This window comes from Arthrobacter sp. NPDC080082, assembly GCF_040686595.1.
Classification (GTDB): domain Bacteria; phylum Actinomycetota; class Actinomycetes; order Actinomycetales; family Micrococcaceae; genus Arthrobacter.
On record NZ_JBFBKQ010000003.1, the window covers coordinates 56393 to 111717 of the forward strand.

Genomic DNA, 55325 nt, shown 5'->3' on the forward strand with positions numbered 1-55325 from the left:
CGAAATGGGCGGAACTGCTCGCCTCCATGCTCTCCAGGGACCCGGCCGATCGGCCCGCGGCAAGGGAGGTGGCGCTGGCCCTGCGCCAGGAAATCATCAGCACCTCCGGACGGCGGCGCCGTGGGGCCCCGGTGCCCGACGAGGCCGGAAGGATGCTGGCCGTGGAGCGCTACGGCATCCTGGACACGCCCGCGGACGGCTCCTTCGACCGGATCGCGGCGCTGGCCGCCCGTGTCTTCTCCGTGCCGGTGGCGATCATCAGCATCGTCGACCACGACCGGATCTGGTTCAAGGCACACCACGGCACCGACGTGAGCGAGATCGGCCGCGACCCAGGGCTCTGCGCCTCGGCCATCCTCCAGGACGGCCCCTGGATCGTCAACGATGCCACCCACGACGCGCGGACCCTCGCCAATCCCTTGGTGGCCGGCGACTTCGGGCTGCAGTTCTACGCCGGCATCCCGCTGCGGACCCCCGACGGCTACAACCTGGGCACCTTCTGCATCCTGGACCGGGAGCCCCGGGACTTCAGCGAGGAGGAGACCCGCACGCTCGAGGATTTGGCCGCCCTGGTCATGAACGACCTGGAGCTGAGGCTGCGCGGCCGGGAGCTGGCCGCGGGCTGATCCGCCCGGGCCAGGGAGGCAGCGCAACCGGCGCCGCTAGTGCCTGCTGAGCTAGCGCCTGCCCGCGTTCAGCGCCAGTTCCAGCTCGAAGCGCGCCACCGGGTCCTCCAGCGCGTCGCCGAACAGCTCCCGCAGCTGTACCGCGCGGTACCCCACGGTCTGCGGGTGGATCCCGAGCTCCGCGGCCACCGGGCCCCGCTGGCCCCAATGCCGGAGCCAGGACAGCAGCGTCTCGGCCAGCCGTTCGCGCTGCGCGGGACGGAGTCCCTCCAGCGGCGCCAGACGCCGGCTGGCCAGCTCGGCGATGGCCGACGGTTCGGCGCCCAGCACCACTGCGGCCAGGTGCTCGTCCGCCCAGATTGGTGGATCCTCCGGGCCGTCGCGGTGCGGCAGGACCGACGCGGCCAGCACGGCCAGACGCAGTGAGTCGGGCACCTTTTCCCAGCCCCCGGCCGGCCCCACCGCGGCACCGCGGCCGCGCAGCGCGTTGTCCACGTCCCGCCGCGCGGCCGCCGAACGGGGCGCGGGGACCAGCACGACGGCGTCGGTCTCCCGTTCGATCACCAGGGTCCCGGGGCCCAGCCGCAGTCGCAGGCCCGCCGCCCGGTCCAGCGGCAGCGTCACCACGCACATCCGCCGCGGCAGCGCCCAGTCGGCCATCGCGGCGGTCTGGCGGAGGGCCGCCTCGTCCGCCTGGCCGAGCAGCAGCAGGTCCAGCAGTTCAGTCCGGCGGCGGTCCACCGCGCCCGCCCGCTCCGACTGTTCGAACGCGTAGGCCTCGGCGCTGACGGCGGACAGCTCGTCGATGTAGGCCAAAATCGATTCGCCCAGGTCCACCACCACGTTCTGGCCCAAGTGCTGCTCCATCGAGACCTTGGACATCTCCCGGAACGTCACCCGGGCGCCCATCCGGTAGGCGCTCAGCAGCGCGTCCATGCTCCTGCCCTGGCGGAATTCGCCGCTGCCAAGCCCTGCCACCAGCTCCCGGCTTTCCTCCGAGAGAGCCGGCAGCGCCGTGCCGGGCAGCTGCAGGAAGCGGTCCAGGGCCGCGGCCACCCCGCGCCTCAGCCCCCGGCCGAAGCGGCCCTCGATGGGACGGGCGTAGGCCGGCACCAGTTGCGGCACCGCGTCGATGATGGCCTCCACGATGCCCGGCATCCGGGGCCGGAGCACGTCGCTGACCTCCGTGGGCAGGGCCAGCCAGGGCGGGTCATAGGCGGGGTAGCCGGTGCCGGAGGTGGGTGCCGCATCCATGGTGGACTCCAAAAACTGTTGTGGAGAGATAGTTTCTACATCTCGATCGTATGCCCTGGGTGAAGAATTATGACTCCTGCCGACATACACTTGATAAATGATCCGGCTCCGTAAGCTGGCGCGCGCCGCATCTCTGCTGACCACCCCGCTAGCCCCAGAAGACATTCTGTCGCTATTCAACCCCGTGTTTTCCGCCCGCCAACTGCGCGGCGTGGTCACCAGGGTGGTCCCGGAAACGGCCGACTCCGCCACCATCTTTTTCCATCCCGGCCGCGGCTGGCAGGCGCACCGCGCCGGTCAGTGGGCCCGCATCGGCGTCGAACTCAACGGCGTCCGCCAGTGGCGTTCCTACTCGCTCAGCGCACCCGCAGGCGAGGATCCCGCCATCACGGTCACGGACATGGGCGCCGTCTCCGGCGCGCTGGTCCGCAACACCAAGCCCGGTGACGTACTGTTCCTGGCTCCGCCGCAGGGCCACTTCGTCCTCCCCGAGCACCCGCGGCCCCTGCTGATGCTCACCGCCGGCAGCGGCATCACCCCGGTGATGTCCATGATCCGCACGCTGGTCCCGCACCGGCCCGATGCCGACGTCGTCCTCATCCACACCGCCCGGACCCGGGAGGACTCGATCTTCCTGGAGGAGCTCGCCGAGCTAGCCGACCAGTTCCCCAATTTCACGGTGACCCACTGGTTCACCGGCGAACGTGGCCGGGCGGACTTCAGCTCCAGCACCGAGCTGGACCGGCTGTGCCCGGACTGGCGGGACCGGGCCGCCTACGCCTGCGGTCCGGAGGGGTTCCTTGACGATGCCGAATCGCTCTGGGCGATCGAATCGGGCACCAACGAGCCCGGAACCGACCTCACGATTGAACGCTTCAGCACCAACCTGGGCGGCGGCGAGGGGCATGACGGCGGCCTGGTCACCTTCGAGGCCTCCGACCGTGAGGTCGAGGCCGACGGCGCCACGCCGTTGCTCGACGTCGGTGAGGACGCCGGCGTGCTGATGCCCAGCGGTTGCCGCATGGGCATCTGCCACAGCTGCCTGACCCCGCTCCGGGCCGGCCAGGTCCGTGACCTTCGCAGCGGCGAGGTGCACGGCGAGCCCGGCCAACTTATCCAGACGTGTGTCTCGGCAGCCGCCGGGCCCGTGAACCTCGACCTCTGAGGAGAGCCACCCTATGACCACGCTTGCAGAAAAGCCCACCGTCGACGGCGAAGCCGCCGCTCCGGCAGCCGCCGTCGCCAAGCCCCGCAAGGGCGCCCTGGCCGAAACCGGCAGCCCGCTGGTCCGGCCGCCGGCCGCCGCCCACCTCTCCGACGAACAGGTCGCGGAACTCGGCCGCGAGCTGGATGCCATCCGGGACGCGGTGCTGGCCAAGCGCGGCGCCGAGGACGCCGCGTACATCCGCCGGATGATCAAGATCCAGCGCGGGCTCGAGATCTCCGGCCGAGCGGCCTTGCTGGTGAGCAAGAACAAGGCGGCATGGGCCACCGGCACCACCCTGCTGAGCCTCGCCAAGATCCTCGAGAACATGGAACTGGGCCACAACATCCTGCACGGCCAGTGGGACTGGATGCGCGATCCGGACATCCACTCCACCACTTGGGAATGGGATTTCGTCACCCCGTCCCGGTCCTGGCAGCACACCCATAACGACCTCCACCACCGCTGGACCAACGTGGTCGGCAAGGACAACGACATCGGATACAACCTGCTCCGGATGGATCCGCAGCAGGAATGGAAGCCCTTCAACCTGGGCAACCCGGTCTACAACGCCCTGCTGGCCCCGGTCTTCGAATGGGGCATCGCCGTCTACGATCTGGAGCTCGTGGAATACCGCGAGGGCAAGAAGAGTAAGGAGGCCCTGGTCAAGGACCTGAAGGCCCTCGGCATCAAGGCGGTCAAGCAGTTCACCAAGGACTACGCCGCAACTCCCGCCGTCGCCATGCTCAGCGGCTCCGGCAAGCAGGCCCTCTACGGCACCCTGGCCGCCAATGCCATCCGCAACGTCTGGGCCCACGCGGTGATCTTCTGCGGACACTTCCCGGACGGCACGGACACCTTCACGGAGGAAATGGTCGACGGCGAGACCCGCGGCGACTGGTACGTGCGCCAGATGATCGGCTCGGCCAACATCTCCGGCTCACCGTTCATGCACCTGATGACCGGCAACCTCTCGCACCAGATCGAGCACCACCTCTTCCCGGACCTGCCGTCCAACCGGTACGCCGAGGTTGCGCCCAAGGTCAGGGACATCTGCCGCCGGTACAACCTGCCCTACAACACCGGCCCCATGTGGAAGCAGGTCGGCTCCACCTGGGCCAAGATCTTTAAGCTCGCCCTGCCGCCGAAGAAGGCCTAGCAGCTTCGTAGTTCCCGTTTGACCCGAAAAGGGGCGCCCGCCATTCCGGCGGACGCCCCTTTTCGTGTCTGTTCGGCCTAGCGCACCTGGGCCGGGTTGAGGGTCAGGCGCCGCAGCCACTGGGCGTTCAGCGCAACCACCACCGTCGAGGCGGACATCAGGATGGCGCCGGCGGCGGGGGAGAGGACGAACCCGGCGAAGGCGAGGACTCCGGCGGCGAGGGGCACGGCGAGGACGTTGTAGCCGGTGGCCCAGATGAGGTTCTGCCACATCTTCCGGTAGCTCGCCCGGGACAGGTCCACCATGGACAGCACCGCCCGGGGATCGTTGCCGGCCAGCACCACCCCGGCGGATTCCACCGCCACGTCCGTGCCGCCGCCGATCGCGATGCCCACCTCGGCCCGGGCCAGGGCGGGGGAGTCGTTCACGCCGTCGCCCACCATGGCCACCTTCAATCCCCGGGCCTGCAGTTCGGCAACCTTCTTGTCCTTGTCCGCCGGCAGGACCTCGGCGAAGACCTCATCGATGCCGAGTTCTTCCGCCACGGCATCCGCCACCTGCCGGGCATCGCCGGTGATCATTGCCACCCTGATGCCGCGGCGCTGCAGGGCCTCGACCGCCTGCCGGGATTCCTCCCGCACGGCGTCCTCGAGGCCGACTGCGCCCAGCACCCGGTCGCCCTCCACCAGGTGCAGGACGGCCGCGCCGCGGCGGACCCACCCGGAGGTGGCTGCCGCCAGGTCCGCGGGCTCCGCCAGGCCCAGTTCCTTCAGCAGCGCCGGTCCGCCGACGTGGAGCCGGCGGCCGCCGACGTCGGCCCGGACGCCGCGGCCGGTCAGGGAGGTGAAGTCCCTGGCCGCCGGAACATCGAGCCCGCGTCCGCGGGCGGCGGTGACGATTGCACGGGCCACCGGGTGCTCGCTGTCGGCCTCCACCGCGGCCGCCAACGCCAGGACCTCGTCCCGGTCCGAACCCTCCGCAGCGGCCACATCCCGGACTTCCGGGGCGCCCTTGGTGAGCGTTCCGGTCTTGTCGAAGAGGACCACGTCGACGGTGCGCATCCGCTCCAGGGCCATCCGGTTTTTAATCAGGACGCCGGCACGCGCGGCCCGCTCCGTGGAGATGGCGATCACCAGCGGGATGGCCAGGCCCAGGGCGTGCGGGCAGGCGATGACCAGGACGGTGACGGTGCGTTCGACGGCGTCGGCCAGGCTGCCCAGCAGCGTCCAGGCGATGAAGGTCACGACGCCGGCGCCTGCGGCGAAGTAGAACAGGAACGCCGCCGCCCGGTCCGCGAGGGCCTGGGCCTTCGAGGAGGAGGACTGCGCCTCGGCCACCAGCCGCTGAATCCCCGCCAGTGCGGTGTCCTCGCCGGTGGCCGAGACCCTTACCCGGACGCTGTTGTCCGTCGCGATGGTCCCGGCCACGACGGCGTCACCGGGGGAGCGCAGGACGGTGCGGGACTCGCCGGTGATCATCGATTCGTCGAACTCGGCCTGGCCTTCCGTCACCTCGCCGTCGGCGGGCATCCGGCCGCCGGGGCGGACCAGGATCGTGTCCCCTTCGGCCAGGTCGGAGACCTTCACCGTCTCGGTGCCGCCGTCCGTGACCCGTTCCGCCTCGTCGGGCAGCAGGGCGGCCAGGGCATCGAGGGCCCCCTGCGCCGAGCCCAGGGCGCGCATTTCGATCCAGTGGCCCAGCAGCATGATGACCACCAGGAGCGCCAGCTCCCACCAGAAATCGAGGTCGAAGCCGCCGAGGCCCAGGCTGGTCGCCCAGGACGCGAGGAAGGCGACCGTAATGGCCATAGCGATCAGGAGCATCATGCCGGGCTTGCGGGACTTCAGCTCGCTGACGCCGCCCTTGAGGAACGGCTGGCCGCCGTACAGGAAGACCACCGTGCCCAGCACCGGCGGAATCCAGGCGGAGCCGGGAAACTGCGGGGGTTCGTAGCCCAGCAGGTGGCCGAACATCGGGCTGAACAGGACCACGGGGACGGACAGAACCAGGTTCAGCCAGAACTTGTTCCGGAACATCGCCACGCTGTGCCCGGCATGCTGGCCGTGCTGGTGGACGGCATGGTCGTCATCCAGGGGCGGGTGCTGGCCGTGATGGGCGGCGTCCCCGGCCGGCATCCCGGCATGGCCGTGTACGCCGTGGCCTCGGGCACTGTCGTGCTGGTCCGGGTGGGGGTGCTGGCTCCGGAGCTGGTCCGTGTGGCCGCCGTGCTGGTGTTCCATGGTGCTGCCTCCTGAAAACTCATCGGCATCGTGCACCACTCAACATACCCCTAGGGGGTATGCATGGCAAGGGCCTCACGGCCGGGCGCCCATCGTCCGGCAGTTGCCGGGGGCTGTGCAGCGCCGGAGAGGCTTAGGCGATCAGCAGGCTCAGTGCCTCCGTCAGGTGGCCCACCTCGCGGACCGAGAAACTCTCCGGGACCGGACCGTGCCCGGCCGGGCTCGCGGGAACCACGGCGTGGGTGAAGCCCAGCCGGTGCGCCTCCTGGATCCGCTGGTTGATCCCGGGGACGGGCCGGACCTCGCCGGCCAGGCCCACCTCGCCGAAGGCGATCAGCCGTTGCGGCAGCGGCTTCCTGGCCTTGGCGCTCGCCACCGCCAGGGCGACGGCGAGGTCAGTGGCGGGCTCGCTGAGCTTCACCCCGCCCACCGTCGCCACGTAGGAGTCATCCTTGTGCAGCTGGCAGCCGGCACGTTGCTGCAGCACCGCCAGCAGCATAGCGACCCTTGAGCTGTCCAGGCCGCTGGTGGCGCGGCGGGGCTGGGCGTTGGCGCTCTCTGCCAGCAGCGACTGCACCTCCGCCAGCAGCGGCCGGCGGCCCTCAAGGGTGACCGTGATGCAGGTGCCGGACACCGGATCCTTGGTGCGGGAGACGAACAGCCCGCTCGGATCGGCCAGCCCGGTGATGCCGTCCTCGTTCAGGTCGAAGCACCCGACGTCGTCCGTGGGCCCATAGCGGTTCTTGACCGCCCGCAGCAGCCGGAGCCGGGAGTGCCGCTCACCCTCGAACTGACAGACCACGTCCACCAGGTGCTCCAGGAGCCGGGGCCCGGCGATGGAGCCGTCCTTGGTCACGTGGCCCACCAGCAGGGTGGTCATGTTGCGGCGCTTCGCCGCCGCGATCAGGGACGCGGCCACCTCGCGGACCTGGGAGACGCCGCCGGCGCTGCCGTCGACGTCGGCGCTGCTGAGCGTCTGCACCGAGTCCACCACCAGCAGCCTCGGCTCGAGTTTTTCCACCTGGCCCAGCGCCTGGCCCAGGTCGGTCTCCGCGGAGAGGTACAGCGACTCGGCGACGGCGTCGATCCGGTCCGCGCGCAGCTTCACCTGGGCGGCGGACTCCTCGCCGGTGACGTAGAGAACGTCCTGGGCGGTCCGGGCGAACTTGGCCGCGACGTCCAGCAGCAGGGTGGACTTGCCGACGCCGGGTTCACCGGCGAGCAGGATCACGGCGCCGGGAACCAGCCCGCCGCCGAGCACCCGGTCCAGTTCGTCCACGCCGGTGGGCAGGAAGGCGGCGGTGGTGGCGTCGACGTCGGCGATCCGGCGGGCCGGTTCCAGCACGGTGGTGGCGGCGGTGGTCCGCGCCACCGCGGCGCCGGTTTCCTCCACGGTGCCCCACGCCTGGCACTCACCGCAGCGGCCCACCCACTTGGCAGTGGTCCAGCCGCATTCCGCGCATTTATAGCCCGGCGCCTTGGCGGCCCGGGAAGTCTTTGTAGCCATTGCTCCACCCTAACCTCGGGCACCGACAGGCTAGAGCGCAGGCAGGATGTCCCGGGCCTCGTCCGAGTTCACGCCGGAGGCCTCCAGCAGGTCCACCATCAGCGGACGGAAGAGCATCACCACGGTCTCGCCCTCCAGCCGCTGCACGTCCAGCAGGCGCGGGTGCAACCGGCCGGCGATCTCGCTGAGCTCCACCCGGGCGGTGCGCAGGTGGGCGCGGCGGACGCCGTCGTGCACCTCCGCCAGGCCCAGCCCCAGCTCGTCGATCGCCGCCGCCGTTTCCATCAGCACCTCGGCGATGTTCTCGGTGGCGTCGTCGGAGAGCGCGGCGTGGTTGATGGCGCTGGTCAGGCGGCGGGCGAAGACGCGGCTGTTGCGCAGGGCAAGGTCGATGTAGTCCAGCGACTGGGACAGCTGGTCCAGTTCGTCGCGGTAGCGCCGGTAGGCGGGCGCCAGGGTGGCCACCTCGCCGGAGGAGCGCAGGCTCTGCCGCATCGCATCCACCAGCGGCTGGCAGTTCCGGCCGCGGATCAGCGCGTGCCAGGCCTGGGTGGCGTCGCTGCGGGTCAGCGCCTCCGAGCATTCCCGGAGCACCTCGGCGAGTTCGTGCAGCAGCTTCTTGACGTCGTTGCGCGGTTCGCGGCGCGGGTCCCGTGGGATCAGGAACGTCACGAGCAGCGCGCAGACCCCGCCTACGACGGCGTCGATGCTGCGGGTGAACGGACCGCCGGCCGGGGCCGGAAGCAGCACCACCAGCAGCGACTGCAGGCCCAGCTGCGTGGTGAAAATCGTTCCGCTGTCCAGGAACCGCGCCAGTAGAATCGAGAAGAGAAGCACGACGGCGGCCTGCCAGATTCCCGCGCCCAGCCAATGCAGCAGCAGGTCACCCACCACAATGCCGATGGTGCAGCCCAGGCCCACCTCCACGACGCGGCGCAGCCGCGGATCACGGGAGAAGCCCAGGGCGATCAGGGAGGAGGTGGCGGCAAACAGCGGCCCCGTGTGGCCCAGGACGTACTCGGCGAAGGCGTAGGCCCCCACGGCGCACGCGGTCATCTGGACCGCCGGCAGCAACGAGTTCCGGCTCCGGACGAAGCCGGTACGAATCCGCCCACGCAGGAACCGTGCGCTTGCGGAAATCCCTGTAGCGGCGGCCATGGGGTCCAGTCTATTTGCTGGCCCCGCTGCCCGCTCCGCGTGGCGCGGCTCTTACGACCGGTCCGCCCGCAACGCAACCATCAACGGTCGAAATCGCTGCAGATGTCAGCCGATGGCCGGGATTCGTTAACCCGCCGTTCACTTTGGACCCCAATTCTCTTCACTTGGGGCACTTAGCGTCGGTAAAGGTACAAAACGTACCCACCGTCTTTTCTGTACGGACGTCTCCGGTCCGGCACGCATCTGTTTATCCCTGGAAGGGGTACATCTAGTGAAGGCATCACGCTTCGGCCGCAACGCGGCCATCGCTGTTATCGCAGCCGGCGCCCTGGCGCTCACCGCTTGCGGCTCCGACAACGCGACCAACTCCACCGCGGGCACCCCGGCCGCCTCCGGCCCCAAGGTCACCGGCACGCTGACCGGCATCGGTTCCTCCGCGCAGGGTGCGGCCATGGACGTGTGGAAGACCAACTTCGCCTCCGCCAACCAGGGCGCCCAGGTGCAGTACTCCCCGGACGGCTCCGGCGCGGGCCGCAAGGCCATCCTCGACGGCTCGGCCCAGTTCGCCGGCTCCGACGCGTACCTCAAGGATGACGAGTACGCCTCCTCCAAGGCCAAGTGCGGCCCCGACGGCGCCCTGAACATCCCGGTCTACATCTCCCCGATCGCCGTGGCTTTTAACCTGCCCGACGTCAAGGACCTGAAGCTGGACGCCGCCACCGTCGCCAAGATCTTCCGCGGCCAGATCGCCAAGTGGAACGACCCGGCCATCGCCGCCCTGAATCCGGACGCCAAGCTCCCGGACCTCAAGGTCACCCCGGTCAACCGCTCCGATGACTCCGGCACCACGCAGAACTTCACGGACTACCTGTCCGCCGCCGCGTCCGACGTCTGGACCGACAAGTCCTCCGGCGTCTGGCCCGCATCGCTCAAGGGTGAGAACGCCAAGGGCACCTCCGGCGTCGTCAAGACCGTCACCGACACCCCCGGTGCCGTGACCTACGCCGACGACTCCGCCGTCAGCGGCAAGCTGGGCGTTGCCCAGATCAAGGTGGGCAACGGCTTCACCACGATCTCCGCCGACGCCGCCGCCAAGGCCGTCGACGCCGGCAAGCCGGTCGAGGGCCGCGCCGCCAACGACCTCTCCATCAAGCTGGACCGCAAGACCACCATCGACGGTGCCTACCCGATCGTCCTGGTCTCCTTCCACGTCGTCTGCAGCACCTACGACAGCAAGGAAACCGCGGACCTGGTCAAGGCCTTCGAGAATTACGTCGTCTCCGACGCCGGCCAGAAGGCTGCCGCCGAGTCCGCGAAGTCCGCACCGCTGTCCAAGGCACTGCAGGACAAGGCCGCGAAGTCGATCGAATCGATCAAGGCAAAGTCCTAGGGGATCCCTTTCCCCGCAAGGCATAGTGGAAACACCAGCCTGAGCCAGGTTCCCTGTCCCGGCCGGGCGGTCATTGACCGCCTGACCGGGGCAGGGAACCTAGCCGTTTGTCCGCCGTACCCCAGATTGACCGCCGCGCAACGGGCGTGACCCGTCCGCCGCGCAGCGCAGATCGAAGCTGAAGGATCGTGAAGTGACCACCACCTCCCTGACCACGTCCCGGGGCGCAGGCCGCGCCGGTGACAAAGTCTTCTCCGCAGCCACCCTGGCCGCCGGGTGCCTGATCCTTGCCGTCCTCTTCGGCGTGGCGCTCTTCCTGGTGATCCAGGCCGTCCCGGCGCTCGTCGCCCCGCCGGACAAGATCCAGGGCGGAGCGGGCTTCTTCGCCTACATCTGGCCGATCGTGATCGGTACCCTGATCGCCGCCGTGATCGCCCTCGTCATCGCCACCCCCGTGGCGATCGGCGTCGCGCTCTTCATCTCGCACTTCGCCCCCCGCCGGCTCGCCTCGGGCCTGGGCTACGTGATCGACCTGCTCGCCGCCATCCCCTCGGTGGTCTACGGCGCCTGGGGCGCGGCCTTCCTGGCCCGCGAAATCTCCCCGGCCTACGGCTGGCTCGCCTCCAACCTCGGCTGGCTGCCGATCTTCCAGGGCCCGGCGTCGGCCACCGGCAAGACCATCCTGACCGCGGGAATCGTCCTGGCCGTCATGGTGCTGCCCATCATCACCTCGCTCTCGCGCGAAATCTTCCTGCAGACCCCCAAGCTGCACGAGGAGGCCGCGCTGGCCCTGGGCGCCACCCGCTGGGAGATGATCCGGATGGCGGTACTGCCGTTCGGCCGCCCCGGCATCATCAGCGCCATCATGCTGGGCCTGGGCCGCGCGCTCGGAGAGACCATGGCCGTGGCCCTGGTGCTCTCCTCCGGCGCCCTGACCGCCAGCCTGATCCAGTCCGGCAACCAGACCATCGCCGCCGAGATCGCCCTGAACTTCCCGGAGGCCAGCGGCCTGAAGGTCAGCACCCTGATCGCGGCCGGCCTGGTCCTGTTCATCATCACCCTCGGCGTGAACATGCTCGCCCGGTGGATCATCACCCGGCACAAAGAATTCTCGGGAGCCAACTAAATGACTGCCACCCTGACCCCCGTCAAGAAGCGCTCGGCCCTGACCAAGGGCCAGCTGCCCAAGGCCGCGCCGTACATCGTCCTGGCCCTCGCCCTGATCCTCGGCGCCGCCATCCTGGCCCTGATCGGCTTCAACCCCTTCGGCTGGGGAATCGTCTCGGCCATCCTCTTCACCGCGGGCCTGGTCGGCTGGAGCGCCGCCGTCGAGGGCTCCCGCCGGGCCAAGGACAAGCTGGCTACCTGCCTGGTGGTGGGCGCGTTCCTGATCTCCCTGCTTCCCCTGGTCTCCGTGATCTGGACCGTGCTGGTCAAGGGCCTTCCCGGCCTGCTGGATCCCGGGTTCCTCGGCACCTCCATGAACGGGGTGACCGGCGCGTTCGACAACAAGAGCGTCGAGAACGGCGCCCCCGTGGTCGGCGGCATCTACCACGCCCTCATCGGCACCGTGCAAATTACCCTGCTGGCCACGGTCATCTCCGTGCCGGTGGGCCTGCTGACCTCGATCTACCTGGTTGAATACGGCGATGACCGCCCACTGGCCCGCGCCATTACCTTCTTCGTCGACGTGATGACCGGCATCCCCTCGATCGTGGCCGGTCTCTTTGCCGCGGCGTTCTTCTTCGCCGTCGCCGGCCCGGGTACCAAGACCGGCGCCGTCGCCGCCGTCGCCCTCTCCGTGCTGATGATCCCGGTGGTGGTCCGCTCCAGCGAGGAAATGCTGAAGATCGTCCCGAATGAACTGCGCGAGGCGTCCTACGCCCTGGGCGTGCGGAAGTGGCGCACCATCCTCAAGGTGGTCATTCCGACGGCGATCTCCGGTATCGCCTCCGGCGTCACCCTCGCGATCGCCCGCGTGATCGGCGAGACCGCCCCCATCCTGGTCACCGCCGGCTTCGCCACCTCGATCAACAACAACGTCTTCGGCGGCTGGATGGCCTCGCTCCCGACGTTCATTTACACCCAGATCCTGAACCCGACCTCGCCGTCGAACCCGGGACCGTCGGACCAGCGCGCCTGGGGCGCGGCCCTGGTCCTGATCATCCTGGTGATGCTGCTCAACCTCGCCGCCCGCCTGGTGGCCCGCATCTTCGCCCCGAAAGTCGGCCGCTAGGCCCGCGCCGGCTCCGGACCCTCAATCTCTCCCAGTGAAGGAACAGCATGTCTAAGCGCATCGACGTCAAAGACCTCAACGTCTACTACAGCAAATTCCTGGCCGTCGAGGACGTCAACATCAACATCGACGCCAAGTCCGTCACGGCCTTCATCGGCCCGTCCGGCTGCGGCAAGTCCACCTTCCTGCGCACCCTGAACCGGATGCACGAGGTGATCCCGGGCGCCCGCGTGGAGGGCGAGGTGCTGCTCGACGGCGACAACCTCTACGGCCCGGGCGTGGACCCGGTGACGGTCCGCTCGCAGATCGGCATGGTCTTCCAGCGGCCCAACCCGTTCCCCACCATGTCCATCCGCGACAACGTGCTGGCGGGCGTGAAGCTGAACAACAAGAAGATCTCCAAGGGCGACGCCGACGCGCTGGTGGAGCGCTCGCTGCGCGGCGCGAACCTCTGGAACGAGGTCAAGGACCGCCTGGCCAAGCCCGGCTCCGGCCTCTCCGGCGGCCAGCAGCAGCGCCTCTGCATCGCCCGCGCGATCGCCGTGGAACCGCAGGTCATCCTGATGGACGAGCCCTGCTCCGCGCTGGACCCGATCTCCACCCTCGCCATCGAGGACCTCATCAACGAACTCAAGGATGAGTACACCGTGGTGATCGTGACCCACAACATGCAGCAGGCCGCCCGCGTCTCGGACAAGACGGCGTTCTTCAACATCGCCGGCACCGGCAAGCCGGGCAAGCTGATCGAGTACGGGGACACCCACACCATCTTCAGCAACCCCACCGTGAAAGCCACCGAGGACTACGTCTCCGGCCGCTTCGGATAAAGCCGGGGGGCTGTTCCGCCTTTGCCTTGCACTACAGGTTTGAGAGCGGCGAGAGTGCCAGCTCCAGCACGAAGGCCACGGCGGCGGTCACCAGCGGCGTGAGCGTCCAGAACGCCAGGATCCGCAGCACCAGCCGCCGGTTCGTGGCGGCGTAGCCTTGGTTCGCCCCGGCACCGAGCACCGCCGCGGTGACGGTGTGCGTGGTGGACACCGGCCAGTGCAGCCCGATCGCGCCCACCAGCAGGATCAGGCTGCTGTAGAGCTGGGCCACGGACCCGCGCAGCGGATCGATCCGGACCAGGCGGTGGCCCAGGGTATAGGAAATCCGCCACCCGCCCGCCAGCGTCCCGGCGGTCAGCATCGCGGCGGTCAGCAGGGCCACCCACACCGGTATGGACCCGCCGTCGGCCAGGCCCGCCGCGATCATCGCCAGGATCAGCACGGCGCTGGTACGCTGCCCGTCCTGCAGCCCGTGGCCGAACGCGACGGCGCCCGCGGCCACGGCTTGGGCGCGCCGGGCGCGGCTGTTGACGACGCCTGGGGGCGTGTAGCGCGCGGCCCACGTGGCCGGCCAGACCAGCAGGTATGACCCGGCGAAGGCGATGGCGGGGGAGATCAGCAGCGGCAGCACCACCTGTACCATCAGCGACTGGTCCACTCCCAGCACCGAATGTCCGCCCACCGCCACGCTGGCGAGGCCGGCGCCGGCAAGGCCGCCGACCAGCGCATGCGTGGACGACGACGGGATGCCCCGCCACCAGTTGTAGACGCCCCACAGCACCGCGCTGAGCAGTCCGGCCATCAGGATGGTCAGGCCGTTGCCGCCGGCCGGCAGCACCACCCAGGTACGGCTGACCTCCAGGGCCATGGCCGCGCTGAGCGCCGCCCCGACGAAGTTGAACAGCCCGGCCAGCAGGACCGCAATAGTCGGCGTCAAGGCACGGTTGCGGACGGCCAGCGCCACCGAGGAGGAGGCGTCCCGGAAACCGTTCAAGAAGGCGAAGGCCGCGGCGAACAGCACCACCGCGGCGAAGAAAAACAGGGACACGTCAGGATTCCTTGACGATGATGCTGCCTACCTGGGTGGCGATCCGGCGCATGTCCTTCGTGACATCAACCAGCTGGTCGGCGATGTCCCGGTTGCGGGCGTATTGGGCGGACTTCATGTCCTTGAGCATGTCCGCCACCCAGACCCGGTGCGTGCGCTCGGCCCGCTTGGTCAGGCGCAGCACCTCGATCCAGTAGTCCTCCAGCTCGTCCAGGTTGTTCAGCTGGCGCATCGCCTCGACGGTCAGTTCCGCCTGCCGGCTAATGATTTCCAGCTGGTCCGCGGCGCGGCGGGGCAGCCGGTCCAGCTTGTAGAGGAAGACCAGGTCCGCGGCGGCGTCGAGCTTCTCCATCGCCTCGTTCAGGTAGCGGGAGAGGGCGTACATGTCGTCGCGGGGTACCGGGTTGAGGAAGCTGCTGCGCATGTGGGTCAGCAGCGCGAAGTGCAGCTCGGCCGCCTTCGCCTCGTGGTTGTGCATGTCCTCGACCAGGCGGGAGTGTTCGGCCGCGGGCGCACCGAGGATCTCCGAGAGCGTGCCGGTGGCCAGCAGGATCTGCCGGGCCATCTGGGACAGGAGGTTCAGTCCCGCAGGTTCCTGGGGAAAAAGTCGCAGCTTCACGTGGGGTTACCGGTCTCCGAATGAGGCGTACACGGGCGTGGTCCGCCGGCCTTGATTCGAATTGATCGGCCCGCGCATGAAGATCACTTTACCGTCCGGTGGACGGCGGCCCTGCGGGGGCGGAACAGAGGGGGAAGAGTAGATGGTGCCGAGCCGGATACGCCTCTCGGCGGTAGGCCGCTCTAGGCGGCTAATTGTTGAAGCCCGGGGGTTTCGCAGCTCGGCACCGATTTTAGTTTTCTACGCCCGACGGACCAAGTCAAGATTGACACCGGGGCCCCGGCGGGCGTATCCGGACCCCGCCACGGCCGGTCCGGTGGGTCTCTAGTCGAGCTCGCCGAGGCGCCACGCGTTGGCCGCGTGCTCCAGGTCCTCCGCGGTTTTGACCAGCAGGTGCGAGTTCCGCGTGAGCTTGGTGGCGTGCCCGGCGTTGCTGTGCTCGGCGCCGTCGGCGAGGGTGGCCTGCCCCAGGGCAACTACCCGGCAAAACGCCGCGGACCGTTCCAGCGCGACGTCGAACTCGCCGTCGAAGGCCCCGGAGAGGATTGCATCCGCCATGGTGCGCATCTCCTCGGCGCCCGGCGGCTCGGCGGCACCGGCGACGGCGTGGGACACCTGCGCGGTGTCCTTGCCGGCCCGGAAGTACACCGAGATCCGCTCCGGATCCTGCACCGTCGCGGCGCGCAGGGCATACAAGCGCCACAGGGCGCCGGGCAGGGACCGGGCCGGGCTCTCGGCCCACATCTCGGCGATCGCCTCCAGGCCCTGTTCGTCGGCGAGCTTCACCAGGCGTTTGGTGACCTTGGGGTCGTCACTGTCGCGGCCGCGGCGGACCAGCGCCTGGGCGGCCAGGTGGGCCGCCTCTGACACGCGGGCCGGATCGGCGCCGCCGGCGAACGGCTCGAAGTCGATCGGCGCGAAGGGCTTCGGCTTGTGGTGACGGACGGGGCCGGGATTGCCGGTACCTGCTTGCTCGCTCATGCCACCACGCTACTCCTGTGCCATCGGGGAATCGAGCGTCCGGCGGGGCCCGGCAGCCCGAACCGGGAAGGTGCCCGGAACCGGTCCGGGGCGCCCGCGCCGCCGCGGGATCGGCCCGTTACGGCGCGTCGGCGGTGAAAAGCGCGGCGTGGTCTGCGGTACAGTGTTAACGTCCAGAAATGGATGGCGCTGCCACTGCGCCCGGAGCCGGTTTCTGCCGCGTTTCCCGTGCAGCGGCCGCTTGAGGGGGCCTTTAGCTCAGTTGGTAGAGCATCGGACTTTTAATCCGTGGGTCGTGGGTTCGATCCCCACAGGGCCCACTCTTTTAGCGAAGAGTGGAAATTCCCCCGGCATCCTGGCGACAGGACGCCGGGGGTTTTTTTGCGTCCCGCACCCGACAGGCCACGTTAGGAAGCCTGTCTAGTTATCAGCTCGGCTAGGATTGATCTATGGACTCCCATGTAACGGCAGACTCAGGCTACTGGTACGGCTTGGAGGGGCAGGTTGATGCCCCCACCGCCGTGCTGCAGGCGCTCCGCGGCTACCGCTCCGCCGAGGTCGCCACCCGGCGTTCCACCAGGGACTCCATGGGCATGGGCGAGACCGACCTGCTGGCGCTGCGCTACCTGCTCCGCGCCCAGTCCTCCGGAGAGCGGGTGGGGCCCAAGGACCTCAGCCGCATGCTGGGAATCACGACGGCGTCCACCACCTCCCTGATCGACCGGCTGGTGCTCAGCGGGCATGTCCGCCGCGAGCCGCACCCCACCGACCGGCGCTCCCTGGTGATCGTCCCGACGACGGAGACCGACACCGAGGTCCGGGAAACCCTGGGGCAGATGCACCGCCGGATGCTCGAGGTTGCCGAGGGCCTCACGCCCGACGAGAGCCGCGTGATCGTGTCCTTCCTGCGCAAGATGACCGAGGCCCTGGACGAGCACACCGCCAGCCACTGACTAGAGCAAAGTTCCGGGCCTCAAAACTAGCTAGTTCAGCTAGCGATATGTATGCTTATCAATGTGTTGGATAACCTATCGCGCAAAAATGATGAGTCGCGGCTGCTGACCATCGACCACGGCTTCGGGCCCGAGGCGGGCTCCCTGGATGTGGAGCTGGAAAACCAGGCCCAGACCGCGGACCGGACCTCCGCTGCCATCCGCGCCCTGGCCCCCAGCCACTGCGGCACCCCAATGCAGTGGGAGGCCCCGGCGCTCGCCACCATGGCCGACTACTCCTATGAGCCCGACGGCGGGCCGGCCTCGCTGCCGCCGGTCTGGCGCTGCTCCTGCGGCTTCCAAGTCGACGGCATCCTCCACCCCTCCAACGCACTGGCCTCCCTTTCGTGAGCGCCGTTCCGGTCACCGAGGCCCTCCTCCCGGCAGCCGAGCTGCCCGGCCTCGACGCCAGCCTGCTGGCCCTCCCCAACGAACCCCAGGGCCGCTTTCTGGTCCACGAGCGGCTGGGCCGCGGCGCAACGTCCACGGTCTACCGCGGCAGCGACCTCGCCACCGGCCGGCCGGTCGCCATCAAGGTTGCCGAGGGGCCGGCCGAAAAGGACGCCTCCCGGATCCTCGACGAGGCACGGGTCCTCGCCTCCCTGGACCACCCCGCCGTCGTCCGCTTCGTTGCGGCCGGCACCGTCCCCGAGGGCGACCGGTGGGCCGGCCGGCCTTACCTGGTGGAGGAATATGCCAGCGGCGGAAGCCTGAGCGACCGCATCCACCAGGGCGCCACCGAGCCCGCCAACGTCGCGTCGTGGGCCGCCGATGCCCTCGCCGGCCTCGACCACGTCCACGGCAGGGGCCTGGTCCACCGGGACATCAAACCCGCCAACATCCTCGTTAGCCAGCTGCGGCGCAGCTCGGTACGGCTGGCCGACTTCGGCATCGCCGTGACGGCCGGCACCACCCCCGAGGCCGGCATGTCCTCCGGTACGGTGCACTACATGAGCCCGGAGCAGGCCAAGGAACAGCCGCTCCACCCCGCCACCGACATCTACGCCCTGGGCCTGGTGCTCCTCGAGTGCCTCACGGGGGAGAAGGCCTACCCGGGGACCCCGGTGGAGTCGCTCGTGGCCCGCACCCTCCGCAGCCCCGCGATCCCCGCAACGCTGGGCAACGGCTGGACCAGCCTGCTGAAGTCGATGACGGCCATGAACCCCGCGGACCGGCCCAGCGCCGCCGCCGCCCGCAAGAAAGTCCTCCGGCTGGTACCGGCACGCCCGCAGCCGTCCCTCCGGGTGGTGGGCTGACCCCGACCGCGCCGCTAGCATGAAGTTCCCTACCCGCGGCGGACGGAACGGCCCATGCAGCACACCGGTACCCGGCGGCAGGACATTATCCGGCGGCTCCGCAGCGCCGGCTGTGTCTTCGCCGAAGAAGAAGCTGACCTGCTGCTGGGCGCTGCCGCCGACGCGGAACAACTCGAAAACCTCGTGGACCGCCGCGTCTCCGGCCTACCGCTGGAACACCTGCTGGGCTGGGCGGACTTCTGCGGGCTGAGAATCGCCGTGGATCCCGGGGTCTTCGTCCCCCGCCGCCGCACGGAATACCTCGTCCGGCGTGGGGCGACGCTGCTGCGGGAGCTCGACGCCGGTCCCGGGCGGCCGCCCGTGGTGGTGGACCTGTGTTGCGGCTCCGGAGCGGTGGGGGCGGCGCTGGTCGCGGCCGCCGGCCCGCTGGAGATGCACGCCGCGGACCTTGACCCTGCCGCCGTCGCCTGCGCGCGGCGTAACCTCAGCGCACCCGGCGCCGCTGCCCACACCGGCGACCTGTTCGAAGCCCTGCCCGAGGAGCTGCGGGGCCGCGTGGACCTGCTGGCGGTGAACGCGCCGTACGTGCCCACGGATGCCATTGCCGCGATGCCCCCGGAGGCCAGGCTCCACGAACCCCGGATCTCGCTCGACGGGGGAGCGGACGGCCTCGCGTTGCACCGGCGCATTGCCGCCGGCGCCGCGGAGTGGCTAACCCCGGGCGGCTGGCTCCTGATCGAAACCAGCCGGAGCCAGGCCCGCGCCACCCGTTCCATCCTGACGGACAACGGCTTCGCCGCTTGGATCCGCACCTCCGCCGCGCTCGACGCCACGTTAGTGGAAAGCCGACTGCCGCCCGGAGCGTAACTCCGGGCGGCAGTCGAGGCCTCTCCGAAACCGCAGCGAAAACCGCTAGCTGCGGCCTAGTTCGGCGTGACGTGCTTCGGCGCCTCGTCGGTGCCGAGGTTCGGGGTGCCCACGTGGGTGCTGTGCGCCGGGATTGCGCCCGTGGGTTCTGCCGTGGCGGTGTCCTCACGAGAGGCGGCGTCGGCTGCGTTCGTGGCGCCGTCGTCCGCTGAGCCGTCGTGGTGGACCTTGGAGGTGATGACCGTTCCGGCGCGGCGGGCCGCCTCGGCCAGCTGGCCCGATACTTCCGGGGCCTTGTCCTTGACCGCTTCAGCGGCCGCGGAGACGCCGTCCTGCACCGGCTTGCTTTGCCAGAGTTCCGACGCGCGGGTCTTCAGCTTCTCGTACGCGGCGCGGCCCGAGCGGGACCCCAGGATGTAGCCGGCGGCAAGGCCTGTGCCGAAAACAAGTTTGTTCTTCATACTGCGCTCCTAATCCGTGCTGATTGGTGGATATTCGCGGTGGTTTTACAACCCCCGGTGGATATCCGGGAACAAAAAACCGGCCCCGGGAGTAAATCCCGGAGCCGGTTCCTGGTGCTCCGACTTAGCGGTGCGAACGGCGGGTGATCATGCCGTAGATGAGCAAAACGATGATCGAACCAACGATCGCCAGCAGCCAAGTGGTCAGCGAGAAGAAGTCCTGCAGACCGGTGCCGAAGATTGCGCTGCCGATGAAGCCGCCCAAGAGGGCGCCAACAACGCCGAGGACCATCGTGATGACCCATCCGCCGCCCTGACGGCCCGGCAGGATGGCCTTGGCGATTGCGCCGGCGATGAGACCCAGAATCAGAAATCCGAGAATACCCATTTGCTGTCCTTCGCTTTCTGTTGAGGAGACACCCGGGTTGCCGGGTGCGCTTCGTCCTTCTGGGTAAATACTAATCATGCTTACTATCAAATTGCCACCCGGGCGGAGGAAATCGCCGCAAGGGAGATGCAATCGTTAGCAGGCGTCCAGCAGAAAGCACGGCAGGACGACGGGTCAGCGCTCCAGCCGGAAGCCGAGTTTGATGGTGACCTGCCAGTCGGCCACCTCGTTGTTTTCCAGGTGTCCGCGGATCTCCTTGACCTCAAACCAGTCCAGGTTGCGCAGGGTCTTGGCGGCCTCGGCGATGCCGTTACGGACGGCCGCATCGACGCCCTCCGTCGAGGTGCCGACTATTTCGGAAATGCTGTAGGTGTGGTTGGACATCTTCGCTCCTCGGGATCGTCGTCGGTCCGTTGACCCGGCCGCGGCGGCCGGGGGCCGTCCCTGCAGGCTAGCGGACCGGACCGCCCCGGACTAGGGGCTGCCGGCGGGGGAAGCGGTCACCCGCAGTACCGGGCCGGGGTCCGGGCGCTTCGGCGCGGCCGGGCTCTCGGGCGGGTGCGGCCGGAGCCGCTGGGCCATCCACGGAAACAGATAGTGCGTCGCCCAGGACAGGTCCTCGGTGCGGGTCTGGCGCCAGCCGGGCGCGGGCAGCGGCTTGGGTCGCAGCGGCACCAAGGTGTGCGGAACCTGCAGGGTGTCCAGCACCATGCCCGCAATGGTGTGGTGGCCCAGCGGCGAAAAATGCAGCCGGTCCGGGTCCCACATCCGCGGATCGCTGAGTTCCCGCATGGTCCACAGGTCCGCGATCACGCCATGGTGGCGTGCCGCGATGGTCCGAATGTTCTCGTTGAACACCGCCACCTTCCCGCGGATGCGGCCAAAAACGGGCGTGTGGCCCCAGTCGGGGCCGGTGAAGATCACCACGGTCGCCCCCGTGGCGGACAGGGCGGCGACGGCGGCGTCCAAGTCGACGGCGAGACGGTCCGGGTCGCGGCGGTGGAAGACCAGGTCGTTGCCGCCCGCGGAGAGCGTCACCAGATCCGGCTGCAGCGCGATGGCCCGCTCCAACTGCAGGTCGACGATCTCCTGCAGCACCAGGCCGCTGACGGCGAGATTGGCGTAGGAAAAGTCGGCACGGAGGGCGGCGAGCTCCTCCGCAATCCGGTCCGCCCAGCCGCGGATGCCGCCGGGACTGCCCGGTTCAGGGTCCCCCAGGCCGGCGGTGAACGAGTCACCCAGGGATACCAGCCGCTTCCAGTGGCCGCCGCCCGGCGCGTCGTTGCCGAAGGGGAGTGCCGGATCGAGGAATGCTGCCGAGTTCACAAGCTCAGAAATACGCCCGGACCGACGCCGGGGCAAGGTACTTTCGGCCCCCACGGGGAGGATTCCCGATACCTGCCGGGGGTATGCATGATACGGCAGGGGGTATATGATAGACGGTAATCCACCACTTTTCCGGGAGGCTCCCATGGAACTCGATCCCACGGACATGAAGTCCGTCATTAACCGGCTTCGCCGCGCCCAGGGCCAGCTTGCCGCCGTGACCCGCATGCTCGAGGAGGGCCGCGACTGCAAGAGCGTCGTGACCCAGCTCGCGGCCGTCTCCAGCGCCCTCGACAAGGCCGGCTTCTCCATCATCGCCACCGGCCTGCAGCAGTGCATGCAGCAGGAGGACCCCAGCCTGGACCGCGCCGAACTGGAGAAGCTCTTCCTCTCCCTGGCCTAAACAGGCTTGGGGCGCCGATAGCCCGGCCATTGGGCGGCCATCGGGCGGCGTCAGCCCGCCGGGGCCGCCAGCACGTAGGTCCGCAGGTCATCCAGCGTCTGCTGCATGTGGGCGTCCATAGCGTCGCGCGCAAGCCGTGGGTCGCGGGTGGCCAGCGCCGCCGCAATTTTTCCGTGGTGCTCGATCGCATGGGCCTGGATCTCACGCACCTCGGAGGTCTGGGTCCGGCGCCTCTCAAGGACCCGGTGCAACGGCGCGAACAGCACCGCGGCGAAAACATTCTCCGAGGCGCGCAGGATCAGGTCGTGGAAGGCGAGGTCCGCGGCCACGAAGGCCGCGACGTCGTGGTGTTCGTGGGCGGCGCGCATTGACTCCACCTGGCCGCGGAGGGTGTCCAGGTCGGCGTCGCTGATCCGCGAGGCCGCCAGTTCGCAGGCCCCCGATTCCAGCATCCGCCGCAGTTCGATGAGCTGGACCGCCGTGGCGGCGTCGTTGGTGCCCTCCGAGGCCGCGCGCAGCACGGCCTCCAGCGATGCCCAGCGGCTCAGCGGGTTGACGAACGTGCCCCGCCCGCGCTCGACGCTCAGGATGTGCTGGGCCTCCAGGGTCTTGATCGCCTCACGGACGGTCATCCGGCTCACGTCGTGCCGCGCGCTCAGCTCGAGCTCGCCCGGGACCGGGGAGCCGGGCGGGAACTCGCCGGCGATGATGCGGTCCAGCAGCTCGTCGGCCACGACGCCTACCAGCGATTTCCTAGCCAAATCTCCCCGTCCAACGTCATCCACACGCGTGCCCGACAAGTCTACTTGCGCGTCTCTGTGCCTTATGCCACACTAACACTCACTTGTTAGATGTCAGACATCTTACAAATGCGGTTGGAGACCAGCCGCGCAGATTCCACCGCAACAGAGTTTCCACAATGGAGTGCACGTGCCCATAGCAGCAGAGCCCTTAGAGGCAGATGTCCTGGCCGCCTTCCCGGCGGAGGTCCCGGTACCGGCAGCCTTGGTGGCCGACGGCGTGGCCGCAGCCGCCGCGGCGGGCCCCCGCACCCTCGTGGTGCTGGATGATGACCCCACCGGCACCCAGTCCGTCGCCGACCTCCCCGTCCTGACCCGGTGGGAGATGGAGGACTTCGCCTGGGCCTTCTCCCACCGCATCAACGGCCGTCCCGCGGACGCCGTCTACGTCCTGACCAACACCCGCAGCCTGGACCCGGCCGAGGCCGCCGCCCGCAACGAGGAAATCGTCCGCAACGCGCTCGCCGCCGCGCAGGCCGAGTCACTGAGCGTGGGCTTCGTCAGCCGCAGCGATTCCACCCTCCGCGGTCACTACCCGCTGGAGCCGGACGTCATCGCCGCCACCGTCAGCGCCGTCGACGGCGGGGCCACAGACGGCGTCGTGATCGTCCCGGCCTTCCCGGACGCCGGCCGCGTCACGATCGGCGGGGTGCACTACATGCGTGCCGGCGGCCCCGGCCGCCTCACCCCGGTGGCGGACACCGAGTTCGCCCGCGACGCCAGCTTCGGCTTCGCCAACTCCGAGCTCGCCCGCTACGTTGAGGAAAAGTCCGGCGGCCGCTTCAGCGCCGGCTCCGTGATCGTCCTGGACCTGGACACCATCCGGGCCGGGGACCCGCAGGCCTCGGCCCGCGCCATCGCGGACGCCATCGACGCCGCCGTCGACTCCACCCCGATCGTGGCGGACATCGTCTCCGAGAACGACCTCCGGCTCCTCTCCCTGGGCCTGCAGGAGGCAGAACGCCGCGGCAAGAAGCTGCTCTACCGCGTCGGCCCGCCGTTCGTCCGCGCCCGGATCGGGCAGGAAATCCGCACCGAACTCACCGGCGCCGAGGCCTACGCCGGCAACCAGCCCTCCGAGGCCGGCGGCCTGATCGTGGTGGGTTCGCACGTGGGCGTCACCACCCGCCAGCTCAACGCCCTGACCGCCCAGCACGGGTCGGCCCGGATCGTGGAGATCGACGTCGAACAGCTCCTGGACGGCCGCGCAGAGGCGCACCTGGACGCCACGGTCGCCCACGTCGTCGACGCGCTGCACGGCGCGGACGTCATCCTGCACACCAGTCGCCTCCTGATCAAGGCCGACGACGCCGCGGAGAGCCTGCGGATCGCCCGTACCGTCTCGGCCGCCGTCGTCGCGGTCGTCAACCGGACGCTGAAGACCTTCCCGCCCCGCTTCGTGATCGCCAAGGGCGGGATCACCTCCTCGGACGTGGCCGCCCACGGCCTCGAAATCCGCCGCGCGATCGTCCGCGGCCCCATGCTCCCGGGCATCGTCTCCCTCTGGGAGCCGGTCGACGGACCCGCCAAGGGGATCCCGTACGTCGTCTTCGCCGGAAATGTCGGCGACGACGAATCCCTCGCCCAGGTCACGCGCAAACTCAGCGCCACCTTCTAACCAGCCGCACCCTTTCAACGGAGAAAACCATGAACTACCAAGTCACCGTCCTCGGCCTCGGCGCCATGGGCCTGCCGATGGCAGCCCGGCTGGCCACGGAACTGACCGTCCACGGCTTCGACATCGCCGAGCCCCGCCTGCGGCTCGCCGAAGAGGCCGGCGTCCGCACCTTCGGCTCCGCCCGTGAGGCCGCCGAGGGCGCCGACGCGCTGCTGCTGGCCGTGCGCAACGGCGAACAGCTGGACGAGGTCCTCTTCGGCGCCACCGGCGTCGCCGGGGTCCTCAAGCCCGGCTCCGTCGTCATCCTCGGCAGCACCGTGGGCACCGACGCCGTTCCCGCCACCGTGGCCCGGCTGGCCGAGTACGGCGTCAGCCTGGTGGACGCCCCGCTCTCCGGCGGCCCGAAGCGCGCCGGCGAGGGCGACCTGCTGATCGTCGTCGGCGCCGAACCCGCCGCACTGGAAGCCGCCCGCCCGGTGTTGGAACTGCTCGCCTCCACCCTGACTGTGGTGGGCGACAAGCCCGGCGACGGTCAGGCGCTCAAGACCGTGAACCAGCTGCTGTGTGGCGTTCACATCGCCGCCGCGGCCGAGGCGATGGCCCTGGCCGACGCCCTGGGCCTGGACCAGGCGAAGACCCTCGCCGCCCTCGAGGCCGGCGCCGCCGGGTCCTTCATGCTCTCCAACCGCGGCCCCCGCATCCTCGAGGCCTATACCGAGGACGGCGCGGAGGTGCTCAGCCGCCTGGACATCTTCGTCAAGGACATGGGCATCGTCGGCAAGGCCACCCGCGCCGCCGGGCTCGCCGCGCCGGTCGCCGCCGCCGCCGAACAGCTCTACCTCCTCGGTCAGGCCCAGGGCCTCGCCGCCGAGGACGACTCGGCCGTCATCAAGGTCGTCGCCCCCGCAAAGCGCACCGCCTAAGCCTTCCGACCCCCCGACCCCGGCCGCGGCGGCCCCCAACGCCGCGGCCGGACCCTCCCTCCCGCCTGTCAAAGGAGACACCCCCGATGAACCCCCTGCTCAATTCCCTGATGGTGGGCGCGGCTGACGCGCCCGTCATCAAACCGGCCGTGGAGCTGGGCACTCCGCTGCTGCTGACCATCGCCGCCGCCGGCGTCGCCCTCCTGCTGGTGCTGATTATCCGCTTCAAGATCCAGGCCTTCGTGGCACTCCTGACGGTCAGCATCCTGGTGGCCGTCGCCGCCCAGATCCCGCTCAAGGACGTCTTCACGGTCGTCTCCAACGGTGTCGGCAGCACCATGGGCAAGGTCGCGCTGCTGATCGCCCTCGGCGCCATCCTCGGCCGCATGATCGAGGTCTCCGGCGGCGTGCAGTCCCTCGCGGACCACTTCACCGCGAAACTCGGTGCCAAGCGCGTGGCCGTGGCCCTCACCGCCGTCGGCTTCCTCGTCGCCATCCCCGTGTTCTTCGAGGTCGGCATCATCGTCCTCGTGCCGATCGTCTACGCCTTCGCCAAGATCGCCAAGGTCCACCCGGTGAAGTTCGGGCTGCCGATGGCCGGCATCATGCTGGCCATCCACGTCGCCGTCCCGCCGCACCCGGGCATCGTGGCCGGCGCGGGCGTCTTCGGCGCCGACATCGGCCTGATCGCCCTGATCTCCCTGGTCATCTGCGTCCCGCTGGGCTTCCTGTCCTACTGGGTGGCCTCGATCATGAACCGCAAGGACTACGAACTGCTGCCCGCGGTCAAGACCCAGGTGGATGAGTTCGGCACCAAGTCCCTGGTGAAGGTGGGCCACGACGGTCCCGGCGCCGCCGCCGTCGCCCCGCCGCGGCCGGGCCTGATCATCTTCCTGATCGCCACCCCTATCGTCCTGATCCTGCTCGGCACGGTCGGCACCCTCACCATCGCCAAGAGCAGCGCCTGGTACGGCGTCGCATCCTTCGTCGGCAACCCGTTCTTCGCCCTGTTGGTGGCCGTGGCGCTCTGCTTCTTCCTGCTCGCCGTCCGCCGCCGCTGGTCGCTGACCGAGACCGGTGAAATCTTCGAGGACGCGCTGCCCCCTATCGCCTCGATCCTCATGGTGGTGGCCGCCGGCGGCGTGTTCGGCAGCGTCCTGCAGGTCTCCGGCATCGGCCAGGCCCTCTCCCAGACCCTCGACACGCTCGGCGTGCCGCTGCTGCTGCTGGGCTTCATCATCTCCCTGGCACTCCGCGCCGCGCAGGGCTCGGCCACCGTGGCGATCGTGACCACCTCCGGCCTGCTGTCCTCCGCTGTCGCCTCCGGCGGCTACACCCCGGCACAGATCGCGGTGCTGGTCATCGCGATCGGCTTCGGTTCGCTCGGACTGTCCCACGTCACCGACGCCGGCTTCTGGGTGGTGGTCCGCTACTACGGCCTCACCGTCGCCGACGGCCTGCGCACCTGGACCGTGCTGACCACCGTGCTGGGCGTGGCCGGCTTCGCGCTGACCTTCGTGGCCTGGCTCCTGGTCTCGGGCCTCAGCGCCTGATGCGTACCCGTCTGGACACCCTGGTCGCCGGCGCCCTGCAGCAGGGCTCGGCCGTCCCGGCCTTCACCTGCTATGACTTCACGACGGCGCTGGCCGTGGTGGGCGCGGCGGAGGAGGCCGGGCGGGGCATCATCCTGCTGGTCGCGCCGAAGACCGCGGGGACCCCCGAGGGGTTGCGGCTGATCACGGCGCTCCGCGGCCTGGCCGACGACGCCGGCGTCCCCGTCGCGGTCCAGCTGGACCACGCCGCGGACCCGCAGCTGATCCTGGATTCCGTCGACGCCGGGGCCGATTCGGTGCTGGTGGACGGCTCCGCGCTGCCCTACGAGGAGAACATCGCCCTGGTCCGGGACGTCCGGGCCCGGCTCGAAGCGCAGGGCAGGGACGACGTCGTGATCGAGGCCGAGCTCGGCGGCCTCGCCGGCGACGAGGACCGCGCCTTCGGCCCCGACGCCGGCGGGAACGCCGCCGGTGGCGAGGCGGGCCTGACCGATCCCGGCCAGGTGGAGGACTTCGTTGCCCGAACCGGCGCCCGGCTGCTGGCCGTGGCCGTGGGCAACGTCCACGGCAAGTACCGCGGCGAGCCCCGGCTGCGCTGGGACGTCCTGCAGGAGGTGGCCGTGCGGGTCCGGGTGCCGCTGGTGCTTCACGGCGCCTCCGGGATTCCGGCCTCCGAGCTGGCCAAGGCCGCTGCGATGAACGTGGGCAAGGTCAACTTCAACACCGAGCTGCGCACCGGCGTGCTGCAGGCCCTCACCGAGCAGCTGCCCGCGCACCGGGCCGACGGCGAGAACCTGCAGGGCCTGCTGGGCCACTGGACCGGCTCCGCCCGGAGCTTCGCGGCCGCGTCCCTGGCCGCCCTGGCCCGGTAGCACGGGTACCCGGCCACGCAGGAAGTCTGCAAAGCGGCGGGAGGCTAGGATCAACCCATGATCCTGGCCTCCCTCGTCTTTGCCCTGCTGGCAGCCCTGCTCCACGTCTACATCTTCATCCTGGAGTCCTTCCAGTGGACCCGGCCCGCGACCTGGAAGCGGTTCGGCCTGGCCTCGCAGGCGGACGCGGAAACCACCCGCCCCATGGCGTACAACCAGGGCTTCTACAACCTGTTCCTGGCCATCGGCGCGTTCGTAGGCGCGGGCTGCGTGGCCTTCGGCGGGCCCGGAACGTCCGCCGCCGTGGTCGGCTGGACCCTGATCCTCAGCTGCTGCGGCTCGATGCTGCTGGCGGCCCTGGTGCTGGCCCTCAGCGGCAGGAAGTACCTCCGCCCCGCCGCCACCCAGGGCACCCTGCCGCTGCTCGCCGTCGTGCTGGGCCTCGCCGCCATCCTCACCTAGCCCACCCTGGCCGCGCTCGCCGGCCCTTCCTGCCCTTACCCCGGCCCGCGGCGCTGGGCCACAATGGTGCTGTGGACAGCGTGAGGGCGGTGTAGCCCCGCCATGACCGGGGGCTCGGGGCAGCGGGGGACCGGAACCCGGAGCACGGACGGCCGTGATCCGGCGATCGACCTCGCCCGGCTGTTCTGCCTGGCCCTGGTGGTGGTTGGCCACACGCTGATGGTCAGCCCGGTGCTGCACCCGGACGGCACGGTCACCTCGGAGAACACCCTCGGCAACCAACGCTGGTTTGAGCCCGTGGTGTGGGTGCTGCAGGTGATGCCGCTGTTCTTCGTGGCCGGGGGCGTGACCGGGCTCTACTCGTGGCGGCGGCTGCGCTCCATCGGCGGAACGGCCTCCGAATTCGTCCAGGCCCGGCTGCTGCGGCTGATCCGCCCGGCCGCGGTGCTCCTGGCGATGATGTTCACCGGCCTGTGGGCGGCCCGGCTGGCGGGGGTGGACTCGCAGGTGGTCCAGCTGCTGGCCAGCGGCGCGGGCATGCCGCTGTGGTTCCTGGCGGCGTACCTGGCCGCGCAGTTGAACCTTCCGTGGCTGGCCGCCCTGCATGCGAGGGCCCCGTGGCTGACGCTGGCCGCGCTGGTGGCGCTGGTGGTGGCTGTCGACTGCCTCCGCGGCGCGGTGCCCGGCCTGGCGTACGCCAACATGGTGTTCCTCTGGTGTGCCGTGCAGCAGCTCGGGTTCCTGCTGGCCGACGGGACGCTGCGGCTGGGCCCGGCGGCCCTGCTGGGCCTGGTGGCCGGCAGCAACGCCGTCCTGGGCGCCGCGGTGGTGCTGCGCCTCTACTCGGGGAACATGCTGGTGAACCTCAACCCGCCCAACCTCACCCTCTTCCTGCTGGCCGTCTCACAGGCCGCGGCCCTGCAGCTGCTGCGGCCCTGGCTGGTCCGGCTGGCGGCCCTCCGGCCGGTCGGGGCCGTCCTCGCCGCCGTCGGCCGCCGGTCCATGACCATCTACCTCTGGCACTTGCCGCTGATCGCTGCCCTCTCCGGGCTGCTCCTGCTGACCCGCCTGGCCCTGCCCGCCGGCGGCAGCGCCGCCTGGTGGTGGACCCGTCCGCTGCTGCTGCTCGCCGTCGCCCTCCTGCTGCTGCCCGTCCTGGCCCTCTTCGGAAGGCTGGAGGAGCGGCCGACGGCGCCCGGGCCGCCCCGGTCCCGGCCGGCCACCGCCGTGGCCACCGCCGCCGTCGTGGTCTTCCTGCCGGTGGTCCAGGCCGCCGTCAACGGACTGACCGTGGGGCTGCTGGGCGGCGGTGCCGCCTGCTTCGCGCTCGCCGCCCTGCTGCTGGGCCGCATACCGGTGCGCGCCCCGGCGCCCGGTCGGCACGGTGCGGGGGACCCATTGCCACCCCCGGAGATACATGCCAAGGTCGAACCATGACCGAGAGCGCGGCAAGAACCGAAGACACCTTTGGCCCGGACGTCACCACCACCCGCAACGACGCGCTGCACCGGTACGAGCTGCACGTCGGCGGCGAGCTAGCCGTGCAGGCCCGGTACATCGACCGCCCGGGCCACGTGGACTTCACCCACACCGAAACCGAGGAACGGTTCGCCGGCCGGGGACTGGCCAAGGTGCTGGCGCACTTCGCCCTGGACGACGTCGTCGCTTCCGGCAAACGGATCATCCCGCATTGCCCGTTCATCTACCGCTACCTGCGCAAGCACGAGTCCTACAACCAGTGCGTCGACTGGCCGGAGCAGCCGCCCGCCGGTGCCTGACAGCTTGTGAGCCCGGCAACAAGCTCGTATGGTTAGCTCTGAGTTATGCAGTTGGCTCACGGACGTGTCTTTTGGAGTATCCCGTGAACCACAAACTGCGTGTGCTTGTCCGTGTTGATGCCGATACCGGCCACGTGACCCTGGAAGCCTCAGGGTGCCTCACCCAGGACAGCTACCCCGCCCTGCTGCACATCATGCGGCGTTCCAGCCGCCTTGCCGCCGGTGCGGACGTGACCCTGGACCTGTACGGCGCCTCCCACCTCGATCCCGAGATCCTGCTGTCCCTGAGGGAATCCTCGTCCTCCCGGGCTGAGGGTTTTGCGCTGGAACTGCTGGAGCCGGCGGACCTGCCGGTCTGCCTGGCCCACGTGGGGCCGGCCGCCGGGGAGCTTGCCGACGACGACGAGGCCGGCGCCTTGGGCGACGACCGGCTGGAAGTGCCGTCCACCACCGCTGACGTGGACGAGGACCCGGTGGAGACCGGGGAGCGCATCCAGGGCCTGGAGCTGGCCCAGTACTTCGAGGGGACCCTGGACCCGGCGGCGACCGTGCGGGCACTCTCCGACGACGCCCTCGGCCAGCTGGCCGACGCCCTGTACAGGCACCTCGACACCACCCACCCCTCCTTCGGCGCGCACACCTGGTATGACCTTGCCGCCGAGGAGCTGCAGCACCGCCACCGTCGTGAGGACGGGCTGCCCGGGGCCGGCTCCGCCGAGCTGACCTCCGGGCTGGCCACCGACGCCTCCGCAGAGCTGACCCCGGAGGACATCTCCGCCATGGACCAGGCCGCCGAGATGCTCGCCGGGGAAGACCTCGACGAGGCCGATCCCTCGGCCACCGAACGCGCCGCGGCCGAACTGGCCGTCCGAACCCAGGACCGTAACCCGCTCCGGGCTGCCGTCGACGGGGATAACGACGACACCCCCGACGGCGAACGCGCCGCCGGCCCAATTTCCGCCTGAGCCGTTTCTATCCGAGTCTGATGTTGCCTGAGCCTTTTGTGCCTGATTGCAGGCGGGACCGGGACTAGGCTTCAGCTATGACAGCAGAGACCCCCGGAGCCACGCCCGCATCCACTGCCCTGGTCACCGGCGCCACCGCCGGGCTCGGGGCCGAGTTCGCCCGCCAGCTGGCCGGGCAGGGCCACCGGCTGGTCCTCGTGGCCCGCGACGCCGGGCGGCTGCGTGCCGTCGCCGAGGAGCTGGAGAACAGCTTCGGTGTGACGGCAGAGGTGCTCCCGGCCGATCTGACCGAGGACACGGGCGTTGCCGCCGTCGTCGCGCGCCTCGCCGATCCCGCCCGCCCGGTGGAGATCCTGGTCAACAATGCCGGCATGGGCCTGCTCCGCTCGTTCGCCGAGAACCCGATCGAGGACGAGAAGCGCCACCTCAAGCTCCACGTCGAGACGGCGATGGAGCTCTCGCACGCCGCCCTGCAGGGCATGCTCCAGCGGGGCTCCGGCCGAATCATCAATGTGGCCTCCGTCGCCGCGTTCCTGCCGCGGGAAACCTACTCGGCCGCGAAGGCCTGGCTGCTGAGCTTCAGCCGGTGGGCCAACATTGCATATGTCTCGCGGGGCATACAAGTGACGGCCGTCTGCCCCGGCTTCACCCACACCGAATTTCACGATCGGATGGGCATGGATAAGTCCGTGGCGCCGTCCTGGATGTGGCTGAGCGCTGAACAGGTGGTCCGTGAGGGCCTGGCGGACAACGCCCGTGGACGTGGCGTGTCCATCCCCAGCCGGCGCTACAAGGCGCTGGTCGCGGCCGCGCGGCTGCTGCCGGCGAAGCTCGTGGCCGGACCGCCCCGCCGGGCTAAGTAGCGGCCCGGCGGCGGATCAACAGCACAACGGCGATCCCCACACAGGCGCCGAGCAGCGTCTCCACCGCCCGTTCGGCCACCAGCAGGTGCGGGTCGGCGGGGGAGGAGAGCTGGGTCATCAGCAGGATCACGGGGGTGAAGAAGACCATGGCCAGCCCGTAGTGCCGGGCCATGAACAGCTCCGTACCGAACTGCAGCACGATCACCAGCACCGCGACGGCGGCGGTCTCGCTGCCGGGGAACAACCGCAGCGGGGAGCCTGCCCAGGGAAAGAGCACGGCCGCCACCACCAGCAGGCCTAGCAGCGTGCCCACAATCCGGTGCAGGCCGCGGTAGACGCTGCTCGGCAGGTCGGCGCCCGCCAGCGGCACCGCCGCCGCGGCCATCGCCCAGTGCGGGTGGCCGCTGCCGCTGAGCACCCCGATGCTGCCGGCCGCCCCGACCGCGGCCAGGTACCGGGCGGCGTGAATCCAGGCCGCCCGGCGGCGGGAACCGCGCAGCGGCGGCACGGTCCGTCCCGCCCCGCGTACCCATTTCCGGCTGCGGACCCAGCCGGCGAAGCCGACCAGGATGGAGAACGCCGCGGACCCGGCGCCGATCAGGACCGCAGCCGGTCCCGGCACGGGGGTGGGGATGGACGCGCACGCGCCGAGGGCCAGGAGGCCAAAGAAGGGCCCGTTCGGTTTCAGGTTCACCCGGTCCGCGAAGAGTGAGCCGACGGCGGCGAGGCCGGACTCCACGGCCACGAGCGTCCAGGAGTGCAGGTGGTTGACCGAGAGCAGCACGCCCACGGCCAGGCCGCCCACCAGGACCAGCGCCGCCTGCAATTGGTGCCGGAGCCTGAGCTGGTGCGGATCGGAGCGGCCGTACATGCCTATCAGGGCCCCAAAGACGGCGTAGACGATCAGGTCCGGCCGCCCGGCGGCCAGCAGTGCCAGAGAAGGCACTGCGACGCTGAGCGCCACGCGCACCGCCGAGGCGTGGTCCCGGTTGGCCGGTCCCAGCGAGTGCAGTCCCTTGGCATGGCGGAGCAGGGAGGACCGCGGCGTGGACGGCAAGCGGACCTCCTGCGGTGGTGTGGTGGTGGAGAACGGATGGGGGCGCGGCCAGGGATGGAATCGAAGCGGGCCGGAGCCGCCAAAGGCCCGCCGTGGCCGCCGCCCCGGTGGGGACGGACGGCCCGCGAGGGGCCTCGGAGGGCGGGGCGCTGGGCCGGCGTGCTCGGCCGGGGGTGGCTAGGCCGGCGCGCCGACCTTGCCGCCGTCGGCGTCGCCCGCAGCGACCAGGGGCATATCCATGTGTTCCAGGTCGATCAGAGGGTTTTCGTCCTGGGTGGCGACCAGTTCCCGGGCCTCGGCCTGGGTGTCCACGCTCGGCATGGAGCCGGGCAGCGGCATCTGGGCGGATTCGCGCAGGAAGTAGATCGCGACGGCGCCGATCGCCGAAGTGGCCATCAGGTAGTACGCCGGCATCATGTCGTTGCCGGTGGCCGAGATAAGGGCCGCGACGATGAACGGCGTAGTGCCGCCGAAAATCGCCACCGAGAAGTTGTACGCGATGCCCATGGCGCCGTAGCGGCTGGCGGTCGGGAACTGGGCCGGCAGGGCGGAGGCCAGGTTGGCGACGTAGAACGTCACGGGGAACGCGATCAGCGCCAGGCCCGCCAGGGTGGACCAGATCTCGCCGACGCCGATCAGCATGAACGCCGGGGTGGCCAGGACAACGGTGCTGATGGCACCGATCCAAAGCACGGGCCGGCGGCCGATCCGGTCGGAGAGCTTGCCGGTCAGCGGGATGCAGAGGCTCATGACCACCAGGACGGGGATGGTCAGCAGGGTGCCGTGCACCTCGTCGTAGCCCTTGGACTCGGTGAGGTAGGTCGGCATATAGGAGGTCAGGGCGTAGCCGGCGGTGTTCGCCGCGGCCACCAGGATCATGGCGGTGATGATCGAGCGCCAGTAGGCCTTCACGATGCCCACCGGACCCTTGGAGGCGGCGTCATCCGCGGCGGAAGCGTCCTTGGCGAGGTTCTCCTGGGCATCCAGGGTGGCCTGGAACTGCGGGGATTCCTCGATCTTGCTCCGGAAGTACACGGCGACGGCGCCGAGCGGGCCGGCCACGAGGAACGGGATGCGCCAGCCCCACTGCTCCATGGTGTCCTGGCCCAGGGTCAGCTGCAGGACGGACACCAGTGCGGCACCGAGGGCGAAGCCCAGGTAGCTGCCCATGTCCAGGAAGCTGGCGAAGAAGCCGCGGCGCTTGTCCGGTGCGTATTCGCTGACGAAGGTGGTGGCACCGGCGTATTCGCCGCCGGTGGAGAAGCCCTGGATGAGCTTGAAGACCACCAGCAGCACGGCGGCCCAGATGCCGATCTGCGCGTAGCCCGGGAGCAGGCCGACGGCGAAGGTGCTGGCCGCCATGATCAGCAGGGTGGCGGCCAGGACCTTCTGGCGGCCCACCTTGTCGCCCAGCCACCCGAACACGACGCCGCCGAGGGGGCGGGCGATGAACGTGGCGGCGAAGGTGCCGAGCAGGAAGAGGGTCTGGACGGTCTTGTCTGCCTCGGGCAGGAAGACCGGGCCCATGGTGGTGATCAGGTAGCCGAACACGCCGACGTCGTACCATTCCATGGTGTTGCCGACGATGGTTCCGCCGAGGGCCTTCTTCAGCATCGGCTGGTCAACGACGTTGACGTCGGACTCGCGGAGCCGGCGGCGGCGGAGGCGTGGCTTCTTGGCGGCGACGGGTGCGCCAGGGTTGGTTCCGGTGGCGTTGGCTACGCCTGCGGAAGAGTCGGTCGTGCTTCGGTCTGTGGGCATTTGGGAGGCTCCTGTGGAGGTCATTTGCTTGCGACTTCTAGCTGCCCCGCTCTGGGCAGGCTCTCAATTTTACGGGATTTCCGTAGTCATTCCGATTTTTGTGCCGTAGGATGCCCCTTTTCGGCCGCCGGACGCCCGGGGCGGGCGCGAAGCCGTGACTGCATATTCCGCGTCATCACTGGGAAGTAAGCAGTGAGCTTATTAGTTTGGTAACAATTGGGCCGCGACCGCCCCGAAGCCCCGGATTTCGGGCCTTTTACCGCCGTTCCAGCCTGATTTCGGGGAGCTCGAACCAGTCCTTGGGGAGCAGTTTCCGGGTGCCGTCCGGCGTGAAGCCGTGCCGGGCGTAGAAGGCCCGCGCCCGGGGGTTGTCTTCGAGGACCCACAGGTAGGCCGGGCCGGGGCCGACGGCGGCGTGCAGCAGGGCCGCGCCCAGCCCGGAACCGTAGGCGGCCCGCAGCGTGTATATCGCGTAGAGCTCCCGTTGGTCCGGCCGGTCCTCGTCCCGTCCGGGGCCGCCGTGGGCGAACCCGACGATCCGGCCGCCGTCGTCGAGGGCGATCACCGGCGCGGACGGGCCCACCAGGGAGGGCCGCCGGCTTTCCGTCCGCTCCGGCAAGGAGGCGCGGCGGGCTGCGAAGAACTCCGCCGGGAGGACGTGGGAGTAGCACTCCTCATGGGCCAGCGTGTGCATCTCGACCAGGGCTTCGGCGTCGGCGGGCGTGGCCTGCCGCAGGTGGTATTCCATGCCCCCAGCCTAGAGACATGGCGACGGCGGCAGACCTACCATGGTGGGACGCTTCATTTCATCGCGGAAAGGAAGAGTCATGGCGGATCATCACTCGAAAGAGCAGCTTGAGCCGGAGGTCGCCCAACACCTCACCCAGTCCATGGACAAGGTCCCCGGCCCGGAGATCAAGCGGCCCGCCCCGCCGTCGCCGGCGGACGGCCACCCGTGGCCGGACGGCAGCGGCAAGCACCACCACCCCAGGGACCGCGACTCCGTCCACTCACAGCAGGGCCAGCAGGTGGCCGACGCCGCCATGCACCGCCAAAGCCGGCCGCAGATCCCGCACCACGACTAGGACGGGTTGCGGCCGCCGCTGGCCCGTCCCTAATCCGTGGCGAGCCAGGCCATCGCGGCAACGACGGCGGCCGTCGTTCCGGTCCGCAGGGTGGGGTCAATGACCGGCGCAAAGTGCGGGGAGTGGTTGGCCGGGATGTCCTGCGTGACCGTCCCGGCAAACTCCGCCGCCGCGTACGCTTCCGGGTCGCTGCCGCCCAGGCCCCAGTAGGTGTAGGGCGTGCCCAGGGCGTCGGGTATCTCGCTGAAGTCCTCGCTGGCGGATTGCCGGTCCAGGCCGGACGCCTGCGCGCCGAAGTGCCGGCGGAAGGCGGCGTCGACCCGAGCCGTGGCCCCGCCGCCGTTATTGGTGAGCGGATAGTGGTCGTAGAACTCGAACTCCGGCTCCTTCGGGGACCCGGCGGCCAGGCACTCGCCGGTCACGATCCGCCGGACCGCGGCGATGATCTGCTCCCGGGTGGCCGGGCTGAAGGTGCGGATGTTCAGTTCCAGCTCTGCCCGGTCGGAGATGATGTTGCTCTTGGCTCCCGCGCTGAGACGGCCGATGGTCAGGACGGCGAACTCTCCGGGTGCCACCTCGCGGGAAACGACCGTCTGCAGCCGTAGGGCAATCGATGCCGCCAGCACCACCGGGTCCACGGCGAGCTGGGGCATGGAACCGTGGCCGCCCCGCCCGTGGAGCGTGATCTTGACGCTGTCCGCGCTGGAGAGGACCGCGCCCGGCCGGGTCCGCACCTGGCCGGCGGGGAACGCCAGGACATGTTGGGCCAGCGCCACGTCCGGCCGTGGAATCAGGTCCGCCAGGCCGGCGTCGACCATCCGCCGCGCCCCATCCGCCACCTCTTCCGCGGGCTGGAACAGGGCGATGTAGGTGCCGGCCCAGGAGGCTTTGCCTTCCGCCATAAGGCGGGCGGCGCCGAGCAGGCAGGCGACGTGCACGTCGTGGCCGCAGGCGTGGGCCACCGGTACGGTGCCGCCGTGGCCGTCCGCGGCGGTGTCCGTGCTGGCATAGGGCAGCCCTGTGTCTTCGGCCATGGGGAGCGCGTCCATGTCGGCGCGCATCAGCACGGTGGGCCCGTCGCCGTTGCTCAGGATGCCGACGACCCCGGTGGAGCCGATGTTCTCGTGCACCTCGTAGCCGAAGTCCCGCAGCAGGCCGGCCGCCAGGGATGCCGTCCGGGTCTCCTGATGGCCCAGTTCGGGGTGCCGGTGCAGGTCTTTGTACAGTTCCTCCTGCCATGCCGCGATCCCCGCCGCGCCGGCGGTGATCCGGGCTCCGGGCTCACCGGGTTCCGAGGCTTCCTGGTGGTCGTCGTGCCTGGTCTCGCTCATGGTCCGGTCCCTTCATTGCTGGAATGGCTCATCGTTGGAAAAGCTCAGGTTCGGAATGCCGCAGGTTTGGAAAGCCGCAGGTTTGGAAAGCTTCAGGCCCCGTCAGCCGGATTCGACGACGACGTCGGCCGGGTTTTTGTCCAGCCGCCAGCCGCGCCAGACGGGGTGGCGGAGCTTCCCGGTGCCCGTCCACTCGCCGAACGTCACCTCACCCACGAGCTTGGCCGAGACCCAGTGCGCGTCGGCGGCGTCCGCGGCGGGCACCTCGTCGAAGGGTGGCGTCTTGCGCGGGATCGCGTCAAGGGTCCGGCGCATCTCGGCGAGCTCGCGGGTGCTGAAGCCGCTTCCCACGCGGCCGACGTAGCGGAGTCCCGAACCGTCGGGGATGCCCACCAGGAGGGACCCGACGGTGTCGCTCCGGCCGCCGTTGCCCGGCCGCCAGCCGCCCACCACCACCTCCTGGGTCCGCTCGAATTTCAGCTTCAGCCAGGACCGGCTGCGCTGGCCGACGTAGCGGCCGCCCGTGCGCTTGGCCATGATGCCCTCGAGGCCCAGTTCCTGCGCGCTCTCGAGCAGATGCCCGACGTCGGCGTCGATCACCTCGGAGAGCTGCACCGGGCAATCGCCCCGGGATACGGCCGCGAAGAAGGCATCCAGCCGTTTCCGCCGGGATGTCAGGGGTCGGCGGCGCAGGTCCTCGCCGCCGTCGGTGAGCAGGTCGAACAGCATCAGACGCACCGGGGTGGCGGCCCGCGCCCTGGCCACGTCGCCGGCCTTGGTCAGCTTCATCCGGCCCTGCAGCAGCCCGAAGTCGGGCCGCCCGGACGGGCCGACGGCGATGATCTCGCCGTCGGCGGCGAAGTCCTGCGGCGGCCAGCAGGACCGGTCCGTCAGCTCGGGGTAGCTGGCGGACATGTCGATCCCGTTGCGGCTGATCAGGCGGATCCGCTGCGCGTCGCCGAGCACCAGGGCCCGGACGCCGTCCCACTTCAGTTCGAACTGCCAGTCATTGTCGGTCAGGTCCGCGCGCGTTCCCGGGCTGGCCAGCATGGGGGAGAGCTGGGCCGGGTCCGGGGCGGCGGCCTCGACCGTGCCGCCGTCTTGGCCCGGCCCGTCGTTTCCCGCCGCGCCGCCGTCGCCGTCATTCGAATCCTCGTGGTGTTCCTTGGCCTCGTCCATCAGGTGGATCAGCCACTGGTCCTTGGCTTGGCCGGTGTGGATGAGGGCGAAGCGCCGGGCCCCACCCAGCCCGCCGCCGTCCTGCCCGGTGAGCGTGGCGATGACCTCCTTGCCGGCGATCCACTTCTCGCACTCGTACGTTCCGCGGTCCCAGATGCTGACGGTTCCGGCGCCGTACTGGCCCTTGGGGATGGTCCCCTCGAAGTCCGCGTAATCCATCGGGTGGTCCTCGGTCTGCACCGCCAGGTGGTTCTTGGCCTTGGCCACGGGCACCCCCTTGGGCAGCGCCCAGGAGACCAGCACGCCGTCGCGCTCCAGCCGGAAGTCGTAGTGCAGCCGGCTGGCGTGGTGTTCCTGGATGACGAAGCTCTCCCGGAGGGTCTCCTCCGCGGCGCGGTTGCGGTGCCGCTCGGCGGTAAACGGTTCCGGGGTGGCGGCGGCGTCGCGCTTGGTGCGGTACTTCTCCAGGCGGGGGTCGGTGTCCCCGCCGTCGCCCGGGGCAGCGGCAGAGGCACCGCCGTCGTGCCTTCCGGAAATGACGGCGAAGGGGTCCTTGCCGGCGGCCACCCGCTTCATCACCTCGCGGTAGTCCAGCTGGTGCAGCGTCGGGGCCGCGAGCTCCCGCCAGGTGCGGGGGGCGGCGACGGTGGGCCGGAGCCGGCCGCGCAGCGAGTACGGGACGATCGTGGTCTTGGCCGCGTTGTTCTGGCTCCAGTCGACCAGGACCCTGCCGGCGCGGAGGGTCTTCTTCATGTCGCTCACGGCCAGGTCCGGGTGGTCCGCCTCGAGCGCCCGGGCCAGTTCGTGGGCGAAGTCGGCGATCTGGTCCGAGCTCTGCGTGCCGTCCAGGGCGGCATAGAGGTGGATGCCCTTGCTGCCGCTGGTCACGGGCACGGGGTCCAGGCCCACGTCCCGGAGGATGGCCCGGGCCAGGGTGGCCACCTCCACGCATTCGGCCAGGCCCGCGCCCTCTCCCGGGTCCAGGTCGAGGACCAGGCGGTCCGGGGGCAGCGGATCGCCGTCGGAATCCACCCGCCACTGCGGCACGTGGATCTCCAAGGCGGCGATTTGGGCCAGCCACGTGAGGGTGGCCGGATCGTTGACCAGGGGGTACTGGACGGTGCGGTCCTTGTGGGTGATGGACGCCCGCGGCACCCAGCCGGGGGTGGAATGGTCCAGGTTCTTCTGGAAGAACATCTCGCCGGGCGCGTCCGCGGTGCCGACGCCGTGCACCCAGCGTTTGCGGGTGGCCGGGCGGTCCGCGGCGGCCGGGATCAGGACGGGTGCGACGGCGGCGTAGTACGCCAGCACGTCGGCCTTGGTGGTGCCGGTCTCCGGGTACATCACCTTGTCCAGGTTGGTCAGCGTGAGCTCCCGTCCGTCCACCCGGACCCGTTCCTTGCCCTCAGCCACGGGGCTTCACCTCCGTGCCGGTCTGGTGTTCACTTGAGCCATGAGAGCCATCTGGAAAGGCGCGATAGCGTTCGGCCTGGTCAACGTCCCCGTCAAGGTCTACAGCGCCACCGAGGATCACGACATCAGCCTGCACCAGGTGCACAACGCCGACGGCGGGAGGATCCGCTACCAGCGCCGCTGCGAGGTGTGCAGCAAGGTCATCGACTACGAGGACATCGACAAGGCGTACGAGGACGACGGCCGGACGGTGATACTCAGCCGCGAGGAACTGAAGTCCATTCCGGCGGAGAACAGCCACGAGATCGAGGTGGTGCAGTTCGTCCCCGCCGACCAGCTGGACCCGATGATGTTCGAGAAGAGCTATTACCTGGAGCCTGACGCCAAGTCGCCGAAGGCATACATGCTGCTGCGCCGGGCGCTCGAGGACACGGACCGGGTGGCGGTGGTCCAGTTTGCGCTGCGGGAGAAGACCCGTCTGGGCGCCCTGCGGATCCGCGGCGACGTGCTGGTCCTGCAGAGCCTGCTCTGGGCCGACGAAGTACGCGAGGCCAACTTCCCGGCCCTGGAGACCACCGTCCGGATCTCCGCCCAGGAGCGGGAGATGTCCGCTGCCCTGGTCGATTCGATGGCGGCCGACTTCGATCCGGCGCAGTTCACCGATGACTACCAGCTCCAGCTGCGGCAGCTGATCGACGCCAAGATCGAGCAGGGCGACTCGCTGGACACGGAGGAGACCTTCGGCGCTCCGGCGGCGGAGGCGGGCACCGGCGAGGTGATCGACCTGATGGACGCCCTGAAGCGGAGCATCGAACGCAAGCGCGGCGGCGGGTCCGACGGCGAAGCCTCCGAGGGCTCGTCCGGCGGGTCCGCAAGGGGTGCGGCCACGTCGGGCACGACAAAGACTGCCGCCGCCAAGGCGGGCACCGCCAAGACCGGTACCGCTAAATCTGGCACCGCCAAGACCAGCACCGCCAAGACCAGCGCAGCCAAACCCGCGGCCGCGAAGACGGGCACCGCGAAGTCGGCCGCCGGCACGTCCGCCGGGACCAAGTCTGCCGCGACCAGAACTGCCAGTACCAAGACGGCCGCCACCAAGACTGCCGCCGCTAAGACCAGCGCCGCCAAGTCCGGGACCGCGAAGACGGCGGCGCGGAAGGGCGCCTAAGCCGGGGGAGGCCGCCGGGGGCAGCGCCGACACCGCCTAGGAGTTCCGCAGAGCGGAGATGAGCTCGCTCTTCTTCTTGCTCGAGTAACCGGTCAGGCCGATTTCCTTGGCGCGCTTCTTCAGTTCCGGGACCGTCCAGTCCTCATAGTCGCCCGAATGGCCGCCCTTGCTGCCCACGTTGGAACGCCCGCGCTTGGCCGCGGCGTTGGAGATCCGTGCCGCCTTCTGCTTGGAGGCGCCGTCCTCGAGGAGCGCCTCATACATCTCGGGGTCCTTGATGCTTGGGCTCTCGGAGCCCTGCGGTGCGCCCTTCTTGGTCGGCATGCCTACTCCTCCTGATCGGTCCTGAACCGTCCTGAATCCGTGCGGCGCCGGAGCCGGCCGGCCTCCTGCGCCCTTTCTGCCCACGCTAACCACGGGCGATAGCGAACACAAGCATTTCGTCAGCATGCTGACCAATCGTCCGTGGGACCCGTTACATCCGAGGACCGTGGTGACCTGCGCGGCGTCGTCCCAGCCGGAAGCCGAGCCAGAAAGCCAGTGTGAGTAGTCCCGCCCCGACCAGCAGGTAACCCGCACGGGCCTGGTCGTCCATCAGGATGAAGTCGCCCGAGAAGAATGCCTGGTCGGCCAGCGGAGCATAGGCAAACCAGCCTGCACTCCGGCGTGGTGCTTGGAGTGCGGCAATCCCGGCGGCGATGGCTGCCATCCCAAGGAGCGGCACTAGGAGTAATTGCCAGCGAAAGCGCGAGCCGGCCGGATGAGATTCCCCCGAAGTCATGGCCCCAGCCTAGCTCCGCCGCCTTGCATCCCAAGGAAGCCCGGGCATAAAAGCGGAAGGCCGCCGCTCCGTCCCGCAAGGGGAGGAGGCGGCGGCCTTCCGGCGTCGGTGACTACTCGGCGTCGTGGTCCGTTTCGAGGATCTGGACCAGGCGGTCGAGGGCGGCGTCGGCGCCGTCGCCTTCGGCACGCAACACCACAACCTCGCCGTGCGAGGCGCCCAGGCTCATCAGCGAGAGGATGCTGGCGGCGTCCATGGCCTCGTCCGCGGGTTCGCCGAGCCGGGCGATGGTGATCTCCAGATCGAACTCGCCCGCGGCCTCGGCGAAGATGGCGGCCGGGCGGGCGTGCAGGCCCACGCGGCTGGCGATGGTGGCGTTACGTTCGGTCATTGTTGCTCCTAGATTTTCAGCGTGGAATGGTCTGTGGTGAACCGGCTCAGACGGTGACGGGGACCGGTTCCACCGTATCAACGGTCTTCTTGACTGCCCAGCGCTTCAGCGCGATCACCGACAGGGCGGTAACCACGGTGCCGACGGCGATCGCAACGACGAACATCAGGAAGTTGTCGATGGCGAAGAAGACGAAGAGTCCGCCGTGCGGGGCCTTGGATCCGACGCCGGCCGCCATCGAGATGGCGCCGGTCACCGCCCCGCCGAGCATGCTGGCGGGGATGACGCGCAGCGGGTCGGCCGCGGCGAACGGGATGGCGCCTTCGGAGATGAACGAGGCACCCAGCAGCCAGGCGGCCTTGCCGTTTTCCTGCTCGGCCAGGCTGAAGAGCTTCTTGTTCAGGACGGTCGAGGCCAGGGCCATGGCCAGCGGCGGAACCATGCCGGAGGCCATCACGGCGGCCATGATCTGCCACGGGGCCTGGTTGTCGATCGAGGCGGCGCCGAGGCCGGCGACGGCGAACGAGTAGGCAACCTTGTTGACCGGGCCGCCGAGGTCGAAGCACATCATCAGGCCGAGGATCACGCCGAGGGCGATCGCGCCGGCGCCGGTCAGTCCGGAGAGCCAGGAGTTCAGGCCGTTGGTGATGGCCACGATCGGGCCGCCGAGGATGACGAACATCAGGCCGGAGGCCACCAGCGAGGCAACCAGCGGGATGATCACCACGGGCATCAGGCCGCGCAGCCAGCGGGCCACCTGCAGGCGGCCGATGACGAGGGCGATGTAGCCGGCCAGCAGGCCGCCGACGATGCCGCCGAGGAAGCCGGCACCCATGAAGCCTGCGACGGCGCCCGCGACGAAGCCGGGGGCGATGCCCGGACGGTCGGCGATCGCGTAGGCGATGTAACCGGCCAGCGCCGGGACCAGGAAGCCCAGCGAGAGGGCGCCGATCTTGAACAGGACGGCACCGAGGTAGGCGCCCAGCGGGCCCCAGGCGTTGTCCGGGTACTGGGTGGGCAGGTTGAAGAGGGAGTTCTGCAGGACGATGTTGTCCGCGAACTTCGTGATCAGGTAGCCGCCCATGAGGAAGCCCAGGGCGATCAGCAGGCCGCCGCCGGCGACGAACGGGATCATGTAGCTGACGCCGGTGAGCAGGGCCTTCTTCAGTTTCTGGCCGACGTGCTCGCCGCGCTCCTCGGCCTCGTGCTCGGCCTGTTCCTCCGCACCGAAGTGCGGGACGCGGCGGGCGTTGGGGTTGTCCGCGGCGGCGAGGGCCTCCTGGACCATCTTGTCCGGCTCGTCGATGCCGCGCTTGACCGGGGCGTTGATGACGGGCTTGCCGGCGAAGCGCTCCTTGCCGCGGACGTCGACGTCGACCGCGAAGATCACGGCGTCGGCAGCGGCGATCACGGCCGGGTCGAGGGCCTTGGCGCCCGAGGAACCCTGCGTCTCGACCTGCAGGTCGACGCCGACCTCCTTGGCCGCGGCGACGAGGGAGTCGGCGGCCATATAGGTGTGGGCGATGCCGGTGGGGCAGGCGGTGACGGCGACGAGGCGCTTGGCACGCGCAGTACCGGCGGTGCCAGCGGCAGCGGCGCCGGTGGCTGCGGCTGCCGGTTCGGCGGGAGTTGCCGCGTGGGCGGCGGGCTTGTCGGCCAGGGCACCCTCGACCAGTTCCACGACCTCGGCCTGGCTGGACGCGGCGCGGAGGGCGGCGGTGAAGTCCTTTTTGATCAGGGACCGGGCGAGCTTGGAGAGCAGCTTCAGGTGCTCCTGGTCGGCGCCTTCCGGGGCGGCGATGAAGAAGATCAGGTCCGCGGGGCCGTCCTTGGCGCCGAAGTTGACCGGGTTGGAGAGGCGGGCCATGGCCAGCGTGGCCTCCGTGACCGCCGTCGAGCGGCAGTGCGGGATGGCGATGCCGCCGGGCACGCCGGTGGCGGTCTTGGACTCACGGGCGAAGGCGTCGGCGAAGAGGCCCTCGACCTCGGTGGCGCGTCCGTTGGCTGCAACCTTGCCTGCCAGGTGCCGGATCACGTCCTCGGGTGAAGTGCCGAGATTCTGGTCGAGCTCGACCAGTTCGGGAGTGATGAGCTGGGTCACTGTCAATCCTTTGTCAGGGCCGTGATGGTTACGGCATCGGGGGTGGTTTGGTGCACTGCCGGGACTCGGGAGCCGGGCAGGGAGGCGGCGGCGGCACCGTGGGCCACCGCCTGACGAAGGCAATCAGCCGGGGCGGCGCCCTGGCTTGCGGCGAGCAGGTAGCCGGCCAGCGACGAATCGCCGGCGCCCACCGTGCTGACCGCGGTGACCGGCGGGTGCGTGGCGAGCCACGCGCCGTCGGCCGTCACAAGGACCGCACCCTTGGAACCGAGTGTGGCGAGTACGGCACCCACCCCGGAGCGGACGACGGCGGCGGCGGCCGTGGCGGCTGCCTCCGGATCGGCCTCGAGCTCCTCGGCGGACTTGTCAGTGGCGAAGCCGGCCGCTGCAGCCAGTTCCGCCAGTTCCTCGGCGTTGGGCTTGAGCAGGTCCGGCATGCCGAGGGGGTCGCCGGAGACCGCTGCGGCGAGGGGTTCGCCGGAGGAGTCGACGGCGATGAGGGGTGCCTCGGAGCCGTCGTGGGTGGAGCGCAGCCGCCGGGTGACGGTGGCGTAGAAATCGGCCGGGACTCCGGGCGGGAGTGAGCCGGCCAGGACCACCCAGCTGGCGCCGCGGGCGGAGTCCAGCAGCAGCCCGATCAGGGCCTCCTGCTGTTCGGCGCTCAGAACCGGGCCGGGTTCGTTGATCTTGGTGGTGACGCCGCCGGGTTCGGTGAGGGCCACGTTGCTGCGCAGCGGTTCCCCGATCGGCAGGGCGGCGAAGGGTACCTCGGTGTCCCGGAGCCCGGCCAGGACCGGGTCGGCCTCCGCGCCCGGGAGCACGGCGAGGGTCTTCAACCCGGAGGCCACGAGGGCCCGGGAGACGTTGACGCCCTTGCCGCCGGATTCCTGCCGGACGGAGAGGGCGCGCTGGACTTCGCCGCGCTGCAGGGGACCCGGGAGGGCGACGGTGCGGTCCAGGCTGGGGTTGGCGGTGAGGGTGACGATCATGCGACCACCACCTCCACTCCGGCATCCGAGAGTGCGGCCGCGAGGGCCGGACTGGGGTTCGAGTTGGTGATCACGGTGTCCAGATCTTTCAGGGAGGCGAACTGGACCAGCGTTTCCGCGTCCAGCTTGGAGGAGTCGGCCAGCACCACGATCCGGCGTGCCGAGCGGACGAAGGCGGCCTTGACGGCTGCTTCTTCAGGATCGGGAGTACTCAGCCCGAAGGCCGCGGAGATGCCGTTGGTGCCGATGAAGGCGATGTCCGGCCGGATCCGGCCGGCGGCCTCCACGGTGGACTGGCCGACGGCGGCCTGGGTCAGGCCGCGGACCTTGCCGCCGAGCAGGTGCAGGGCGATGCCGGTCTCGCCGGAGAGCCTGGCCGCGATCGGCAGGGCGTGGGTGATGACGACGAGTTCGGCGTCGGCACCGTTGCTGCCGGCGCCGGTTCCGGTGGTGCCTGCCGCCGAGCGGGCGGCCAGCATGCCGGCTAGGGCCTCGGTGGTGGAGCCGGCGTCGATCAGGATGCTGCCGGAACGGTCCTCGGGGATCAGGGCCAGGGCCGCCGAGGCGATCCGGGTCTTCTCCGAGGGTCGCTGGACCGTGCGTTCGAGGATGCTCTCCTCGGTGGTGCTGATCCGTTCGGGGGAGACGGCGCCGCCGTGGACCCGGCGGACGCTGCCGGCGGCCTCGAGGGCGGCCAGGTCGCGGCGCACGGTTTCGGTGGTGATGCTGAAGCGCTCGGCGAGGTCCGTCACGCTGGCCCGGCCGCTGGCGGCCACGAGCTCAACGATCAGTTGCTGGCGTTCCTCGGCGAACACTTGCCCTCCATTGCGGCGTTGACGTGGCTGCGGATCCTGCTGGTCCCGACTTCGGTGACCGCTGTCACATCAAAGTGGAATTGATTGACTTTATCTTTGATCATGTGGCTTTGTCAACGAAAAACCACAAGAACAAAGAACGTTGGTGTGGAGGTTTCGGTGGCGGGGCCCGGAGGGGTGGGGCGGATGCTGCTTAAATGCCGGATGCCGGGCCGGACCTGTGGGGTCCGGCCCGGCATCCGGGCGGTGTTTTGCGGGTCCTCAGTCCGCCGGGACGGCGGGCCTCGGGCTAGATGCCGGCGTCGCGGCTCTCGTTGCGGGTAATGGTCTCGCCGGTGTTGGGGTCAACCACCGAGCGGGTCTCGCTGACGCGGCGGGTGCGGCTGCGGCCGGGGGAGGCCAGGATCAGCGAGGCGATCAGGCCGATCACGCCGACGATCATCAGGATGTACCCGATCATGGTCTGGTCCACGTTGGGGATCAGTCCGGGGGTGATGGCCCAGGCCAGGATGGCACCGAGGGCGATCAGGAAGATGGAGGATCCGATTCTCATTTCTTGCTCCTTAGGGGTCCGGATGGACGGTGTCACTGGCTGAGTCTGGTGAAGTCCTGTGGTGCAGTCGGTATCGAAGAGTCCGGGTCGCGACCAGGGCCGCCGCCTGAAGGGCCGCGGCCAACGCTAAGCATGCTGTCCATTGTCACGCTACAGCCCGGCACCCCCGGCTACAACGATTTCGGCCCCGGTTTGACGGAAAAACCGCAGGTGAGGGCGGTTTTTCGCGTCACTTCCGGGTTTCCGCGCCCCTTCCGGACCGGCGCGGCCCGGACCCGGGGTGCGCCGGTCCGGAAGCGCAGCGGATGTCCGGAACCGGCGCGGCAGGCCCGGTTCGACGGCGCGGCCCGGGTTCTCGCTAGGCTGGCGGGATGGAGACGGTTGCCTGGTCCAGGCCGGAGGCGGAGCGGGAGGGCACCCCGCTGCTGGTGATGCTGCACGGTTACGGCACGGACGAAACCCGGATGTCGAACCTTTTCGGCAGCCTGCCGCCCGAGTTCACCTGCGCCGCGCTGCGCGGCCCGAAGGTGATCGGCGACGACTACGGCTGGTTCCTGCTGGACTACTTCCTCACCCACGACTTCGCGGACGTGATTTCCGCCGCCAACAGGGTCTTCGCCTGGATCGACTCGGTCAAGGACCGGCACAGCAGCGTCACTCTCCTTGGCTACTCCCAGGGCATGGCCATGGCCAGCACCCTGCTGCGCCTGCGACCCGAAGGCTTCCGCGCCGCCGTCGGGCTCTCCGGGTTCGTGCTGGAGAACGAACTGCTGGCCATGAGTGAATCGTTCGACGCCCGCCCGCCGTTCTTCTGGGGCCGGGACAAGGACGACGCCGTCATCAACGACGCCGCCACCGAACACACAGCCGAATGGCTGGAAGAGCACACCCAGCTCACGGCCCGCAGCTACCCCGGGATGGGGCATTCGATCTCGGCGGCCGAGCTGGTGGACGTCGGGGCGTTCCTGCGGCACTACGTCCTGCGTTGACGGAGCCCGGGCCCGGCGGATAATCCATTCGATGGCCCGAATCCGGGTACTTGCGCCCTGTTTTTATAAGCGTTTACACTCTAATTTGGCCAATTTGATCGGCCCACTACTTGCTGGGGAGAAAGGTCTAGGCCCGTGTCGCATGGCTAAGGCACCGCGCGTGACCATCCAGGACGTGGCAGCCCTCTCCGGGCTCTCGATCTGCACCGTCTCCCGTGCACTCCGCAACCTCCCCAATGTGTCCGAAAAGGCGCAGGCCAAGGTCGCGGACGCGGCCGGCAAGCTGGGCTACCGCGCATCCAGCGCAGCCTCCCGCCTGGCCGGAGGCTCCACCGGCGCCGTCGCCATCATCGTTCCCACCGCCACCGCGTGGTTCTTCGCCCAGGCCGTCGAGGCCGCGGAGGAGGTCTTCGCCGACAGCGGCTACGACACGGTGCTGATCAGCCTCCGGAGCCGGCCCAGCGTGCAGCGCAAGCTGTTCAGTGACCTGGCCGGACTGGCCCAGCGCGTGGACGGGGTCCTGCTGCTGAACGTGGCGCTGGACGCCGCCGAGGTCGCGGCCCTGGAGGACTGCGGCCTCGCCGTCGCCAGCGTGGGCATGCAGTCCGTGCCGTGGGACAACGTCGGGATCGACGACGAGGAAGCGGCTCGGAAGGCCACCGGCCACCTCCTGGACCTGGGCCACTGGGACCTGGCAATGCTGGCCGGCACGGAGCCGCCGTCGAGCACCGTGGTCACCGCGGACGCCCGGCGCCGCGGCTTCGAACGGGCGCTCGCGGAGCACGACCTGACGCTGGACCCGGACCTGGTCCTGGATGCCGGCTCCAGCATCGAGGGCGGCCGCCGGGCCATGACCGAACTGGTCGAGAACCGCAGGCTCCCCTCCGCCGTGTTCGCCGGCTGCGACGAAACGGCCTTCGGTGCGCTGATGGCCCTGCGCGACCTGGGCATGTCGGCGCCGAAAAACGTCTCGATCATCGGGATCGACGACCATCAAATGAGCTGGTTCCTGGGCCTGACCACCGTGGCCCAGCCGGTCGCGGACCAGGGCGCCTTCGCCGCGAACCTGCTGGTGGAGCGCCTGCTCCGGCCGGAACCGCCGGCCCGCACCGTCCACCTGCTCGAGACCAAGCTGGTGGAGCGGCGCAGTACCCGCCGACGACGCTGACCACACTCCTGGCCCCGCGGCCGGACAGCGGACCCCGGCTCCACCCCCGAATCTTTACATCCGTCTGAAAGGACACCCGAAGCCATGACTGCCACTTCCCCCGAGGCCCTGCCGACCGACGCCTTCGCAGGCGCCTCCGCCGTCCTTTTCGACCTCGACGGCGTGCTGACACCCACCGCGGTGGTCCACGAGCGCGCCTGGCAGGAACTCTTCAACGGGTACCTCAAGGACGTCCCCGGGGCGCAGGCCTACCGGGAGAGCGACTACTTCGACCACATCGACGGCAAGCCCCGCTTCGACGGCGTCCGCGACTTCCTGGCCTCCCGCGACATCGTGCTGCCCGAGGGGCCGGCCGACGACGACCCGGCCCACGACACCGTGCACGGCCTGGGTAACCGCAAGAACAAGGTGTTTAACGACATTGTCGCCGCCGGCGGCGTGCAGCCCTACGAGGGCTCGGTGCGCTTCATTGAGGCCGCCCTCCAGCGCGGACTCAAGCTCGCCGTCGTCTCCTCCTCCCGCAACGCGGTCCCGGTGCTGAAGGCCGCGGGACTCTCGGACTACTTCCCGGTGGTGGTCGACGGCGTCGTCGCCCTCTCCGAAGGCCTGCCCGGCAAGCCCAGCCCGGCCACGTACCAGTACGCGGCCCGGCTCCTGGAGCTGCCGAGCGAGGAATGCATTGTTGTCGAAGATGCCGTCTCCGGTGTCCAGGCTGGAAGCGCGGGGAGCTTCCACTCGGTCATCGGCGTGGACCGGGGAGCGGGCCGACAGACCCTGCTCGACGCCGGCGCCACCCTCGTGGTCAGCGACCTCGCCGAGCTGCTCTAGCCCGCAGCCGCCACCCACCCCACCCGCACCAGACCCTCCGCCCCAGAAGGACCCCCACCATGGCTCTCATCACCTCGGACCGCGCCAGGTTCCCCAACGACCCCTGGCAACTCGTGGAGACCGCCCACGTCCCCGGCAACGCCGGCACCCTGGAGACCCTGTTCAGCCTCGGCAACGGCCACCTCGGTATCCGCGGCGCGCACTGGGCCGCCGCCGACGCCGAACTGCCCGGCAGCTTCATCAACGGCTTCCACGAAATCTGGGACATCAAGCACGCGGAGAACGCCTATGGCTTCGCCCGCACCGGCCAGCGGATCCTCTACATCCCCGATGCCAACAACTTCGCGGTGGTGATCGACGGCGAGATGCTCAGCCTGGAGGAGTCCACGGTCCTGGACTACCGGCGCAGCGTGGACTTTGCCACCGGCATTTACGAGTGCCGGATCGTCTGGCAGTGCCGGTCCGGGTCCACGGTGACCACCACCGAACGCCGCGCCGTGGGCTATCAGGCCCGCGGCACCCTCGGTATCTCGCTGGAGGTCTCCGCCGACCGCGAGATCTCCGCGGACGTGACCTCCGCCGTCGTCAACCGCCAGGACCAGCCGGTGGAGGACCACTCCGCCCACGACCCGCGCCGCGCCGGCCGGCACGCCGGACGCGTGCTGCTGCCGCTCCGGCTGGACGGAGGCGACGGCTCGCTGCGCCTCTCCTGGGAGGCCTCGGAGTCCCGGCAGCGGCTGGGCATGGCCGTGGACCACTGGACCTCCGCCAACGTCCAGCCCTTCGACACCCAGGTGGACCAGGACGACAGCAGCGTCCGTTACGTCCTGGCCGTCAGCCCGGACCAGCCGTTCCGGCTGGAGAAGAGCGTCAGCTACGCCGTGGCCCGCGGCGTGGAGGAGGACCCGGCGGAGACCGCCGAGCGCGAGCTGTTGCCGGTGGCGGACATCTTCGCCCAGAGCGAGGCGCACTACCGCGAGTACTGGACCACCAGCGACATCGTGGTGGGCGGCCGGTCCGAGCTGCAGCAGGCTATCCGCTGGAACCTCTTCCAGCTGGCCCAGGCCACGGCCTGCGCCGACGTCGCCGGCATCCCCGCCAAGGGCGTCTCCGGCTCCGGTTACGACGGGCACTACTTCTGGGACCAGGAGGTCTACCTCCTGCCGTACCTGACCTACACGAACCCGCACAACGCCCGGCAGGTCCTGGAATTCCGGCACGAACTGCTGCCCGAGGCCCGGGTCCGGGCCAAGGAACTCAGTGTGGACGGCGCGCTCTTCCCCTGGCGGACCATCAACGGCCTGGAGGCCAGCGCCTACTACGCCGCCGGCACCGCGCAGTTCCACATCGCCGCCGCGATCGCCTTCGCCACCAACCGCTACATCTGGGCCAGCGGGGACGCGGCCTTCCGCGAAACCCAGGGCTCCGAGCTGCTGATCGAGACCGCGCGGATGTGGGCCTCGTTGGGCTTCTTCGGCAAGGACGGACTGTTCCACATCCACGGCGTGACCGGCCCGGACGAGTACACCGCCGTCGTCAACGACAACCTCTACACCAACGTCATGGCGCGCTTTAACCTGCGTGCCGCCGCGGCGCTGGACCACCCGGGCATCGACGACGCCGAGCGCGAACTGTGGGAGCAGGCCGCCAACCGGATGCACCTGCCCTACGACGGCGACCTGCAGGTCTACTCCCAGGACAACGACTTCATGACCCTGGAGCCGTGGGACTGGAACACCCCGCGCTCGAAGTACCCGCTGCTGCTGAACTTCCACCCGCTGGTGATCTACCGGCACCAGGTGCTCAAGCAGGCGGACACGGTGCTGGCGATGTTCCTGCAGTGGCAGGACTTCAGCGCCGAGGAGAAGCGCCGGGCGTTCGACTTCTACGACCCGATCACCACCGGGGACTCCACCCTGTCCGCCTGCGTGCAGGGAATCATGGCGGCCGAGGTGGGCTACGGCAAGGCCGCGCTGGACCACTTCCTTCACGCTGTTTACATCGACCTGGACGACACCCACGGCAACACCATCGACGGCGTCCACATCGCCTCGACCGGCGGCGTGTGGAGCTCGCTGGTCAGCGGTTTCGCCGGCCTCCGGGACCAGGGCGAGGTGCCGTACTTCGATCCGCGGCTGCCCGCCGAGTGGGATTCGCTGGACTTCCACCTGAAGCTCCGCGGCGGCCTGCTGCACGTGCAGCTGGACCACCGGGAACTGCGGCTGGCCATGGTCGATGGCGGCCCGCTGGAGGTCCACGTGCGCGGTGAACACCGCACCGTCGGGGCCGACGCCGTGTCCTTCGCCGTGCAGCCGGTGGAGAGCCCCGAGCCGACGGTCTTTCCCGGCCCGGCGACGGCGTCCATCCCGGTAATCCACGCGGCGGGGTAGGGGAGCGGGGGCTGGCTCCTCTTCGCGCCCACTCTTCGCATCTGCCCGCTCGCGCCCGCTCTTCGTTCCCGTTTCGACGGTTCCCCGCGGATTCGACGCTTCTGAGCGTCTATCCGGCAGGGAACCGTCGAAACGGCGGGCGCTGAAGGGCGGTCCGGGAACGCCCACTCTCCTTTCGGACCGGGGTTCCGGGTGCAATAGTGGCGGGATGATCAACCAGCAGCAGCTCTGGGACGCCGACGCCGCCTCCCGCTATGACACACCCGGCGAGGGGATGTTCGCCCCGGAGGTGCTCGAACCGACCGTCGCGGTCCTTGCGGAGCTCGCAGCCGGGGGACGGGCGGTCGAGTTCGCCATCGGAACCGGCCGGGTGGCCCTTCCGCTGGCCGCGGCCGGCGTCCCGGTGACCGGCATCGAGCTCTCCGACGCCATGATCGCCAGGCTGCGGGAGAAGGCCGGCCCGCAGGAGATTCCCGTGGTGCGGGGTGACATGGTGGAGGCCTCGGCGGGGGAGGGCTTCGCCCTGGCCCTCCTGGTCTTCAACACGATCTCCAACCTCCTGACGCAGGAGGAGCAGGTCCGGTGCTTCCGGAACGCCGCCCGGCATTTGGCCCCCGGCGGATGCTTCGTCGTCGAACTCTGGGTGCCGCAGCTGCGCTCGCTGCCGCCCGGCCGCGGGGCGACCGTGGAGGTCAGCGAGCCCGGCTACCTGCTGGTGGACACCTATGACGTGCTCCAACAGCTGGTGGTCTCGCACCATGTGCGGTTCGATCCGGACGTTTCCGGCGGCCGCGAGGCTCGGATGGGCCGCACGCCGCACCGGTACATCTGGCCGGCGGAGCTGGACCTGATGGCCCGGTTGGCCGGCTTCGAACTGGAATCCCGCTGGGCGGACTGGGACCGGAGCGACTTCACGGCGGACTCCCGGAGCCACGTCTCGGTCTACCGACTGCCGTCGCGCTGAGGCCTGCACGAAACGGCGGACGACGGCGGCACGCGCGGAGTCGACAGTGTGCGCCCCGAGGGTTCGGTCTAGGCGGCGGAAGCGGACCCGCGGAACCTACCCCTGCAGGTCGGCGTGGTGGATGGCCGCGACGTTCGGGTGCGCCCGCAGCCGGTAGCGCAGCGCGTTATCGCCGTAGGTCTCCAGGATGGGGCTGTCGGTCGGGTCCACGGACAGGCCGCGGGCCTTGGCCTGGAACTCCGCGTTCATGGCCAGCTGCGGCATGGTGGCATCCAGCGCGGGGTTGTAGAAGAACGGCAGCGAGATCCGGTCCGTGCCCCTGGCCGGGGAAATGACCCGGTGCAGCGTGGCCTTGAGGTAGCCGTTGGTGGCCAGCTCCAGCATCTCGCCGATGTTCACCACGAACGTCCCGGGCACCTGCGGCGCGTCGATCCACCGGCCCTGGTATTCCACCTGCAGGCCGCCCTTGTCCGGTTCCACCAGCAGGAGGGTGAGGACGCCGCCGTCGCGGTGCGAGCCGACGCCCTGTTTGGGTTCGTCGCCGGATTCGCCAGGGTAGCGGACGATCTTCAGCATCGGGAATGCGCGGTCACCGAAGGCGTCGTCGAAGCTGTCCTCGGGTGCGCCCAGGGACACGGCCAGTGCACGGAGCAGGTTCAGCGAGATGGTGCTCAGCCGGTCCGTCCAGGCGGCGACGACGTCGCGCATCCCGGGCAGCTCCGACGGCCACAGGTTCGGGCCCTCCAGCCGCCAGTAGTCGGCGACGCCGTCGCCCGGCTCCACCGCGGCCCGCTCGACGCCGATATCGATCTGCTCGCGCCAGTCGACGGCCCGGTCTGTGAGCTCGGCGCCCATCCGGGTGTAGCCGCGGAACTGCGGGCTGTGGATGTTCTCCACGGCGAGCTTCTGCGCCTCCGGCAGGTCAAAGAACCGGCGGGAGGTCTCGAGCATGGCGTCCACCAAATCCTGCGGGATGCCGTGGCCGGAAAGGTAGAGGAACCCGACGTTGTGCATGGCGTCGCGGAGTTCGTCCCGGAATCGGGAGGCTTCCTCCGGCCCGGCGTTCAGCCGGGAGTAGTCCAGAACGGGGAGTGATTCGAGTGACACGGTCCTATAGCCCTTCGTGGCGCGATGTGGAAATCGAAGTCCTTAATTTCTTCAACGTTACGACCGGATGCTCGCGGCGGCAGCACTGCATTTCGAAATGCGTCACCGCCTTGTGCGGGCCGGAGCGATGGGGTATTTGCGACGACGGCGGCGCGTCCGGCGGCGACGCCGGCGCCAACGGCGGACCCGCCGCCGGCGTGCAGGAGATCACGGTTGGAATACAGCCGGAGACCGCGCGGTTGCCGCCTAAAGGATGGGCCGCGCACCTGCTGCGGCCAGTCTTCACCCGGGCGGGGGCCGCGGAGTGACGCCGTGCCGGCGTCGTTCACGGCCCACGCCCACACCGGCTCAACCCAGCCAGAAACGGAGATGGTGGACCAATGACTGCCTACAAGACAGTGAACCCCGCGACCGGAGAGACGGAAAAGGAATTTCCGCTCGCAACCAAGGAAGAGGTCGAGACGGCGCTCGCCGGCGCGCAGCAGGCGTTCCTCGAATGGCGCAAGGCGCCCGTGGAAGAGCGCACCAAGGTCATCGCCCGGGTCGCCGAGCTGTACCGGGAACGCCAGGACGAGCTGGCGCGCCTGATCGCCAAGGAAATGGGCAAGCCCGTGGTCGAGGCCCGCGGCGAGGTCAAGCTGGTCGCCTCGATTTACGACTACTACGCCTCTGAGGGCCCCGAATTCCTCAAGGACGAACCGCTGGAGGTCAAGGGTGGCGGCGACGCGCTCGTGCGCTCCACCCCGATCGGCCCGCTGCTGGGCATCATGCCGTGGAACTACCCCTACTACCAGGTGGCCCGCTTCGCCGCGCCCAACCTGGTCCTGGGTAACACCATCCTGCTCAAGCACGCCGGCAGCTGCCCGCAGTCGGCCCTCGCGATCGAAACGATCTTCCACGACGCCGGCCTGCCGAAGGGCGCCTATACCAACCTCTTCCTTGACAACGACCAGGTGGCCGAGATCATCGCGGACTCGCGCGTCCAGGGCGTTTCCCTGACCGGCAGTGAGCGGGCCGGCGCGGCCGTGGCCGAGGTCGCCGGGCGGAACCTCAAGAAGTACGTCCTCGAGCTCGGCGGCAGTGACCCGTTCATCGTGCTCGACTCCGATGACCTGGACGCCACCGTCAAGGCCGCCGTCGGGGGCCGCATGGGCAACGCCGGCCAGGCCTGCACCGCGTCCAAGCGGTTCATCGTCCTCGAAGACCTCTACGAGCCGTTCGTGGAGAAGTTCACCGAGCGGATGGCCCGGATCAAGCCCGGCGATCCCCAGCAGGAAGACACCCGGTTCGGTCCGCTGTCCTCCCAGAGCGCCGCGGACGGCCTGGTCGAGCAGATCCAGGACGCCGTGGACAAGGGAGCCACCCTGCGCACCGGCGGCCACAAGGTGGACGGCCCCGGCGCCTTCGTGGAGCCCACCGTCCTGACCGACGTCACCCCGGAGATGCGCGCGTTCTCCGAGGAGCTGTTCGGCCCCGCCG

Annotated in this window: 56 protein-coding genes and 1 tRNA gene (2 of these 57 running past the window's edge); 32 read left to right on the plus strand and 25 right to left on the minus strand. The window is 69.8% G+C overall.

Features of this window, described 5'->3' with window-relative positions:
* On the plus strand, positions 1 to 626 hold the final stretch of the coding sequence (locus tag AB0O44_RS07035) for a GAF domain-containing serine/threonine-protein kinase (RefSeq protein ID WP_364135948.1). Its footprint begins 742 nt before the window's first position; only the last 626 of its 1368 coding nucleotides appear in the window; the start codon falls outside the window, past its left edge; it ends in the stop codon at positions 624 to 626.
* A gap of 51 nt (positions 627 to 677) precedes the next feature.
* On the opposite strand, the gene AB0O44_RS07040 is transcribed toward AB0O44_RS07035, so the two are convergent.
* Positions 678 to 1880: a helix-turn-helix domain-containing protein gene (locus AB0O44_RS07040; RefSeq protein ID WP_364135951.1), complete on the minus strand. Its 1203-nt coding sequence runs from the start codon at positions 1878 to 1880 to the stop codon at positions 678 to 680.
* Positions 1881 to 1977: 97 nt separating this feature from the next.
* On the opposite strand from AB0O44_RS07040, the gene AB0O44_RS07045 reads away from it, so the two are divergent.
* Both AB0O44_RS07045 and AB0O44_RS07050 read left to right on the plus strand, forming a co-directional pair.
* Positions 1978 to 3045, plus strand: coding sequence for a ferredoxin reductase (locus tag AB0O44_RS07045; protein WP_364135953.1), 1068 nt, complete (start codon positions 1978 to 1980; stop codon positions 3043 to 3045).
* Between the two features lie 13 nt (positions 3046 to 3058).
* A complete protein-coding gene (locus AB0O44_RS07050; RefSeq protein WP_364135955.1) occupies positions 3059 to 4243 on the plus strand; it encodes an acyl-CoA desaturase in 1185 nt (394 codons plus the stop codon).
* Between the two features lie 77 nt (positions 4244 to 4320).
* On the opposite strand, the gene AB0O44_RS07055 is transcribed toward AB0O44_RS07050, so the two are convergent.
* Positions 4321 to 6378, minus strand: coding sequence for a heavy metal translocating P-type ATPase (locus AB0O44_RS07055; protein ID WP_364136675.1), 2058 nt, complete (start codon positions 6376 to 6378; stop codon positions 4321 to 4323).
* Here AB0O44_RS07055 and AB0O44_RS07060 point away from each other — a divergent pair.
* The gene (locus tag AB0O44_RS07060; protein WP_364136705.1) at positions 6289 to 6498 is read left to right on the plus strand and encodes a hypothetical protein; all 210 of its coding nucleotides are present in this window, start codon (positions 6289 to 6291) and stop codon (positions 6496 to 6498) included. The genes AB0O44_RS07055 and AB0O44_RS07060 overlap by 90 nt on opposite strands.
* A gap of 118 nt (positions 6499 to 6616) precedes the next feature.
* On the opposite strand, the gene radA is transcribed toward AB0O44_RS07060, so the two are convergent.
* Together radA and AB0O44_RS07070 are read right to left on the minus strand one after the other, a co-directional pair.
* Positions 6617 to 7990, minus strand: coding sequence for a DNA repair protein RadA (gene radA / locus AB0O44_RS07065; RefSeq protein WP_364135958.1), 1374 nt, complete (start codon positions 7988 to 7990; stop codon positions 6617 to 6619).
* A 30-nt stretch (positions 7991 to 8020) separates the two neighbouring features.
* Positions 8021 to 9148: an FUSC family protein gene (locus AB0O44_RS07070; RefSeq protein WP_290256986.1), complete on the minus strand. Its 1128-nt coding sequence runs from the start codon at positions 9146 to 9148 to the stop codon at positions 8021 to 8023.
* Positions 9149 to 9419: 271 nt separating this feature from the next.
* Between AB0O44_RS07070 and pstS the strand changes: the two genes are divergently transcribed.
* The 4 genes from pstS to pstB all read left to right on the plus strand — a co-directional run bounded on the left by pstS (position 9420) and on the right by pstB (position 13601).
* Positions 9420 to 10538 (plus strand): phosphate ABC transporter substrate-binding protein PstS, encoded by a 1119-nt coding sequence (gene pstS, locus AB0O44_RS07075; RefSeq protein WP_364135961.1) that lies wholly within the window; start codon positions 9420 to 9422, stop codon positions 10536 to 10538.
* A gap of 193 nt (positions 10539 to 10731) precedes the next feature.
* Positions 10732 to 11664 carry a phosphate ABC transporter permease subunit PstC gene (gene pstC / locus AB0O44_RS07080; protein ID WP_290256984.1) on the plus strand — a complete coding sequence of 311 codons (933 nt, stop codon included), beginning with the start codon at positions 10732 to 10734 and terminating at the stop codon, positions 11662 to 11664.
* Complete coding sequence (gene pstA, locus AB0O44_RS07085) at positions 11665 to 12774, plus strand: phosphate ABC transporter permease PstA (protein ID WP_364135964.1); 1110 nt, start codon at positions 11665 to 11667, stop codon at positions 12772 to 12774. It abuts the gene before it with no gap.
* 47 nt (positions 12775 to 12821) lie between these two features.
* Positions 12822 to 13601: a phosphate ABC transporter ATP-binding protein PstB gene (pstB, locus tag AB0O44_RS07090; protein ID WP_290256982.1), complete on the plus strand. Its 780-nt coding sequence runs from the start codon at positions 12822 to 12824 to the stop codon at positions 13599 to 13601.
* A gap of 31 nt (positions 13602 to 13632) precedes the next feature.
* Here the strand turns inward: pstB and AB0O44_RS07095 are convergent, their stop codons facing one another.
* The 3 genes from AB0O44_RS07095 to AB0O44_RS07105 form a co-directional block, all read right to left on the minus strand.
* Entirely contained in the window at positions 13633 to 14649 is a 1017-nt protein-coding gene (locus tag AB0O44_RS07095; RefSeq protein WP_364135968.1) for an inorganic phosphate transporter, read from the minus strand.
* Between the two features lies 1 nt (position 14650).
* A complete protein-coding gene (locus tag AB0O44_RS07100; protein WP_364135971.1) occupies positions 14651 to 15268 on the minus strand; it encodes a nuclease PIN in 618 nt (205 codons plus the stop codon).
* Between the two features lie 324 nt (positions 15269 to 15592).
* Positions 15593 to 16249 carry a hypothetical protein gene (locus AB0O44_RS07105; protein ID WP_290256979.1) on the minus strand — a complete coding sequence of 219 codons (657 nt, stop codon included), beginning with the start codon at positions 16247 to 16249 and terminating at the stop codon, positions 15593 to 15595.
* A 247-nt stretch (positions 16250 to 16496) separates the two neighbouring features.
* Between AB0O44_RS07105 and AB0O44_RS07110 the strand changes: the two genes are divergently transcribed.
* The 5 genes from AB0O44_RS07110 to AB0O44_RS07130 all read left to right on the plus strand — a co-directional run bounded on the left by AB0O44_RS07110 (position 16497) and on the right by AB0O44_RS07130 (position 19364).
* Positions 16497 to 16569, plus strand: a tRNA-Lys gene (locus tag AB0O44_RS07110).
* 129 nt (positions 16570 to 16698) lie between these two features.
* Entirely contained in the window at positions 16699 to 17202 is a 504-nt protein-coding gene (locus AB0O44_RS07115; protein ID WP_290256978.1) for a MarR family transcriptional regulator, read from the plus strand.
* Between the two features lie 63 nt (positions 17203 to 17265).
* Entirely contained in the window at positions 17266 to 17592 is a 327-nt protein-coding gene (locus AB0O44_RS07120; RefSeq protein ID WP_290256977.1) for a hypothetical protein, read from the plus strand.
* On the plus strand, positions 17589 to 18497 hold the full coding sequence (locus AB0O44_RS07125) for a serine/threonine-protein kinase (protein ID WP_364135975.1): 909 nt from the start codon (positions 17589 to 17591) through the stop codon (positions 18495 to 18497). Before AB0O44_RS07120 ends, AB0O44_RS07125 begins: the two co-directional genes overlap by 4 nt.
* 54 nt (positions 18498 to 18551) lie before the next feature.
* Positions 18552 to 19364 carry a putative protein N(5)-glutamine methyltransferase gene (locus AB0O44_RS07130; protein WP_364135977.1) on the plus strand — a complete coding sequence of 271 codons (813 nt, stop codon included), beginning with the start codon at positions 18552 to 18554 and terminating at the stop codon, positions 19362 to 19364.
* 56 nt (positions 19365 to 19420) lie between these two features.
* Here the strand turns inward: AB0O44_RS07130 and AB0O44_RS07135 are convergent, their stop codons facing one another.
* The 4 genes from AB0O44_RS07135 to AB0O44_RS07150 all read right to left on the minus strand — a co-directional run bounded on the left by AB0O44_RS07135 (position 19421) and on the right by AB0O44_RS07150 (position 21464).
* On the minus strand, positions 19421 to 19825 hold the full coding sequence (locus AB0O44_RS07135) for a YtxH domain-containing protein (protein WP_364135980.1): 405 nt from the start codon (positions 19823 to 19825) through the stop codon (positions 19421 to 19423).
* Between the two features lie 124 nt (positions 19826 to 19949).
* The gene (locus tag AB0O44_RS07140; RefSeq protein WP_290256973.1) at positions 19950 to 20213 is read right to left on the minus strand and encodes a GlsB/YeaQ/YmgE family stress response membrane protein; all 264 of its coding nucleotides are present in this window, start codon (positions 20211 to 20213) and stop codon (positions 19950 to 19952) included.
* 174 nt (positions 20214 to 20387) lie between these two features.
* Positions 20388 to 20597: a dodecin gene (locus AB0O44_RS07145; RefSeq protein WP_290256972.1), complete on the minus strand. Its 210-nt coding sequence runs from the start codon at positions 20595 to 20597 to the stop codon at positions 20388 to 20390.
* A 90-nt stretch (positions 20598 to 20687) separates the two neighbouring features.
* Positions 20688 to 21464 carry an SGNH/GDSL hydrolase family protein gene (locus AB0O44_RS07150; RefSeq protein ID WP_290257298.1) on the minus strand — a complete coding sequence of 259 codons (777 nt, stop codon included), beginning with the start codon at positions 21462 to 21464 and terminating at the stop codon, positions 20688 to 20690.
* 220 nt (positions 21465 to 21684) lie between these two features.
* Between AB0O44_RS07150 and AB0O44_RS07155 the strand changes: the two genes are divergently transcribed.
* Positions 21685 to 21942, plus strand: a complete 258-nt coding sequence (locus AB0O44_RS07155; protein ID WP_290256971.1) for a metal-sensitive transcriptional regulator — start codon at positions 21685 to 21687, stop codon at positions 21940 to 21942.
* Positions 21943 to 21992: 50 nt separating this feature from the next.
* On the opposite strand, the gene AB0O44_RS07160 is transcribed toward AB0O44_RS07155, so the two are convergent.
* Positions 21993 to 22703: a FadR/GntR family transcriptional regulator gene (locus AB0O44_RS07160; RefSeq protein WP_290256970.1), complete on the minus strand. Its 711-nt coding sequence runs from the start codon at positions 22701 to 22703 to the stop codon at positions 21993 to 21995.
* Positions 22704 to 22872: 169 nt separating this feature from the next.
* Here AB0O44_RS07160 and AB0O44_RS07165 point away from each other — a divergent pair, with 169 nt between their 5' ends.
* The 9 genes from AB0O44_RS07165 to AB0O44_RS07205 all read left to right on the plus strand — a co-directional run bounded on the left by AB0O44_RS07165 (position 22873) and on the right by AB0O44_RS07205 (position 31776).
* Positions 22873 to 24360, plus strand: coding sequence for a four-carbon acid sugar kinase family protein (locus AB0O44_RS07165; RefSeq protein ID WP_364135985.1), 1488 nt, complete (start codon positions 22873 to 22875; stop codon positions 24358 to 24360).
* A 29-nt stretch (positions 24361 to 24389) separates the two neighbouring features.
* The gene (locus AB0O44_RS07170) at positions 24390 to 25283 is read left to right on the plus strand and encodes an NAD(P)-dependent oxidoreductase (RefSeq protein ID WP_364135988.1); all 894 of its coding nucleotides are present in this window, start codon (positions 24390 to 24392) and stop codon (positions 25281 to 25283) included.
* An 86-nt stretch (positions 25284 to 25369) separates the two neighbouring features.
* The gene (locus AB0O44_RS07175; protein ID WP_364135991.1) at positions 25370 to 26836 is read left to right on the plus strand and encodes a GntP family transporter; all 1467 of its coding nucleotides are present in this window, start codon (positions 25370 to 25372) and stop codon (positions 26834 to 26836) included.
* Entirely contained in the window at positions 26836 to 27708 is an 873-nt protein-coding gene (locus AB0O44_RS07180) for a class II fructose-bisphosphate aldolase (protein WP_364135994.1), read from the plus strand. The genes AB0O44_RS07175 and AB0O44_RS07180 overlap by 1 nt, the downstream gene beginning before the upstream one ends.
* Positions 27709 to 27765: 57 nt before the next feature.
* Positions 27766 to 28170 (plus strand): DUF1304 domain-containing protein, encoded by a 405-nt coding sequence (locus AB0O44_RS07185; protein WP_364135997.1) that lies wholly within the window; start codon positions 27766 to 27768, stop codon positions 28168 to 28170.
* A 102-nt stretch (positions 28171 to 28272) separates the two neighbouring features.
* Positions 28273 to 29607, plus strand: coding sequence for an acyltransferase (locus AB0O44_RS07190; protein WP_364136000.1), 1335 nt, complete (start codon positions 28273 to 28275; stop codon positions 29605 to 29607).
* Positions 29604 to 29948 carry a GNAT family N-acetyltransferase gene (locus AB0O44_RS07195; RefSeq protein WP_364136003.1) on the plus strand — a complete coding sequence of 115 codons (345 nt, stop codon included), beginning with the start codon at positions 29604 to 29606 and terminating at the stop codon, positions 29946 to 29948. The genes AB0O44_RS07190 and AB0O44_RS07195 overlap by 4 nt, the downstream gene beginning before the upstream one ends.
* Before the next feature lie 83 nt (positions 29949 to 30031).
* Entirely contained in the window at positions 30032 to 30913 is an 882-nt protein-coding gene (locus tag AB0O44_RS07200; RefSeq protein WP_364136006.1) for a hypothetical protein, read from the plus strand.
* Between the two features lie 77 nt (positions 30914 to 30990).
* Positions 30991 to 31776 carry an SDR family oxidoreductase gene (locus AB0O44_RS07205; RefSeq protein ID WP_364136009.1) on the plus strand — a complete coding sequence of 262 codons (786 nt, stop codon included), beginning with the start codon at positions 30991 to 30993 and terminating at the stop codon, positions 31774 to 31776.
* On the opposite strand, the gene AB0O44_RS07210 is transcribed toward AB0O44_RS07205, so the two are convergent.
* From AB0O44_RS07210 to AB0O44_RS07220, 3 genes are all read right to left on the minus strand, one after another.
* Positions 31769 to 32833: an FUSC family protein gene (locus tag AB0O44_RS07210; protein WP_364136012.1), complete on the minus strand. Its 1065-nt coding sequence runs from the start codon at positions 32831 to 32833 to the stop codon at positions 31769 to 31771. The genes AB0O44_RS07205 and AB0O44_RS07210 overlap by 8 nt on opposite strands.
* A 177-nt stretch (positions 32834 to 33010) precedes the next feature.
* Positions 33011 to 34594, minus strand: a complete 1584-nt coding sequence (locus tag AB0O44_RS07215) for an MFS transporter (protein ID WP_364136014.1) — start codon at positions 34592 to 34594, stop codon at positions 33011 to 33013.
* Positions 34595 to 34850: 256 nt separating this feature from the next.
* On the minus strand, positions 34851 to 35342 hold the full coding sequence (locus tag AB0O44_RS07220; RefSeq protein ID WP_364136017.1) for a GNAT family N-acetyltransferase: 492 nt from the start codon (positions 35340 to 35342) through the stop codon (positions 34851 to 34853).
* 79 nt (positions 35343 to 35421) lie between these two features.
* Between AB0O44_RS07220 and AB0O44_RS07225 the strand changes: the two genes are divergently transcribed.
* Positions 35422 to 35679 carry a hypothetical protein gene (locus AB0O44_RS07225; protein WP_364136020.1) on the plus strand — a complete coding sequence of 86 codons (258 nt, stop codon included), beginning with the start codon at positions 35422 to 35424 and terminating at the stop codon, positions 35677 to 35679.
* 29 nt (positions 35680 to 35708) lie between these two features.
* Here the strand turns inward: AB0O44_RS07225 and AB0O44_RS07230 are convergent, their stop codons facing one another.
* Positions 35709 to 37010: an amidohydrolase gene (locus AB0O44_RS07230; protein ID WP_364136023.1), complete on the minus strand. Its 1302-nt coding sequence runs from the start codon at positions 37008 to 37010 to the stop codon at positions 35709 to 35711.
* A gap of 102 nt (positions 37011 to 37112) precedes the next feature.
* Entirely contained in the window at positions 37113 to 39602 is a 2490-nt protein-coding gene (locus AB0O44_RS07235) for an ATP-dependent DNA ligase (RefSeq protein ID WP_364136026.1), read from the minus strand.
* 40 nt (positions 39603 to 39642) lie between these two features.
* On the opposite strand from AB0O44_RS07235, the gene AB0O44_RS07240 reads away from it, so the two are divergent.
* Positions 39643 to 40770 (plus strand): Ku protein, encoded by a 1128-nt coding sequence (locus AB0O44_RS07240; RefSeq protein WP_364136029.1) that lies wholly within the window; start codon positions 39643 to 39645, stop codon positions 40768 to 40770.
* A 36-nt stretch (positions 40771 to 40806) separates the two neighbouring features.
* Here AB0O44_RS07240 and AB0O44_RS07245 read toward each other — a convergent pair whose 3' ends face one another.
* The 7 genes from AB0O44_RS07245 to AB0O44_RS07275 form a co-directional block, all read right to left on the minus strand.
* Positions 40807 to 41094 carry a Rho termination factor N-terminal domain-containing protein gene (locus AB0O44_RS07245; protein ID WP_364136032.1) on the minus strand — a complete coding sequence of 96 codons (288 nt, stop codon included), beginning with the start codon at positions 41092 to 41094 and terminating at the stop codon, positions 40807 to 40809.
* Positions 41095 to 41245: 151 nt separating this feature from the next.
* The gene (locus AB0O44_RS07250) at positions 41246 to 41551 is read right to left on the minus strand and encodes a hypothetical protein (RefSeq protein ID WP_364136035.1); all 306 of its coding nucleotides are present in this window, start codon (positions 41549 to 41551) and stop codon (positions 41246 to 41248) included.
* Between the two features lie 112 nt (positions 41552 to 41663).
* Complete coding sequence (locus tag AB0O44_RS07255) at positions 41664 to 41942, minus strand: HPr family phosphocarrier protein (RefSeq protein WP_364136038.1); 279 nt, start codon at positions 41940 to 41942, stop codon at positions 41664 to 41666.
* 46 nt (positions 41943 to 41988) lie between these two features.
* Positions 41989 to 44043 carry a fructose-specific PTS transporter subunit EIIC gene (locus AB0O44_RS07260; protein ID WP_364136041.1) on the minus strand — a complete coding sequence of 685 codons (2055 nt, stop codon included), beginning with the start codon at positions 44041 to 44043 and terminating at the stop codon, positions 41989 to 41991.
* 2 nt (positions 44044 to 44045) lie between these two features.
* Positions 44046 to 45032: a hexose kinase gene (locus tag AB0O44_RS07265; RefSeq protein WP_290256949.1), complete on the minus strand. Its 987-nt coding sequence runs from the start codon at positions 45030 to 45032 to the stop codon at positions 44046 to 44048.
* Positions 45029 to 45847, minus strand: coding sequence for a DeoR/GlpR family DNA-binding transcription regulator (locus AB0O44_RS07270; RefSeq protein ID WP_364136044.1), 819 nt, complete (start codon positions 45845 to 45847; stop codon positions 45029 to 45031). The genes AB0O44_RS07265 and AB0O44_RS07270 overlap by 4 nt, the downstream gene beginning before the upstream one ends.
* Before the next feature lie 289 nt (positions 45848 to 46136).
* Positions 46137 to 46400: a DUF6458 family protein gene (locus tag AB0O44_RS07275; protein WP_290256947.1), complete on the minus strand. Its 264-nt coding sequence runs from the start codon at positions 46398 to 46400 to the stop codon at positions 46137 to 46139.
* Positions 46401 to 46771: 371 nt separating this feature from the next.
* On the opposite strand from AB0O44_RS07275, the gene AB0O44_RS07280 reads away from it, so the two are divergent.
* The 5 genes from AB0O44_RS07280 (at position 46772) to AB0O44_RS07300 (ending at position 52739) form a co-directional block, all read left to right on the plus strand.
* Positions 46772 to 47389: a phospholipase gene (locus AB0O44_RS07280; protein ID WP_364136048.1), complete on the plus strand. Its 618-nt coding sequence runs from the start codon at positions 46772 to 46774 to the stop codon at positions 47387 to 47389.
* Positions 47390 to 47549: 160 nt separating this feature from the next.
* Complete coding sequence (locus AB0O44_RS07285) at positions 47550 to 48557, plus strand: LacI family DNA-binding transcriptional regulator (protein ID WP_364136051.1); 1008 nt, start codon at positions 47550 to 47552, stop codon at positions 48555 to 48557.
* A gap of 84 nt (positions 48558 to 48641) precedes the next feature.
* Entirely contained in the window at positions 48642 to 49385 is a 744-nt protein-coding gene (locus tag AB0O44_RS07290; RefSeq protein ID WP_364136054.1) for an HAD-IA family hydrolase, read from the plus strand.
* A gap of 59 nt (positions 49386 to 49444) precedes the next feature.
* Complete coding sequence (locus tag AB0O44_RS07295) at positions 49445 to 51775, plus strand: glycosyl hydrolase family 65 protein (RefSeq protein WP_364136057.1); 2331 nt, start codon at positions 49445 to 49447, stop codon at positions 51773 to 51775.
* A 208-nt stretch (positions 51776 to 51983) separates the two neighbouring features.
* Entirely contained in the window at positions 51984 to 52739 is a 756-nt protein-coding gene (locus tag AB0O44_RS07300; RefSeq protein WP_364136060.1) for a class I SAM-dependent methyltransferase, read from the plus strand.
* Between the two features lie 96 nt (positions 52740 to 52835).
* Here the strand turns inward: AB0O44_RS07300 and AB0O44_RS07305 are convergent, their stop codons facing one another.
* On the minus strand, positions 52836 to 53846 hold the full coding sequence (locus AB0O44_RS07305; RefSeq protein WP_364136063.1) for a 2-oxoglutarate and iron-dependent oxygenase domain-containing protein: 1011 nt from the start codon (positions 53844 to 53846) through the stop codon (positions 52836 to 52838).
* Positions 53847 to 53872: 26 nt separating this feature from the next.
* Between AB0O44_RS07305 and AB0O44_RS07310 the strand changes: the two genes are divergently transcribed.
* Together AB0O44_RS07310 and AB0O44_RS07315 are read left to right on the plus strand one after the other, a co-directional pair.
* Positions 53873 to 54154 carry a hypothetical protein gene (locus AB0O44_RS07310; protein WP_364136066.1) on the plus strand — a complete coding sequence of 94 codons (282 nt, stop codon included), beginning with the start codon at positions 53873 to 53875 and terminating at the stop codon, positions 54152 to 54154.
* 72 nt (positions 54155 to 54226) lie between these two features.
* Positions 54227 to 55325, plus strand: the 5' portion of a protein-coding gene (locus AB0O44_RS07315) for an NAD-dependent succinate-semialdehyde dehydrogenase (RefSeq protein WP_364136069.1). The gene runs 275 nt beyond the window's last position; the window shows 1099 of its 1374 coding nt (coding positions 1-1099); its start codon is at positions 54227 to 54229; the stop codon falls past the right edge of the window.

Bases quoted from the DNA above. Each gene is read 5' to 3' on its own strand.
- AB0O44_RS07265 (WP_290256949.1), bottom strand. From the start codon at position 45,032: ATGATCGTCACCCTCACCGCCAACCCCAGCCTGGACCGCACCGTCGCC.
- AB0O44_RS07195 (WP_364136003.1), top strand. From the start codon at position 29,604: ATGACCGAGAGCGCGGCAAGAACCGAAGACACCTTTGGCCCGGACGTC.
- AB0O44_RS07130 (WP_364135977.1), top strand. From the start codon at position 18,552: ATGCAGCACACCGGTACCCGGCGGCAGGACATTATCCGGCGGCTCCGC.
- AB0O44_RS07170 (WP_364135988.1), top strand. From the start codon at position 24,390: ATGAACTACCAAGTCACCGTCCTCGGCCTCGGCGCCATGGGCCTGCCG.
- AB0O44_RS07220 (WP_364136017.1), bottom strand. From the start codon at position 35,342: ATGGAATACCACCTGCGGCAGGCCACGCCCGCCGACGCCGAAGCCCTG.
- AB0O44_RS07245 (WP_364136032.1), bottom strand. From the start codon at position 41,094: ATGCCGACCAAGAAGGGCGCACCGCAGGGCTCCGAGAGCCCAAGCATC.
- AB0O44_RS07135 (WP_364135980.1), bottom strand. From the start codon at position 19,825: ATGAAGAACAAACTTGTTTTCGGCACAGGCCTTGCCGCCGGCTACATC.
- AB0O44_RS07215 (WP_364136014.1), bottom strand. From the start codon at position 34,594: ATGCCCACAGACCGAAGCACGACCGACTCTTCCGCAGGCGTAGCCAAC.
- AB0O44_RS07230 (WP_364136023.1), bottom strand. From the start codon at position 37,010: ATGAGCGAGACCAGGCACGACGACCACCAGGAAGCCTCGGAACCCGGT.
- AB0O44_RS07185 (WP_364135997.1), top strand. From the start codon at position 27,766: ATGATCCTGGCCTCCCTCGTCTTTGCCCTGCTGGCAGCCCTGCTCCAC.
- pstB (WP_290256982.1), top strand. From the start codon at position 12,822: ATGTCTAAGCGCATCGACGTCAAAGACCTCAACGTCTACTACAGCAAA.
- AB0O44_RS07140 (WP_290256973.1), bottom strand. From the start codon at position 20,213: ATGGGTATTCTCGGATTTCTGATTCTGGGTCTCATCGCCGGCGCAATC.
- AB0O44_RS07115 (WP_290256978.1), top strand. From the start codon at position 16,699: ATGGACTCCCATGTAACGGCAGACTCAGGCTACTGGTACGGCTTGGAG.
- AB0O44_RS07205 (WP_364136009.1), top strand. From the start codon at position 30,991: ATGACAGCAGAGACCCCCGGAGCCACGCCCGCATCCACTGCCCTGGTC.
- AB0O44_RS07280 (WP_364136048.1), top strand. From the start codon at position 46,772: ATGGAGACGGTTGCCTGGTCCAGGCCGGAGGCGGAGCGGGAGGGCACC.
- AB0O44_RS07240 (WP_364136029.1), top strand. From the start codon at position 39,643: ATGAGAGCCATCTGGAAAGGCGCGATAGCGTTCGGCCTGGTCAACGTC.
- AB0O44_RS07275 (WP_290256947.1), bottom strand. From the start codon at position 46,400: ATGAGAATCGGATCCTCCATCTTCCTGATCGCCCTCGGTGCCATCCTG.
- AB0O44_RS07300 (WP_364136060.1), top strand. From the start codon at position 51,984: ATGATCAACCAGCAGCAGCTCTGGGACGCCGACGCCGCCTCCCGCTAT.
- AB0O44_RS07050 (WP_364135955.1), top strand. From the start codon at position 3,059: ATGACCACGCTTGCAGAAAAGCCCACCGTCGACGGCGAAGCCGCCGCT.
- AB0O44_RS07255 (WP_364136038.1), bottom strand. From the start codon at position 41,942: ATGACCGAACGTAACGCCACCATCGCCAGCCGCGTGGGCCTGCACGCC.
- AB0O44_RS07290 (WP_364136054.1), top strand. From the start codon at position 48,642: ATGACTGCCACTTCCCCCGAGGCCCTGCCGACCGACGCCTTCGCAGGC.
- AB0O44_RS07040 (WP_364135951.1), bottom strand. From the start codon at position 1,880: ATGGATGCGGCACCCACCTCCGGCACCGGCTACCCCGCCTATGACCCG.
- AB0O44_RS07250 (WP_364136035.1), bottom strand. From the start codon at position 41,551: ATGACTTCGGGGGAATCTCATCCGGCCGGCTCGCGCTTTCGCTGGCAA.
- AB0O44_RS07295 (WP_364136057.1), top strand. From the start codon at position 49,445: ATGGCTCTCATCACCTCGGACCGCGCCAGGTTCCCCAACGACCCCTGG.
- AB0O44_RS07190 (WP_364136000.1), top strand. From the start codon at position 28,273: ATGACCGGGGGCTCGGGGCAGCGGGGGACCGGAACCCGGAGCACGGAC.
- AB0O44_RS07175 (WP_364135991.1), top strand. From the start codon at position 25,370: ATGAACCCCCTGCTCAATTCCCTGATGGTGGGCGCGGCTGACGCGCCC.
- AB0O44_RS07045 (WP_364135953.1), top strand. From the start codon at position 1,978: ATGATCCGGCTCCGTAAGCTGGCGCGCGCCGCATCTCTGCTGACCACC.
- AB0O44_RS07155 (WP_290256971.1), top strand. From the start codon at position 21,685: ATGGAACTCGATCCCACGGACATGAAGTCCGTCATTAACCGGCTTCGC.
- AB0O44_RS07070 (WP_290256986.1), bottom strand. From the start codon at position 9,148: ATGGCCGCCGCTACAGGGATTTCCGCAAGCGCACGGTTCCTGCGTGGG.
- AB0O44_RS07225 (WP_364136020.1), top strand. From the start codon at position 35,422: ATGGCGGATCATCACTCGAAAGAGCAGCTTGAGCCGGAGGTCGCCCAA.
- radA (WP_364135958.1), bottom strand. From the start codon at position 7,990: ATGGCTACAAAGACTTCCCGGGCCGCCAAGGCGCCGGGCTATAAATGC.
- pstA (WP_364135964.1), top strand. From the start codon at position 11,665: ATGACTGCCACCCTGACCCCCGTCAAGAAGCGCTCGGCCCTGACCAAG.
- AB0O44_RS07055 (WP_364136675.1), bottom strand. From the start codon at position 6,378: ATGCCGGCCGGGGACGCCGCCCATCACGGCCAGCACCCGCCCCTGGAT.
- AB0O44_RS07145 (WP_290256972.1), bottom strand. From the start codon at position 20,597: ATGTCCAACCACACCTACAGCATTTCCGAAATAGTCGGCACCTCGACG.
- AB0O44_RS07180 (WP_364135994.1), top strand. From the start codon at position 26,836: ATGCGTACCCGTCTGGACACCCTGGTCGCCGGCGCCCTGCAGCAGGGC.
- AB0O44_RS07105 (WP_290256979.1), bottom strand. From the start codon at position 16,249: ATGAGCGAGCAAGCAGGTACCGGCAATCCCGGCCCCGTCCGTCACCAC.